The following is a 56032-nucleotide window of genomic DNA, read 5'->3' on the forward strand; positions in this document are numbered from 1 at the left end:
TGAGTTGGAAGCCAACATGGCGGTCTATCGCGAGAACCGTCGCCTGATGATCGAAGGTCTGCCTAAGGCAGGGTTTGCCCGGATCGCGCCGCCGGACGGGGCGTTCTATGTCTATGCCGATATTTCGCATCTGACCGATGACAGCCGCGCATTTGCCCGCGCCATTCTTGACGAGGCAGGTGTTGCCGTCACGCCGGGGCTTGATTTCGATCCGGTTCGGGGGGGCGGAACGCTGCGCTTTTCCTATGCGCGAGCGACTGCGGATATCCTTGAAGGCCTGGATCGGCTTGAACGGTTCATGCGCGCGCAGGGTTATATCACCTGACCGTATCCACACTGTCCTCGACGCGGCGAATCCGGTACGATTGCTGCAAGAGCCCGGTCAGAGGCCAAGGTGAGTAAATGAGCGGTGTTTTGAGACGGATCTTGGCGTTTGTGCTGTTTGGCGTGCTGGCGGGGCCCGCTCTGTCGCAAGAGCTTGGCGCAATGGCGCGGTTCGAAGCAGGAAATGTACAGGATCGGTGGGGCGGATCGGAGTTGCGGCTTGAGATCAGCCAAGGCGTTCCGTGGCGGATCTTTACGTTGACGAACCCGAACCGTCTTGTGATGGATTTCCGTGAGGTCCAGTGGGGAGATGCCGACCCGTCTGCGCTGGACAAGTCTGACAGGATCGCTGGCATCCGTATGGGCGGGTATCGCCCAGGCTGGTCGCGTCTTGTGGCTGATCTGGCAGAGCCGCTGATCGTTGAAAGCGCCGAACTTGTGACGGATGTATCGGATGGCGGTGCCACGATCACCATACGGCTTGAGCAAACGGATCAAGCAAGTTTTGACCTGACGGCGGGCGCACCCCGCGATCCGCGCTGGGATTTGCCTGCACCCGCAGTGGTCGATGCCGTGCCGCCGCGCGATCCGGACCGGGTCAGCATTGTGCTTGATCCAGGCCATGGAGGCATTGATCCGGGGGCCGAACGCGATGGCATCACCGAAGCTGATCTGATGCTGACCTTCGGGCGTGAATTGCAGGATGTTTTGCGGCGCGCCGGTGGGTTCGATGTGATGCTGACCCGTGATGGCGATTATTTCGTGTCACTTGAAGCACGCGTGGCGGCTGCGCGCGATGCCGGAGCTGACGTATTCATCTCTTTGCACGCCGATGCCCTTGCCGAGGGAGAGGCGCGGGGTGCTGCGGTATATGTGCTATCCGATGAGGCGTCCGATGCCGCCTCTGCCGCTTTGGCGGAACGTCACAACCGGGACGATTTATTGGCTGGCATCGACCTCAGCCAATCCGATGACCGGGTTGCCAATGTGCTAATGAGCCTTGCCAGACTGGACAATGCGCCCCGAAGTGAGGCGTTGGCCAAACATATGCTGGACGGAATCCGCAACGCGGTGGGCCGAGTGCACAAGCGGCCTTTGCGCAGCGCCGGTTTCTCGGTGCTCAAGGCTGCCGATATTCCCTCGGTCCTGTTGGAAGTGGGGTTTCTGTCGACCGAGGAAGACCTGAAGAATCTGAGCGATCCGATTTGGCGTCAGGGCATGGCGGCAGGCATTCGGGATGGCATCATCGCGTGGCGAGATGAAGATCGGGCGCTCGCGCCGCTTAGACGGAACTGACCATCGCCCCGTGACCCTGCGTCATAGGCAACCGACTGCCGGTTCGAACGGCAATGTGTTTTGACCAAGCGCCCCTGATTTTGTAGGGGTAAAGAACTGAAATAGGGGCACGCCGTGACCAGATTAATCCTGTCGTTCTTCGGAGCCATCTTCACCCTTGTCACCATGGGGATGATGATGGTGGCGCTTGGCGTGGGCGGCGTGTTCTGGATGTATGGCCGCGACCTGCCCAGCCACGAAAGCCTTGCGCAATATACGCCGCCGACGATCAGTCGCATCTATTCACGCGAAGGCCGTATCATCGACGAATTCGCGCAGGAACGCCGCCTGTTCACACCGGCGAACGAAATACCCGATCTGGTCAAGCAGGCGTTCATTTCGGCGGAAGACAAGAATTTTTACACCCACCAAGGCTATGACCTGCGCGGTATCGCGGCGGCTGCGGTGGATGCCGTTGCGTCGGGTGGTCGTGACGTGCGCGGTGCATCGACCATCACCCAGCAGGTGATGAAGAACTTTCTGCTCTCCGGCGACCGCCGTGTCGAGCGCAAGATCAAGGAAATCATCCTTGCCTCGCGCATCGAGGAGACGTTGAGCAAGGACAAAATCCTCGAACTTTACATGAACGAGATTTTCCTCGGGCAAAACTCTTATGGCGTGACCGCTGCCGCGCAGACCTACTTCAACAAATCTCTGGTCGATCTCGCCCCGCACGAGGCCGCAACGCTTGCGTCGATGCCCAAGGCACCCTCCGAATTCCACCCTGTGCGCCGCAAGGACCGCCTGTTGGCGCGGCGGGATTTCGTGCTGAAAGAGATGTACGAGAACGGGTATATCGACAAACCGACCTATGAGGCCGAGGTCGCGATGCCCCTGCGCTCGGTCCAGAACGGAGACTATGTGCCGTTCCGCGATGCTCTGCCGCCGCGCAACTACTTCACCGATGAAATCCGCCGCCAGCTCAGCGAGGATTTCGGCGAGGGTGAATTTTTCTCGGGCGGGTTCAGTGTGCGGGCCACGCTTGACCCCGAACTGCAGGTCGAGGCGGAAGACGCGCTACAACGTGCGCTTGAAAGCTATGACCGCTCCCAAGGTGTTTGGCGAGGCACTGGCCTGACCATCCCGGCGGAACAACTGACCAGCACCGACGCATGGCGCGAAGCATTGTCGGCCGTGACGATTGCCCGCGATATCCAGCTTGAGAACCCTTGGTATCCGGCGGTTGTGCTTGAGCTTGGCACAAACGATGCGCGGATCGGCATCGAAGGTGTGCCCGATGATGAGGACGGTCATTGGATTCCAGCCAACGACGTTCAATGGGCACGCAAGCGCAATGATGACGGGTCGCTTGGCCGCAAGGGACAGGCGGCCGGAGATCTGCTTGAGGTGGGGGATGTGGTGCATGTCCGCCGCATGACTTCGGACAGCGATGGCAGTTTCATCCGCTGGACATTGCGTCAGGTCCCGGAAGTGCAGGGCGCGTTCATGGCGATGGACGTGAACACAGGCCGTGTGATCTCGATGCAGGGCGGGTTTAGCTATCAGCATTCTGTGTTCAACCGGGCCACGCAAGCACAGCGTCAGCCGGGGTCGAGCTTTAAACCCTTCGTCTTCGCCGCAGCGCTGGACAGTGGCTATTCGCCCGCAACCATCGTTGTCGACGCCCCGATCGAGATCAACACGCCGCAAGGTATTTGGCGCCCGCAGAACGCCTCCAACCGGTTCTATGGCCCGACGCCACTTCGCACCGGTATCGAGCAGTCCCGCAACCTGATGACCATCCGTCTGGCCCAAGAGGTCGGCATGGATGTGGTCGCGAGCTATGCCGAGAAGTTCGGGGTCTATGACAATATGGGCCGTGTGCTTGCCAACTCTCTTGGAGCGGACGAGACCACGCTCTACAAGATGGTGGCCGCTTACGCGATGTTCGCCAATGGGGGTGAGCGGGTGGAGCCGACATTGGTTGACCGCGTGCAGGACCGCTATGGCAACACGGTGTATCGTCACGACCAGCGAGTCTGCGAAGACTGCACGCTGGCAAGCTTGCAACCGGGTCGCGGCCCCACAGTGACCAGTGATCGCGAGCGTGTAATGAACGCCGTGACGGCCTATCAGCTTACATCCATGATGGAAGGTGTGGTCGAACGGGGCACCGCGCGCAGCACTGTGAACCTGCCTGTACCGACTGCGGGCAAGACCGGCACAACCAACGACGCCAAAGATGTGTGGTTCGTCGGCTTTACGTCGAACATCGTGGCGGGCTGCTATATCGGTTACGACCAGCCGCGCAGCCTTGGACGCGGTGCGTCTGGCGGTGGGATGTGTGGACCGGTTTTCAACGCCTTTATGCAAAAGGCCGTGGCCAAATACGGTGGCAGCGCCTTCCGTCCACCAGAAAGCTGTGAGTTCATAAAGATCGACCGCAACACTGGTGCCCGTCTGTCGGATGGCGCAAGCGGAGATAACGTGGTGGCCGAGTGTTTCCGCGAAGGCGAACAGCCGATCTTTGGCATCCAATTCGATGGTGGCTTTGCCATGGGATCGAATTTCGAATTGTACAACTCGAGCGGTCAACCGTCCAAACAGGTCACCACATCCAGCGGTGGCACGGCGATCGTTGGTCCGAAAGCCTCGTTCGGCACTCTCAGCTCTGGTGGTCTGTACTGATCCATCCGGGACGACCGCGCCGGTCGCGCTGCCTTGAAGGGGCGGCGTGGCTGGTCTATCACCAAGTTTGACCAAGGCCCGAGCATACAGGATCGCCAATGCGCGCTGAAATCCAAAACACCGTTGAACAGATTGAAAAATCCCTGAAATTGCTGGCGCAGCGATTGAATTGGGAAACCGCCCAGCACCGGCTGGAGGAGTTCAACGCCCGTGTCGAGGACCCAAACCTTTGGGACAATCCCGAAGCCGCGCAGAAACTGATGCGCGAACGTCAAATGCTGGTCGACGCCATCGAGACGTATACCTCGATTAAACAAGACCTCAGCGACAACGTCGAAATGATCGAACTGGGCGAGATGGAGGATGACAAGGAAGTCATCGCAGATGCCGAGACCGCGCTGAAATCGCTTGCGGACAAGGCTTCCAAGAAAGAGCTTGAAGCGTTGCTTGATGGCGAGGCGGATGGCAATGACACGTTCTTGGAAATCAACTCGGGCGCGGGCGGCACCGAAAGCTGCGACTGGGCCAATATGCTGGCGCGGATGTATGTTCGCTGGGCGGAACAACATGGCTACGAAGTTGAACTGCAGTCCGAAACTCCGGGCGAAGAGGCGGGCATCAAATCCGCCGCGTACAAGATCTCCGGTCCCAATGCTTATGGTTGGCTCAAGTCGGAATCCGGCGTCCACCGTCTGGTGCGGATTTCGCCCTTCGACAGCGCTGCCAAGCGCCACACCTCATTCTCTTCGGTCTGGGTCTACCCGGTGGTCGACGACAATATCGAGATTGAAGTGAATCCATCCGACATTCGCATCGACACCTACCGCTCATCCGGAGCAGGTGGTCAGCACGTGAACACCACGGACTCGGCTGTACGGATCACCCACATGCCGACGGGAATCGTTGTTACCAGTTCCGAAAAGTCACAGCACCAGAACCGCGATATCGCCATGAAAGCGCTAAAATCGCGGCTCTACCAGATGGAGCTGGACCGCCGGAACGAAGCGATCAACGCCGCACACGAAGCGAAGGGTGATGCAGGCTGGGGCAACCAGATCCGATCCTACGTTCTGCAACCCTACCAGATGGTCAAAGACCTGCGCACCGGGCATGAAACATCCGACACCAAGGGTGTTCTTGATGGTGATCTTGACCCTTTCATGGCGGCAACCCTTGCTATGAACGTGTCGGGCAAGTCCCGCGCCGACGCGCGCGCCGACTGATCTCGCCTTTTCACACCCGGTGGACGATGTTCCGGTGAAGGAAAATCGGCGATGCGGCCACGCATCGCTGCATGTGGCTCCGTCAGGAACGTGTTGCCAAACCTGTGTTGTGTCGATTTCATGCAGAGGCGCGAACGTCATGCTTGGGAGGATGGCATGAGGGAGACCCCAAAACTTGGTGTGCCGACACTGGAACCTGTGTCGGTCGATATGTTGCGAACGGCGTTGCGGCGCGGTTGGAAAGACCTGACTCGCGCGCCAAGCTATGCGCTGGTCTTTGCCGGGTTCTATGTTCTGGCTGGGTGGACGATTTTGTGGATCACAGTCTGGACCGGCACGACCTACTGGCTTGTTCTGGCGGCAATCGGGTTTCCCCTGATCGGGCCCTTTGCGGCGGTCGGGTTCTACGAGGTCAGCCGCAGGCTCGAACGCGGGGATCCTTTGGTCGCGTCCGAGATATTCGGCGTCGTCCTGCAACAGTCACGCCGGCAATTGCCATCCATCTGCGCGATCATCATCATGGTCTTCCTGTTCTGGTTCTTCCTTGCGCACATGATTTTCGCGTTGTTTTTGGGCCTCAGCACAATGACCAATGTCTCGACATCCCTTGATGTGTATCTTTCACCGAACGGGCTGATGATGCTTGCTGTCGGCACCTTTGTCGGTGCTCTATTCGCGATATTGCTGTTCAATATCACGGTGATCGCGCTGCCGTTGCTTTTGGACCGGGAGGTCGACTTTGTGACCGCGATGATCACCTCTTTCCAATTTGTGATGGCACAGCCCGTGCTCATGCTGGGCTGGGGCGCGTTTATCGCAATCGTGACCTTCGTCGCCCTGCTGCCGGGATTTCTTGGGTTGTTGGTGGCTCTGCCGCTTTTGGGCCATGCCACCTGGCATCTTTATGATCAGGTGCGCATTCCGTCGATTCAGGCAGAGCAGGGGAATGCGCAGACAGTTTGAGGATGGTTTGGGGCAGGGATGTCACGACCAAGCGCGACCAGCGCCTCTTTCAGACGAGCCGCGCGGGCATCGCCTGTATCCAACGCGAACACATAGGCTTGGGTCAGGAAGAACCCGCGGGCGGGCTCGTGTGATGTGGCCTCGGCGGCGTGTTCATAGAGCGCGATCAAAGCGAGGTGATCATTTTGCGCATGCGCTGCCAACAGCGCCTGATCCAACGCTTCTGTCACGCTTGGCTTTGGTGGCGTGTGATGCGGCCTGCCGCCCACTTGTGAAAGCAATGCGTCGGGCCGTCCATCGCCGGTGAGAACCGTCCGCCATCGAATCCCGGAGCACGACGACCGCGCTGCATGCCTTCGACCACGAAGATGTCCTCTTCAAAAACGACTTTCCATTGCTCGGCGTTTTTCTGTCTCAGTGAAATGTCGGTATCCGGGGTGGCATAGTAAATGTGGATGAATTCTTCGGTCTGGTTCGGGCCGTTCGGGCGCAGGATAATTGCAAATGCATGATCGCGATGCACGCCCAGCAGGACATTTGGATAAATCGAAAGGTATTCCGCACCAGCGTCCCATTTCGGGTCCAAATCAGCGTAATCGGGAAAAACTGCGCCTGTGTCGCTTTGCAATTGGCGATAAACCAATGTGCCTTGTCCTGACGTTACTCCTTCGATTTCGATATTATAGTGATCCTCGAGCCGCGAGTAACTGTTCAGCCCCGGATGGACCCATGGCAGATGATAGCTTTCGCAATAGTTTTCGACGGCCAGTTTCCAATTGCTATCAACCGTCAGAGTGAATCGGCTGTCATCGCCCCCATGAAACAGCGGTTTTTCAAAATCCGCCCAGCGAGCAATCACATCGCGCATCGCGTCTTCGAACGCCGGTGCGTCGCTCGAAAGATTGATCCAGACGACATCCCGCCAGACATGGCTGCGCACTTCGATCAGCCCTAGCGTGGCGCGGTCCATGTCCTTATGGGAATTGAAGCCCGGCCCGCCGACATGGGGCGTGGCAACCAATTGGCCCTGCGTGCTGTAGCACCACGAGTGATAGGGGCAGCGGATGGCCCCTTCGATCCTGCGGGGTTCTGACACAAGGATCATGCCGCGATGACGGCAGATGTTCTGAAACACCCGCACGGCATCGTCACGTCCCCGGATCAGCAGCAGCGGAATGTCGAGAAAGTTGATTGGAACCGCGTCGCCGATCTCGGGCACGTCGGACGCCACGGCCAGCCCGGCCCATCCTGCACCAAAAAGCGCGTCCCGTTCCTCGATGAACTTGTCGGGATCGGTGTAGTGCGCATTGGGAAGCCCTCGTGCTTCGGCTGTTGGTTTGTTGACATCCGCCAACCGGGGATCAAGCACAGTCATCGCCACCTCCACAATCTGGTTGGACAACATCCTGTGGCGCAAAAGACGCTCGGTCGCGTCAAAAGACGACAGAATCTGCCGCCCACCGACCATGGCCCGACCTAGAAGAAGGGCTCTCCGATGCGCAATTGCGCCTGCTCATAGGCAACGAGGTCAGACGCAGTGCAGAACCCTGAGTTGCGCGCGGCGTGGCGTACCTTTGTCCCGTCGCGACCGAGAAATTCATAAACCAGTCGCGCAGCGCGCGCGCCTGTGCTGCTTTCCCGTACCGTCCGGACAGTGTATCCGACCCAGTAGTTGTTCTGAAACGACGGTACCTGAGCCAGAAAGTTGAAAGAGGTCGTCAGTGCATTCCGTCGGCTGACCAATCCCGCGACCCCGCCTTCCTGCGCCATCAGAAGTCCGCGAAACTCCCGGTTTTTGGGATATGCGGGCAATCCTTGCTGGGCCATGGCCTCTTTGGCCTCAAAGCCGCGAAGAAAGGTTGCTCCGTCCTTTCGATAGACATACACAAGACCCTGAATAAATTTGACCTCGTCCAGAAAACTTCGACGCACAAATCGGTAAAATCCTGCAGGAAAAATGGTTTCCTGTAATTGTGTGACGCCACGGGATAAGAAACCGTCGATTTCAGGGTGGTTCAACAAGGATTTTGTGCCCAAACCAATATTGGAAAGAGGTTCGAGAATGATCCGCGCATCGACATCAAAGTATTGGCAGATACGAAACAAAACATCTGGTCTTGGAAAACTTTCCCCAGAGAGATATCTGTTGAATTGGGTTCGGTTTATTCCAAGTTCCCGGCAAAGTGCTGAGATTGATTCTGTTGATTTGGCGAGTTCGCGCAGGTTTGCCCCCAGAGTGTTGCGCAATTCAGAAGGGCTTGGGCGTGTCACTTTGATAAGCTCTCGTCGTGAAAATCAGGATCGAAAGGCCATTACTGTTGCTCGTAGATACTCGTCAAAAACCTTGGGTGGCGCTGCCTGATTATGGCCCCGTGCAGGGATGTACTGGCGGAAGTGATGCTAACCAGATACAATGTTGATGCGAGTTCGCGTCAGGGTCAATCACCAATGACACAAATTTTTTACCGCAGACGCACAGTTCGGGATGTCCTGACGCCTGAAAAATTAACACATTAGGCTTCTAAGATGGGGAACCTAACTATGAAACCGCAGAATATGTTCGGTGTTGTGCTGTGGTCAGACACAGCCGCACAAAAAGCTGTGATCTGGTGCGAAGACCAAGGCGAACTTGCTTTTTACACACCGGCAGAGGGGAGCGTTCATGACGCGCCGGTGCTTGATGCAGGTGATCTCATCAGATTTGACATGATCGTGCAGCAGAATGTCAGACAGGCCCGCAATCCGCAGGTGCTGATGGCATCGCATTCGCCCGATCTGCCAAAGACATTGCGCGATGGCACGCCAGCCAGCGCGAATGATGCGCGGCCGCTCAAGGCGCAAAGCACTGATAAAGTCGTTTCACTGTCGCAGTATTTCGGAGTCACAGCGCCCGCCAAGGTGGCCTGTTCCGGATAAAGCCGGGGATGATCAAGTCGGGGGGTATCTCTCCCGACTTGATCTTGATCGTTTCAGACGCCGCGCGACAATGCTGCGACACCCGTTCGTGCAACTTCGACCAGCCCAAGCGGGCGCATAAGGTCCACAAACGCATCGACTTTTTCAGGCGTGCCGGTGATCTGGAACACAAAGCTTTCCAGCGTGCTGTCAACAACCTGTGCGCGGAAGATGTCGGCAAGGCGCAACGCCTCGACCCGTTTTTCGCCCGACCCTTCGACCTTGATCAGCGCCAATTCGCGCTCGACCGATCCGCCTTCGACGGTCAGGTCGTGCACTTCGTGTACGGGCACGATCCGCCCCAACTGTGCCTTGATCTGTTCAATCACCTGCGGTGTGCCGGTGGTGACGATGGTGATCCGGCTCGTGTGCCCGGCGTGATCCACTTCGGCGACAGTCAGGCTGTCGATATTGTAGCCACGACCGGAAAACAGTCCGATCACCCGGGCCAACACGCCGGGTTCGTTTGCAACGAGCACGGCCAGAGTGTGGGTTTCCTGGACGTCGGAAAAGGTCGAACGCAGGTTATAGGCGGAATGTTTGGTCGAACCTTTTTTGATATTCAGCGGAGACATGATCTTCTTCTTTTTCCAAATATGCCGGGGGTGTGGGGGCTGGCCCCCACAAAAAGGGCGATGTGGGGGGCGGTCCCCCCACGGATCAGACCGGCGCGCGCCGGTCTGAAAGCCTAGACCATCACTGCGCCCTTGGTGCCGATGGCGTCCTTGGTATTGGCTTCACCCAACAGCATCTTGTTGTGAGGCTCACCCGACGGGATCATCGGGAAGCAGTTTTCGTGCTTCTCGACAAGGCAGTCAAAGATCACCGGACCGTCATAGTCCAGCATCTCCATGATCGCATCATCAAGGTCGGCCGGATCTTTACACAGGATACCTTTGCACCCGAACGCTTCGGCGAGCTTCACAAAGTCGGGCAGGGCCTCTGACCAGGAATGCGAATAGCGCTCGCCATGCAGAAGTTCCTGCCATTGACGCACCATGCCAAGCCGTTCGTTGTTCATGATGAACTGTTTGACGGGCAGGCGGTACTGTACCGCAGTGCTCATCTCTTGCATGTTCATCAGCCAAGACGCCTCACCCGCCACGTTGATCACCAGCGCATCGGGGTGTGCGACTTGAACACCGATCGACGCGGGGGTGCCGTAGCCCATGGTGCCCAGACCGCCCGAGGTCATCCAGCGATTTGGGTCTTCAAACCCAAGATACTGCGCGGCCCACATCTGGTGCTGCCCCACTTCGGTTGTGATGTAGCGGTCACGGCCCTTGGTCAGTTGCTCAAGCCGATCCAGCGCATATTGGGGACGGATCGCCTTTTCCGATGGCTTGTACTTGAGGCAGTCCACGGCGCGCCATTGTTCGATCTGGTGCCACCACTCTTGCAGGCCTTCTTTGTTGACCTTGCGTCCGCGGGCCTTCCAAACCTTGAGGATATCCTCAAGAACATGGCCTACATCGCCGATGATCGGCATGTCGACGCGGATCACCTTGTTGATCGAGCTGGGATCGATGTCGATATGTGCCTTGCGCGATTTCGGGCTGAACGCATCCAACCGTCCGGTGATCCGGTCGTCAAAGCGCGCGCCCACGTTGATCATCAGGTCGCAGCCATGCATCGCAAGGTTGGCTTCGTAAAGACCGTGCATGCCCAGCATACCCAGCCAATTCTTGCCCGACGCCGGATAGCACCCCAGACCCATCAGAGTCGACGTGATCGGAAAGCCGGTCGCTTCGACCAATTCGCGCAGGAGCTGGCTTGCGCCCGGACCCGAGTTGATCACGCCGCCGCCAGTGTAGAACACCGGACGTTCGGCGACCTCGAGGGCTTCCACCAACTGTGTGATGGTCTCCATGTCGCCCTTGAGTTGCGGCTGATAGTGGCTGACCTTCGCTTTCGCCTTTTCGGTATAAGTACCGGTGGCGAACTGAACGTCCTTCGGGATGTCCACAAGAACCGGACCGGGTCGACCGGTTGTCGCCACATGGAACGCCTCGTGCAGAACGCCGGACAGGGCGTCCGTGTCTTTGACCAGCCAGTTGTGCTTGGTGCAGGGGCGGGTGATGCCAACGGTGTCGGCTTCCTGAAACGCGTCCGAGCCGATCATGAAGGTTGGGACCTGACCAGTGAGTACGACAATCGGGATGCTGTCCATCAGCGCGTCAGTGAGGCCTGTCACGGCATTTGTCGCGCCCGGGCCAGAGGTCACAAGCACCACACCGGGCTTGCCGGTGGCGCGTGCATAGCCTTCGGCAGCATGGACCGCGCCCTGTTCGTGACGAACAAGGTAGTGGCGAATGCCGTTCTGCTGAAAAATCTCGTCGTAAATCGGTAGCACGGCGCCACCGGGATACCCGAATACTGTGTCCACACCCTGATCCTTCAGGGCTTGAACCACCATTTTCGCTCCGGTCATTTGACGTGTCATCGCTTTGCTCCGTTTACAGACACTTCTGTTCGTTACGCGAAAAAAAACCCCCGATGTTTAGTCGGGGGCGCATGGGGACGTGGTCTGGTTCCGTCACCGGCCCATGCGCTCTTTCTCTACTACAATGACTAGCACTCGTGCCATGTCGGCTCCTTCTCGCGTGGGCGGACATTATGTTGAGCCTCCCAGAGGGTCAACATCGAAAACGACGAAAAAAGTACCCGAAGCCAAGAAAATTTTGCCGTTTATTGCTGGACTGACCCGTGTTCTTGAAATTTTCCGAAAAACACCTGCGTGGCGCTGCGCTTTTCTGCTGAGTCGCTGACGGAAGTGCGCAAGTGTTGTGCAAAAACGCGCGGAGATGTGAATTGCAGGTGATCGGTAAGATACAATAAGCTGAACTGGTCGGTTCACTTTTGTCACAGCCGGAGGCGGACATGCTTGGAAAACGCAATTTTCGCGCAGGGGACTTTTCCACCTGCCATGCAACAGTCCTTGTGGGCTTCATCGTTCTTGCGCATGTGTTGGGCCTAGGGGCGGTGGGGCACAAGATGCAGTTGTCCGAAACCGAAAGCGTGAAGCCTTCTGTTCCTTCACATATCTGCCTGCTGCAAGGGGACGGGTCGGCCTTGATGCGGTCTTGTGCAGTACTGATGAACGTGACCCACAAGGGCCCCACGCCCTCGGGTATCGTTGTCTGGGGGCAGGGAACACGCCTTTAACGCTGGGCGTTGCAGGTCTCTTGTGCGCTTTAAGTGTGGCGTACGTTTTGCAAAACCACCTTCAAGTAAGCCGTCCCTCCCCGGCTTCAAGGCTTGGTAGCGCTATCAAGAACTCTGGAAAAAAATCGAGGGATTTCCGCAATTTCTGCCTAAAATTTAAACAAGTGTAAGCACTCTTAATTATTTGCATTCAGTTTTTTTTCTGATTACCGTCCGACCCACTAAATGATCCGCGCAAACAGCGGACTGGCTGTTTTTGTGCATCCAAAACTCAGGGGAGGAAATACATGGATCGTCGTTCATTCTTGCGGACGTCTACTGTAGGGGCAGGCGCTGCTGCTGCCACAACACTTGCGGCACCGGCATACGCGCAGGGCAATCGCACACTGACTATGGTCACATCGGTTCCGGACGGCTTTGCCGTGTTCGACGATGCGGCTCAGCTTGCTATCGACTACATCACTGCCATGACCGATGGCCAGATTTCGTTCAACAAGATGCCTGCCGGCTCGCTTGTTGGCGCGTTCGAAGTGTTCGACGCCGTGTCCTCCGGTCAGGCCGACGTGTATCACTCGGCGGAATACTACTTCCTCAACCAGCATCCGGCATTTGCCTTCTTCACCGCTGTGCCCTTCGGCATGACGGCGCAGGAAATGGCGAACTGGTACTACCGTCGCGGCGGTCAGGAACTGCACGACAACCTGTCGAGCCTGTTCAACCTCAAGCCTCTGATGTGCGGCCAGACTGCAATGCAGCCGGGCGGTTGGTTCAACAAGGAAATCAACTCGGCAGACGACCTTCAGGGTCTTCGCTTCCGTATGCCGGGCCAGGGTGGTCAGGTGCTGGGTCGCCTCGGCGCCTCCGTTCAGAACATTCCCGGCGGTGAAATCTACCAGGCGCTTGCGTCCGGTCAGATCGACGGCGCGGAATGGATTGGGCCGTATGCGGACGAACGCATGGGCTTCCAGGAAGTCACCAAGACCTACTATGCAGCTGGCTTCCACGAGCCGGGTTCGACCCTGTCGATGGTGTTCAACCTGGAGATCTGGGAATCCCTGACACCTCAGCAGCAGACAATCTGTAAGGTCGCTTGTGAAGCGTCGCACGCGCAGAACACCGCGCTGTCGCTGGCCGAGAACGGCGCGGCTCTGGCCCGTCTGCAGGCTGGTGGCGTTCAGGTGCGTCAGTTCCCGAACGACGTTTGGGATGCGTTTGGCCGCGCCGCCAAGGAAGTTCGCGAAGAGAACATGGGCGACCCAATCTATGCCGAGATCGCCAACAGCGTGTTTGACTCGATCAAAGAATCCTCCGGCTGGTATGAGATCGCTGATGGTGAATTCATGCGTCAGCGTAACCGTGTGAACGCAGGCTAATCGACGCCGCGTTTCAGCCCCGCCCGGACAACCTGTCTGGGCGGGGCTTTTCGGCGCTTTATAGACACGCATGATGCCTCGCGACCGGGGCAACAGAGGGGCAGGTTATGGTCGATTTCATCCTTTGGGTGCTACAGAATATAGTAATGGCCCCGTATAATCTGGTCATGGCGGTTTTTAATGCCGGGTCGTGGCTGAACTGGTCTGATCCCGCATCGGTCATGCGCTTCATCTACTACGGCGCGTCCGTCGAATTCTTCTTTGTGGTCTTCACCACCTTCCTGATCCTCACCGTGCTCGGCCTTGCCTGGAAGCGCAGCATCCTTTGGGGATGTGTTCGAGGGCTTGAAGGCATGGCGAACGGGATCGGTCGTTTTGCGGCATGGGCCGGTCTGCTGATGGTCATTCAGCAGGTCATGATCGTGTTCCTGCAGCGTATCTTCCGGGTTGCCTCGATTGAACTGGGACCGTTCGGAACGGCCTTCGCAAAAGACCTCAGCTGGTGGGCCGAGGAGCTCAAGTTTTACAACGCAATGGTTGTGGCATTGTGCGTGACCTATACCTTTGTGCAAGGCGGCCACGTCCGTGTTGACCTGTTTTACTCCAAGGTGAAATACGGCACCAAACGGCTGATCGACATGTTTGGATGCATGTTCTTCATGCTGCCGGCGATCACCATCACTTACCTCTATGCGTGGTTCTTCATGTGGCGCCACCTGATGACGCCTGCGGTGACCGCGACAAGCGATCTGGACCGCATGATCATGCAGTCGCGCATTTTCCGCTGGAACGTGGAAACCATCGGCTTCAGCCCAAATGGCTTTGATGCCTATTTCCTTTTCAAGATCCTGATCGTTGCATTCTGCGTGCTGACCTTCGTCCATGCGATGGCGTTCTTCTGGCGCTCGCTTTTGGAATACATCGAAGGCGAAGAAAGCGACGGCAAGTATCTCGACCGGGACGGCTTTTCCAGCGAAGCAGAAGAAATCGAGCACGCGATCCATTCCGGATCGACCTGAACACATGAACAATACACAAAATACGATGCCTCAAACGGCACATAGCGGGGGGGCCGCATAACATGCTTTTCGGAATGGACGGGGTAGAGGTCGGGATCCTCATCGTTTTCCTGACGCTCTTTGCCGGGATCATGACAGGCTTTCCGGTGGCGTTCGCCATCGCGGGCGCAGGTGTCATTTCCTTTGCCATCATCGCCGCGCTGGACTCAGCCGGGTTGCTGATCCACCAGGCGATCGACAAAGGCTCAGCTGAATTTGCGGCGTTGGTTGCCGAGGGTGTCGCCCGAGACGCGATCTCTGTATTCCGATACCCGGACTTACCGCGCATCGAAGAGCCGGTGTTCCCAGGTGGTTGGGAACAGGCGATGGAGCGCAATATCTCCTTCATCGTGAACCGGATAAACGAACGTGTGATCGCAGGCCAGTCCATTGAAACGCTGCTTGCGGTTCTGATGTTCGTGATGATGGGCATCACGCTGGAACGCTCGCGTATTGCCGAAGACCTGCTGACCTCGATGGCGCGGGTGTTTGGCCCGCTTCCGGGCGGTCTGGCCGTGTCCATCGTCATCGTGGGTGCGTTCCTTGCCGCCTCGACAGGCATCGTGGGCGCCACAGTTGTGACCATGGGCTTGCTGGCCTTGCCCACGATGCTGCGCAACAACTACTCGCCAGAACTGGCGACAGGGGTTATCGCGGCCTCGGGTACGTTGGGACAGATTATCCCGCCGTCCATCGTCATCGTTCTTCTGGGAACCCTTGTGGGGGACCTCTATGCAACGGGACAGGAAACCCGCGCCGTTGTGGCAGGGTGTACCGACGCGTTGACCTTTCTTGGCGAACCTGCCGTTCTGTCGGTGGGCACGCTCTTCCAGGCGGCCCTGTTGCCGGGTCTGTTCCTTGCGTTTCTCTACGGTCTTTACGCATTTGGCTTTGCGCTCCTGCGCCCGGCCAGTGCTCCGCCCGTGCAGTTGGCAGGCGAAAGCGGCGAGGTCGTAACCCGCAATGAAGCGCTGACTTGGTACTTGGCGGCACCGGTTGGCCTGATCCTCGCGATCTCCATCGGCTTTGGCGCGGGGCTGATCGGCAACCAGACCATCGCGGTCTCTGACTACGCCGAACGCGCTGACGGACCAAGCCTGCGAACCAACGTATCCGAGCAGTGTCAGGCCTCCATGATCGAGCTTCATGGCCAAGAGGCGTGGGACGCATCGGTTGCGCAACGCGCAGCTATGACCGCAGCCGGTGATACTGGCGAGGTCGTGGAACTGACCGAAGAAGAGCGTGCGGCGGCGTTGATTGAAGCGCGTGATAACATCTCCCCCATCGGGTCAGGTGTTGCTACGGTCTTCACACTGCTGGCGCTTGTGCTCATTCTGGCGCGCGGCGTGTCGCCGTCCTCGGAAACGCTGCCGTTGATAGTCGGGGGCTTGGGGATTGTCCTTGCGTTCCTTTGCGACGTGATCTTCATCTCACCGCTCAGCGGCGCCGGGGCGACCTTCATGATCCTCGCGATCCCGATGCTCATGACGATGTATGGCGTCTGGATCGCGATGGGACGATTGTCGCAGAACGAACTTTTGCGCGTCGTCTTCCCGCCGTTGATCCTGATTGTCGCGGTGCTTGGTTCGATCCTTGGCGGGATCACCAACCCGACGCCCGCGGCGGCTTTGGGTGCAGCTGGTGCGATCATGCTTGCGGCCTATCGGAAGCTCAAGGAAGAGCAGGGCGCAGCCAAGATCATCATCTGGGCGTCCTTGGCCTTGATCATCATGATCCTGCTCGGTGTGAACTTCGATCTGCGCATCACGCGCGAGAGCATCCCGCTCGAGGATTGGGTGGCATATGTTCTGGCACAGATCGCGTATCACTTCGCGTTCTTCGGTCTGCTGTATAGCTGCTGGGTTCTGTTCCGGACCAACATCCTTGGGCCCGTGGTGCGGGAAACTGCGAAAGTGACGTCGATGGTGTTCACCATCCTCATCGGTTCGCAGCTTCTCAACCTCGTGCTGATCTCGTTTGGTGGTGAACACTACATCCAGCAATTCCTGCGGTCCTTCGACAATGAAACCATCGTGTTCCTTGTCGTGATGTTGATCCTCTTCGTGCTGGGCTTCGTGTTGGACTTCCTCGAGATCATCTACATCGTGGTGCCCATCGTTGGACCCGTGATCTATGGTGGGACGCTTGATCCGGCATGGGTGACGATCATGATCGCGATCAACCTGCAAACATCGTTCCTCACGCCACCCTTTGGTTTTGCGCTGTTCTACCTGCGCGGTGTGGCGCCGAAAGAGGTGACGACCGGACATATCTATCGTGGCGTGATGCCCTTTGTGGGCATCCAGGTGCTGGGCCTTGCGTTGCTCTGGCTATTCCCCGGGATTGTCACGATCCTACCGGACCTGATCCAGAACTGATCCAGTCACCAAAAACACAAAAAGGCCGCTCGTCAGAGCGGCCTTTTCTGTTCGCGCACAAGCTCAATCTTCGTTTGGATCAGCTTCCGCATCTGCTTTGGTGTCATGTTCGGTGCCGGGCTCGTGTTCGGGTGGCGAATAGGTTGTGTAAAGACGCATCATCCCGGTTCCGGTGTTCTTGAAATTGTGGAACTTGCCCGAGGGAACGATCGCCACGTCACCGGCAGAGATCTCCATCTCGTCATCGCCGATCTTCGCCTTGCCCATGCCGTCGATGAAATACAGCAACTGGTCATGACCTGTGTGGGTCTCCCCACCAATCTCGCCGCCTTCTGGAATGGCCATCAGCACAAGCTGCGTCTTGTCGCCTGTCCAAACCACCTCGCGGAACTTGTCGTTGCTCCGGGCCATCTTGGCGATTGGCATTACCAATGTATCGTGTTCAGACATCTCGGTCGCTCCTTTGTCTTTGCGAGAAAGGAACGCATGAGGCTTCGAACTGTTCCGAACGAAGAGCCTTGACAGGCGGTAGGGATCAGCTGCGCAAATCGGGAAGCGAGATATTCGCGACCTGTTCGGCAATCGGATCCGTCGACATAGGATGGATGTCCGCCGAATAACTGTCGGGCTTGCGGAACGGTTCCCATCCTCCGTGGCGGTACAGTTCAAGCCCCGAAAAGGCCGACTTATACCCCATTTTGGTGCTGCCCGGCACCCAATAGCCCAGATAGACATAGGGCAGCCCAGCCTCGCGCGCGATCTCGACATGGTCGAGGATCATGTAGGTGCCAAGGCTCTGCGCTGGCACGTTGGGCGAATAGAACGAATAGACCATGCTCAACCCATCATCGAGCACGTCGGTCAGGCACACCGCCTGCAACTTGCGACGTTCAGGGTCGGAATATTCGATCACCCTCGATCGGATGGGCGTTTCCTCGACCATCGCGGCAAAGTCGAACACGTCCATATCCGCCATGCCACCATCGGCGTGCCGCGCATCCAGATAGCTGCGAAACAGATCATACTGATCCTCGGTGGCCCAAGCGCTGCTGGCATGCCGCCGCAAATGCGCATTGCGCTTGATCGTCCGTTTCTGGCTGCGTGACGGGCGAAACGCGTCAACCGAGATCCGCGCCGACAGGCAGGCCGAGCAATCGGAACAAGACGGTCGATACAGCACATTCTGCGAACGACGGAATCCCTGCTTGGACAAGCTGTTATTCAGCTTGTCCGCGGCCTCGCCCTGCAGGGCAGTGAACAGCTTGCGCTCCATCCGACCGGGAAGGTACGGACAGGGCTGGGGCGCAGTAACATAAAACTGCGGCGCAAGTGGCAGCGAGTGACGCATCGTAGACTCTTACTTCGGTATGAATGGACCGTAGCCGAAGGTTTCTTTTCAGCCAACCCCCCAGAAACGGGGAATCACCGTTCCAGTATCAGCCGACCATTGTTGATCTCAAGACGGGCAAACCGATTGAGATACTCCATGCCCAATAGGGACTTGCTCATTTCGCCCTCGTTCACGAAGGCCCGCACATCCCGGTCGTGAAATGGCCCAAGTGCGACATCGGCCAGCCTGACTGGTGCAGTGCGTACAGGGCCGTTTGCGGTCATGGCTTCAGTATAGAAGATCACATCTTCTTCCTTCAATCCGACCCGTGCCGCGTCTTTCTGTGTCAGCACCATACTGGTTGCACCGGTGTCGACCACAAAGCGCACCGGCGCGTCATTGATCTCGAGCGTCAGGTAGTAATGTCCATCGGGTCCGCGCGGCACTTCGATCCGCCCAGTCTCTGACATGACAAGTTGCTGTGGCTGCACGGTCTGTCGGATGTCGCCCCAAAGACCAACAGCGGCGATCACACCAAGAAAGATCAGCCCCCACACCGCGCCTTGTTGCAAGGTCTTGTTCAGGCCTTGCCGGTTTTGAACAAAAAACCAGAACACGATCACAGCGCCCAACAGCACCAGATAGGCCAGATTGCCGTACTCCATCGCTGACATTGTCGATCCTTACTCCGTGATACTGAACATGTAGGTCGGCGCGGCACGCTTGTGTAGGGTCTGGGCCTAGCTGCCAAGCGCCAGCCCGAATCCCCGGATGCCGTCCAGAACGAACTGCACGGAAAGTGCCGCCAGCAACATTCCCAAAAGCCGCGTCACCACGACAATCCCGGTCTTGCCCAAGGCGCGTTCAATAATCGGTGCGCTAAGGAATAGCAGGAAAACGATCATCAGCACCCCCACCATGACCCCAAGTACCGATGCCATGCCCACAGCGCCCTCGGCCTGACCGGCCAGAAGGATGATCGAAGCGATAGCCCCCGGACCGGCAATCAAGGGGATCGCAATGGGAAACACGGACGGATCAGGTGCATCATCCACATCGGCCTGATCCTCGCGCCGTTTGGTCCGCCTCTCGAACAGCATGTCGAGCGCTGTCAGGAATAGAAGAATACCACCTGCGATGCGAAAGGCCGGCATGGAGATGCCGATGAAGCCCAAGACCTGCTCGCCCAGGAAGGCGAACAGGAACAACAGGCCAGCGGCAATCACGGTGGCGCGAATGGCAATGGCCCGACGCTGCTGCGCCGTCATGCCGGGCGTCAGGGCAATGAAAACCGGTGTCAGGCCAATCGGGTCAATGACCACAAATAGCGTGACGAAAGCGGAAATAAGAAAAGCGGTGTCCATGCCGGACCGCTACAGCGCGCACCTTGCGGTGACAACCCGTTTGACGATTAAAAGCTCAGGCGTTTTCGGCTGCGTCCAGTTTCTCGGCCGCGGTTTCCCAAAGCGCCTCGGCGCGCCGCAAGCCATCCATGACCTCGGCGTATTTCTTATTCCAGGTCTCAAGCTCACCTTTTCGGCCCGGCTCGTAAAGCGCGGGGTCCGCCAGTTTCTTGGCCAACGTCTCGCGCATCTGTTCGATCTTCTCGACCCGCGCTTCGCATTTGCGCACCTCTGCCCGCAACGCCAGCATCGTGTCGCGGTCGGGCCGGGCAGGGCGCGCAGGTTTCGGCTTTTCCGCCTTCAAAGGCTTGTCCGAAGCCAGCAGCATAGCGCGGTAATCGTCCAGATCGTCCTCGTAGGGCGTGACATTGCCGTCTTTGACCAGCCAGAGCCGATCCGCCACCATCGACAAAAGGTGCATGTCGTGGCTGACAAGGATCACCGCGCCGGAATAGGCGGTCAGCGCCTCGACCAGCGCCTCGCGGCTTTCGATATCAAGGTGGTTGGTCGGCTCGTCGAGGATCAGCAGATGTGGCGCATCCAGCGTGGCCAAGAGCAGCGACAGACGCGCTTTTTGTCCACCTGACAGCTTGCCCACCACGGTGTCCGCTTGCGCCGCCATCAGGCCAAAACCCGCCAACCGTGCCCTGTGTCGTGTCGGCATCTCATTGGGCCGCACGCGCCGCAGGTGATCAAGCGGCGTTTCGTCCACGTGCAACTCGTCCACCTGGTGCTGTGCAAAGAACCCGATGCGCAGTTTGGACGACCGCGTGATGCGCCCGGCCATAAGTGGCAGGCGGTCCGACAGCAATTTGGCCAGAGTCGACTTGCCCTGACCATTCTTGCCCAACAGCGCGATCCGGTCGTCCTGATCAATGCGCAGGTCCAGCTTTCGCAAGACTTCGGTCTCGCCATATCCGGTCACACCGTTTTCGACCCGGATGATCGGCGGCGACAGCTCGTCGGGCTGCGGAAAGCTGAAGACCCGCTTGGCGATTTCCTCGGGCGCACTGACCATGTCCATCCGCTCGATCATCTTGAGCCGCGACTGCGCCTGCTTGGCCTTGCTGGCCTTAGCGCGAAAGCGGTCGACAAAGGATTGCAGATGGGCCACGCGTGCCTGCTGCTTCTTGGCCACCGCAGCTGCTTGCGCCCGTCGTTCTGCGCGCTGCCGCGCAAACTGGTCATAGGGACCTTGGTAAAAGCTCAGTTGCCGCTCTTCGAGATGCAGAATCGCGCCAACGGCCCGGTTCAAAAGACCCCGGTCGTGGCTGATCACGATCACCGTGTAAGGATATTTCGCCAGATAGCTTTCCAGCCACAGCGCCCCTTCCAGGTCAAGATAGTTGGTTGGTTCATCCAGCAGCAGCAAGTCGGGCTGTGCAAACAGCACCCCCGCCAAAGCCACGCGCATCCGCCAACCACCCGAGAAAGCAGAACAGGGCATGCGCTGTTCATCATCGTCGAACCCAAGGCCCTTGAGAATTGCAGCCGCCCGTGCCTCCGCCGACCACGCGTCAATATCGGCAAGCCGCGTCTGCACCTCGGCAATACGCGCACCATCAGTGGCAGTCTCGGCCTCTGCCATCAGCGCGGCACGCTCGGTATCGGCGGCCAGCACCGTGTCGATCAGCGACACCGACGACCCTGGCACCTCCTGGCTCACCCCGCCGACACGGGCACCGCGCGGCACTGAAATCGCACCGCCCTCCAGCGCCAATTCGCCCCGGATCAACCGGAACAGCGTGGTCTTGCCGGCACCATTTGGCCCGACAAGGCCAACCTTGTGCCCATCGGGAATAACGGCGCTGGCCCCTTCGAACAAAGGCCTGCCGTCAACTGCATAGGTGATATCTTCGATCTTCAACATGGCACGCCCATAGCAACGCCCGGCAAGACAAACCAGCACCCTTCGCTTCTTTGGGCGAAAAATACCTCGGGGGTTCGGGGGCAGAGCCCCCGTAAGCCCCGTCAGGGGCTTTCCAACGCCAAACCCCCATGCTAACGGGCGCTTCAAAGATAATCCCAAACCACGGAGCGACCACAATGGCCCTCGAACGCACCTTCTCGATCATCAAACCCGACGCAACCCGCCGCAACCTGACTGGCAAGATCAACGCCAAGTTCGAAGAAGCAGGCCTGCGCATCGTTGCGCAAAAGCGCATTCACCTGTCCAAAGCGCAGGCAGGCAAGTTCTACGCCGTGCATGCCGAACGCCCGTTCTATGACGAACTGTGCGAATTCATGGCGTCCGAGCCGGTCGTTGTGCAGGTTCTCGAAGGTGAAAACGCCATCGCGAAAAACCGCGAAGTCATGGGCGCCACCAACCCGGCCGATGCTGCCCCCGGCACCATCCGTGCAGAATTTGCCGAATCCGTCGGTGAAAACTCGGTTCACGGCTCCGACGCACCGGAAACCGCAGCAGAAGAAATCGCATTCTTCTTCTCGGGTCTCGAACTGGTTGGCTAAGCCAACCGTCACAGACGCACGACATGTAGGCCGGGCATCAGCCCGGCTTATTTTTTGGGGACAACCCCGATCTGATCCAGAAACTGCTCGATGCCCGGTGGCATCCCATCAGTGCTGCCTGCCACCTCTGCCTTGATCGCATCGAACCGCACCCTCAGGGCTTTCTTCTCGTCGCCCTTGCAATCGTTCCAAGGCCGCCCCTGAAGCCCCATCACCAGCACGTAATAGCCGATGAAATGGGGCCGCATGCCCGACAAAAGCAAACGCCGATAGGCCTCGTCCGCGCCCATATCACGCAGTGCTTCAGCTGATGTGATACCCGCCTTGGCACAGGCGGCATCCATCGCAGGCCCCAGATTGCGGATCGACGAGACCGGCTCGGACATCATCTGGCCTTGGCGAGTGCTGACGCGAAATCGCACAGAGTGCGCAGCGCTGCTTCGAACCGGCTGTCCTCCTGCGTCATCGCCACCCGAACATGTCCGGCGGCAGATCGACCGAAACTCTCTCCTGGCATGACGGCGATCTGATGCGCATCAAGCAACGCAAAGGCGAACTCTTCACCATTCATGCCGGTCGCGCGCACATCCAGCATCACGTACATCGCGCCTTGCGCGGGAATCATCCGCAAAACGGTCTGTGATGACAGAATCCGCTCGACGATAGCCCGTCTTCGGCGGAACGGTTCGGCAACTTGCGCTTCCAGCGACACGCCGGTCCGCAAGCCGAACAGCGCCGCGTCCTGAATGTAGCCGGGCACGCCATAGGTCGTGTTGGTCGCCAGATCGATCAGACAGGTGATCGCGTCTTCCGGCCCGACGATCCAGCCGATGCGGCTGCCGGTCATGGCGTGGCTCTTCGACATGGAGCCGATCACCAGCGTGCGCTCGGCCATGCCGGGCAGGGCGCGGGGGCTCAGATGTGCACCGTCCCAGACCTGCGTATCATAGACCTCGTCCGAGATCAGCCACATGTCCCGTTTGGTCACCACCTCGGCAATGCCTTCCAGCGTGTCGCGCGGATAGACCGCCCCGGTCGGGTTGTTCGGCGTGTTGATCAGCAGCGAAACTGCCCCTTCGCTTGCTGCCTCAAGCACATCGCGCTGCGGAAGGAACCCTTGCGAGGACCGCGTCGGCACGGTCCGTGGCACCGCTCCGACCGAGCGCAGCACGCCGGGATAGGTCGCGTAGTAGGGATCGACAAACAGCGCCACATCGCCCGGCATGCAGACTGCCATATGCGCCGCGAAAAGCCCGGCCTGTCCCCCGGGTGTGATCAGAACGTTTTCGCGTCGGGTCCGTACGCCGGACTGCGTTTGAATGCGTGCAGCAACTTCATCTCGTAACGCACTGATTCCCGGAACAATTGCGTATCCCGTATGTCCGCCCGCTGCGCTCTCGTACATGGCCTTCAGAATCGATGGATCGGTGCGGACGTCGTGCTCTCCAATGGTCAGCTCGGTCACCGGAACCCCATCGGCGATCATGGCGCGGGCACGGTAGAACACGTCCCAGCCGTCTGATCCGTCGCCATTCAGGGTGGTGATACGGTGTGACAAGGCTGGCATGGTGGTCTCCGACTGATGCTCCCCAACTCCTGCCAGAGCCTAAGGCCCAAAGTCCAGATCGAAGCGCCAACATCCTTCGAAGGATGTTGGCCACGCGGTTTGAAAATCGCGTCACAAAGCCGTTTCGAAACGGCTTCCCCGCAAATCCCTTGACCGGACAGCCCGGACGGGTCTAACTGCGCCCCAATGACCAATATCGCAACTCTCATTTGCTGCATTATCCGCTAATCCATCTGGCGGGCCGGTCTTCTATTCCCATATCGAAGTGAAGTTGCTACTCCCGCCGCGAACCCGGCCCGCGAGGAGCATCCATGACCATTTGGCTGACCAACACCGCCACCCGCAAGAAAGAGGAATTCACCCCTCTCGATCCGCAAAACGTGCGGATGTATGTCTGCGGGCCAACAGTCTATGACCGCGCCCATCTGGGCAACGGGCGGCCGGTGATCGTGTTCGACGTGCTCTACCGTCTGTTGCGCCACACCTATGGCGCGGATCACGTGACCTATGTGCGCAACTTCACCGATGTGGATGACCGGATCAACGAGACGGCGCAAAAGCGCCGTGAGGCCGGGGCCAATGGAACGCTCGAAGAGCTGATCCGCGAACGCTCGGACGAGACGATCAGTTGGTATCACGCCGACATGGATGCGCTTGGCGCATTGCGCCCAAATCATGAGCCCCGCGCGACCCAATATATCGACCAGATGATCGCGTTTATCGAAGATCTGATAGCGAAGGGGCACGCCTATGCCGCCGAAGGTCATGCGCTTTTCGCGGTGGATAGCTGGCCCGAAGGCTATGGCAAACTGTCGGGCCGTTCCGTCGATGACATGATTGCTGGAGCGCGGGTTGAAGTGGCCCCCTACAAGCGCAACCCGATGGATTTCGTGCTCTGGAAACCGTCGACTGATGATCTGCCCGGCTGGGACAGCCCATGGGGCCGGGGCCGCCCCGGCTGGCACATCGAATGCTCGGCCATGGCGCAGGAGTTGTTGGGCGATACGTTCGACATCCACGGCGGCGGCAACGACCTGATGTTCCCGCACCACGAGAACGAGATCGCGCAGAGCAAATGCGCAGGCCATGGCTTCGCGCGCTACTGGCTGCACAACGAGATGCTGCAGGTCGAGGGCAAGAAGATGTCCAAGTCTCTGGGCAATTTCTTCACCGTGCGGGATTTGCTGGATCAGGGCGTGCCCGGCGAGGTGATCCGGTTCGTGTTCCTGTCGACGCATTACCGCAAGCCGATGGATTGGACGGAGAAGAAGCGCGAAGAAGCCGAGGCGACGTTGCGCAAGTGGCGGGCTATCACGAATTCAGCGGAGCCGGGCGGCCATATCTACAATTCTGTAAAAGAGTTGATATCGGATGATCTGAACACCGCTGGTGCATTGAACGAACTTCGTCATGCAGGAAAAGAAATTCTTTCAAGGCAGTCGAACGAAGTAACGCAAAGCGAGATAAACAATTTCGCAGCTTCCGCACGTTTTCTCGGTCTTTTGGAAGATAGTGCGAATATGGGCGCGTGGGTTTTCGATGGAGTTGTCGAAGAATTGGCTGCCAAGTCCCTCTTGGAAGCATTTGCCAGCCGGTTGGAAGAACTGCGCGAAACCGCGATGCAAACCAAGGACTTCTCCGCTGTCGATGCGATGAAAACCGCGCTGACCGCGGCCGGTGTCGAAGTGCGCATGTCCAAGGCTGGTGTCGAATTGGTCCCGGGAACGGGTTTCGACGCGGCAAAGCTGGAGCGCTTGTAATGGCGCTCCGCTCGAACCACTGCGCCCGGCGGCACGCCGGGCCGCGCCCGACCCTCCCCCCGGGAGGGCGCATTGACTATCCGTGCGCTCCAAACCAACGGCATGCGTGTGACGCTGCCTCGCACCGCTCGAACGACAGATGCGCCCACCCAGGGTCGGGCGCGTCCCTAACTGCGGGAAAGACCCCATGACCAAAACCCGCCTGACCCTCTACGACACGACCCTCCGCGACGGGCAACAGACGCAAGGTGTGCAGTTCTCAACTCCCGAGAAACACCGCATTGTCGAGGCGTTGGATGCGCTTGGCATCGACTATATCGAAGGTGGGTGGCCGGGGGCGAACCCGACGGACAGCGCTTTCTTCGAAGAGGTCGGCCACACCAAAGCCACCGTCACCGCCTTTGGAATGACCAAACGCGCGGGCCGCTCGGCCGAGAATGACGACGTTCTGGCAGCGGTCATGAACGCGGGCACGAAGTCGGTCTGCCTTGTCGGCAAAACCCACGATTTCCACGTCACCGCAGCCCTTGGCATTGCGCTAGAGGAAAACGTCGAAAACATCCGCGCCTCCGTCGCGCATATCGTGTCCCAGAAACGCGAGGCGCTGTTCGACGCGGAACATTTCTTCGACGGCTACAAGGCCAATCCCGATTATGCTCTGACCTGCCTGCACGCCGCATTTGACGCAGGCGCGCGCTGGATCGTGCTCTGTGACACCAATGGCGGTGCGCTGCCCAGCGAAGTGGGGCGCATCACAGAAGCCGTCATCGCCAGCGGCATCCCCGGCACTCATGTGGGCATCCACACCCACAACGACACAGAAATGGCCGTGGCCACAACGCTTGCCGCTGTCGACGCAGGCGCGCGGCAGATTCAGGGCACGCTGAACGGCCTCGGCGAACGCTGCGGCAATGCGAACCTCACATCGCTAATCCCGACGCTGCTGCTCAAGGAACCTTACGCCAGCACGTACGAGACCGGCGTGACACTGGAAGCGCTGGAAGGCATGACGCAGATCAGCCGGATGCTGGACGAAATCCTCAACCGCGTGCCGCTCAAACAATCCGCCTATGTCGGATCGTCCGCTTTTGCCCACAAGGCCGGGCTGCACGCCAGTGCGATCCTGAAGGATCCAACGACTTACGAGCATATCGACCCCGCACAGGTGGGCAACCGCCGGGTGATCCCGATGTCAAACCAGGCGGGACAGTCGAACCTGCGCCGCCGACTGGCGGAAGCGGGAATCGAGGTGCCGGACAAGGACCCGGCCATGGCCCGCATCCTCGACCGCATCAAGGCGCGCGAATCCGAAGGCTATTCCTATGACACCGCGCAGGCGAGTTTCGAGCTTTTGGCGCGGGACGAACTGGGCATGTTGCCCGAGTTCTTCGAGGTCAAACGCTACCGCGTGACGGTGGAACGGCGGAAGAACAAGTACAACAAGATGATCTCGCATTCCGAAGCTGTTGTTGTGGTCAAGGTGGGCGATGAGAAGAAGCTGTCTGTCAGTGAGTCGATGGACGAATTGGGCAATGACCGTGGTCCCGTGAACGCGCTGTCCAAGGCGCTGGCCAAAGACCTTGGCCCGTATCAGGCGATGATCGACGACATGCGGCTCGTGGACTTCAAAGTGCGCATCACCCAGGGCGGAACCGAGGCCGTGACCCGCGTCATCATCGACAGTGAAGACGGGCAGGGACGGCGCTGGTCCACTGTTGGCGTCAGTGCAAACATCATCGACGCGTCGTTCGAGGCATTGCTCGATGCGGTGCGTTGGAAGTTGGTGCGGGACGCCGCCCCGGCATGAGCTTTGACGCCGATCTGATCGCTTGTGCGAAACTGGTCGAGAAAGGTGATCCGGATCGGTTCGCCGCGACGATGGCTGCACCAGTTGCGATCCGTAAGGTGTTGTTTCCGATATATGCTTTCAATGTCGAGGTGTCCCGCGCCCCTTGGGTGACGAAAGAGGCGATCATCGCCGAGATGCGTCTGCAATGGTGGACCGACGCGCTGGAAGAAATTGCCAGCGGTGGTCTGGTGCGGCGGCACGAGGTGGTGACGTCCTTGGCGCATGTGCTGGACGCGACCGCCGCGCACGAACTGCAGAAGGCGGTTCAGGCGCGGCTTTGGGACGTTTATCGCGATCCGTTTGAAGATCAGGCGGCATTTTCAAAATATATCGAAGACACAGCAGCGTCCCTCTTGCGCGCGGCATCGCAAAGTCTGAGTGGCACCATGCCACAAGCACTGACCGATCTGGGGTATGCCAGCGGCCTCGCGCAATTCCTGCGCGCGGTGCCAGAGCTGGAAAGGCAGGGGCGCAGGCCACTGGTGGATGGACGGCCTGAGGCGGTGCGCGACCTTGCCGAACAAGGATTTGACCGTTTGGTAAAATCCCGGCAAGCGCGGTCAACGATCCTGGCAGAGGCGCGTCCCGTTACCCTTGCTGCGTGGCAAGCAGAGCCGATCCTTAGACAGGCCAAATCCGACCCGCGCCTTGTGGCGGACGGTACGCTTGGCATGTCTGAAGCGTACAAGAAGCTGCGCCTGATGTGGTACGCGGCAACCGGACGCTGGTAAGTCAAAACGCCAGCGCCAGGCTGCATCCCAACCCCGTCGCCACGATATCCGCCGGGTCGGCCTTGTCATCTATCAGTTCCTTGAGCACCCCGACACCAATGGCCGCCAGACAGCCCGCTGTCGCGTTGCCGGTTTCCTGCGTCACGATATGCGACACCGCCGCACCGGCGGCGAAATGCGCGGCTTTGTCATAGTGCTGGCAGGCGGCGAGCAGGGGCAGGGCGAGGATCAAACATCGAGGCATGGCAGACACCGTTCTGGTGGAAACTGCCAGTCAATCTGAGCCTAAACTCTGAAGAAGGTCTTAAGCCCGACCGGACCCTTAAACCGTGCGCTCTTTCGACTGGAACATCAGCCAGATCAACGATCCACCCGCCAGCATCAGGAACGGTGCCATGGCCATGTTCACCGCACTCCAGCCTTCGACCGGAGTGCCGCCCGAGCAGTTCAGCAATCCGCCCGAGGCCAGTGAGGCCATTGTCACACCGCCGAAGACCAGCACGTCATTCATGCCCTGCACACGGCCCCGCTCGTGCGGTTCATGTGCGGCGGTCAGCATGGCGGTGGCTCCGATGAAGCCGAAGTTCCAGCCAAAGCCCAGCAGGATCAGAGCGATGTAGAAGTTCTCAATGGCGACGCCATGCAGCGCAACCGCTCCCGCAGCAGCAAGGATTACCAAGCCTGTTGCGACGATCTTTTCCACGCCGAAGCGCACGATCAGATGCCCGGTAAAGAACGACGGAATGAACATCGCCAATACGTGTGCCGACACGATATCGGCGGCGTTGTTGGCAGTGTAGCCACATCCCACCACGGCCAAGGGCGTCGACGTCATCACGAGGTTCATCAGCGCGTACGTGACCATCGCGCAGATGATGGCGACGGCGATGCGGGGTGTCTTGAGTAGCTCCATCCGGGTGCGGCCCTTGGGATCGTCGGCTTGAGGCGCTTTGGGCTTGGGAATGTCGAGGAACAGAAACAGCGTTGATCCGATCACGTTCAGCACGATCACCGCAAAGTAAGTGCCTAGGAACGGTACGACATACCAATCGGCGGTGGCTTTCACCAATTGCGGGCCTAGGATGGCGGCGGCCAATCCGCCTGCCATAACATAGGAAATCGCTTTGGGGCGGTATTCATCTGTGGCGGTGTCGGCGGCGGCAAAGCGGTAAAACCCCTGCGCCGACATGTAGATACCTGTCAGGAAACTGCCCAAGAGAAAGACCGGGAAGGATGCGATGTAAAGCCCGTATGCCCCGATGGCCCCGCCCAAAGCACCGCCTAACGCCCCCACAGCGAACCCGGCGCGGCGGCCGTATTTCTGCATGAAGGCCGAGATCGGCGTCGCGGTTGTCATTGACCCCAGAACGATCAGCGAAATCGGCAGAGTCGCAAAGCAGATGTTCGACGCCAGCGATTGCCCCGCCAAACCACCCACCGTGAAAAGCATCGGCATCTGTGCGCCCAAGATGGCTTGGGCCAAGACCAGAACAAACACGTTGCGCTTGGCGCGGCGGTTTTCTGTGGCGTCGTCGGGGGTGGCGTGGTCAACTGTGCTCATGACAGCAGCCGTAGGTCCAAATTCAATTTCCTGCAAGTGTGCGCAACGCTCCGTGGCGCTTTGTCCCGTGGTTTTGTAAGCGATTGCCGATGAGGGATTTTGACGGCTCCAATTCCGCCCGGCATGGGCAGGTGGTGATCCTTGGCGGATCAGCCGAAGCGCGTGATCTGGCGATGCGGCTGGGCGGCAGATCACGGCTGTGGTTGCCTGCCCGCGATCGGGTGACCGGGCAGGGCGCATCGGATCATGCGACACTGTCAGAGCTTGCCCAGACAGCGGATGCGCTTGTTCTGGCACCACATCCCTGTGATGCCGCGTCTTTGCAGTTGGGCGCGCGCGTTGCGGCGCAGGCCGGTGTGTACAGCCTGACCGTCGCGCGCCCGACATGGCGTCGGACATCCCGCGACAAGTGGATTCCGCTGCGATCCGCACGAGAGGCAGCGACCCGCATTCCTTCTGGTTCGCGGGTTCTTGTGACCCTTGGCCGACAGGCGTTGCCTGACTTGCGTGCTTTGCGTCATGTGTATCTTTTCGTGCGGCAATTGACCGACCACCGCGATGCGTTTCCCTTGCTCAATGGCCGTTACCTGCACGGAACCGCCCCTTTTTCCGTGGCGCAGGAAATCGCGCTTATGCGCAGGTTTCGGATCGACGCCGTGCTGACCCGCAATGCAGGAGGGCCGGGCGGTTGGCCCAAGATCGCGGCGGCGCGGGCGCTGGGGCTGCCGGTCTACATGGTGGCGCGACCGCGTAGCATAGCGGGGCCGGTGGTGCCGTCGGTCGATGACGCTTTGAACTGGTTGGAGACACGGCTTTGGTTGGACGCCTGATCGAAACAGAGGCCTGTGTGGCCGAAGGTGCGGACTGGCTTGCCAAGACCGAGCCGCGCTTTGCCCATGCGTTGGAGCAGACCGGAGAACTGCCCCTACGCCGCAGGCCTGACGGGTTCGCGCAACTGCTTAGTGCGATTGTCAGCCAGCAGGTCAGCGTCGCATCGGCGCGCGCGATTTGGGCCAAGCTGGAAGATGCAGGTGCTGTGACACCAGACGCTGTGCTGCGCTTTGATCAGGATGGGTTGCGCGATCTGGGCCTTAGCCGTCAGAAGGCGCGCTATGCTTGTGCCTTGGCCGAGGCGGGGATCGACTATGATGCGCTGCGCCATGCCTCGAATGACGAGGTCATAAAGACACTGACAGCGGTTACCGGCATCGGCATCTGGACGGCCGAGATCTACGCGATGTTTTCGCTGGGACGTGCCGATGTGTTCGCACCCGGTGATCTGGCCTTGCAGGAAAGTGCCCGGGTTTTGTTCGATCTGCCCGAACGGCCCAAGGAAAAACCGCTGCGCCAGATGGCCGAGGCGTGGAGCCCGTGGAGATCGGTTGCGGCGCGTGCGCTCTGGGCCTACTACCATGTGGCAAAAGACCGAGAGGGGATCGCATGACACGGGTGTTGAACGCAGAGCGCAAAGACGCGGTATCCGGGGAAACCCGTTCGGCAGTGGTGTTCCTGCACGGCTACGGGGCCAACGGGGCCGACCTTTTGGGACTGGCCGATCCTTTGGGCGAACACCTGCCGGACACGATGTTCGTGGCCCCCGATGCGCCCGAAGCCTGTGCTGGTGCGCCGTTCGGATTTCAGTGGTTCCCGATCCCGTGGATTGATGGCTCCTCTGAGGAAGAATCGATGGCGGGCATGGCGCGCGCGGTGGATGATCTGAACGCGTTTCTCGATGCGCTGATGGTGGATGAGGACCTGTTGCCGGAACAGGTGGTTTTGTTCGGCTTCAGCCAAGGCACCATGATGGGGTTGCACGTGGCGCCTCGTCGTGAAGACCCGATTGCGGGAATGGTGGCGTTTTCGGGCCGTCTGCTGGCGCCCGAGTTGTTGGCCGACGAGGTCGAAAGCCGGTTCCCGATCCTGCTGGTGCATGGCGATCAGGACGATGTCGTGCCGCCGCAATCGCTGCCCGAGGCCGCTGATGCGCTTCAAAAGGCCGGCTGGGAAGACGTCTATGCCCATATCATGAAGGGCACCGCGCATGGTATCGCGCCCGACGGCCTTTCGGTGGCTCTGGCCTTTATGCGGGACAAGTGCAACCTCTGACCGGGTTTACGCCAGACCTTCCACAGCATCCGCCAATTCAATGAAGTCGGGATAGCGCGCGACGAAATCCGCGTGTTGATCCGGAAACCGTTGCGCAAACAGGTCCAGATGTGCGCGGCATTCGGCATCGCGCCCCAACCGACGGCTAAGCCAGATGCAGCGCACGATGGGACGCTGGTCTTTCGGGCGCAGCGCGATCTTTTGCCGGAACCCGTCATACATGCCGCCCAGATCGCGGCTTAGATGGCATTGGTGAATATAGAGATCCAGCAACCGATCCCTGTGTTGCGCCGGAGCCTTATCCAGCGCGCGCAGCGTCTCCCCTTTGAGATCGCGCGCGGATAAATCGAAATAGAACCGGTTTGCCACCAGATCGTCGATCAGTTGATGATAGCGGTCCCGGTATCTGTCGAAAGAGTAGTACTCCACTGACGCGGCACAGCCTGACGCATATCGGTCGCGGTCGGCATGGACCTTAAGGATGGCCGCTGCGATTGCATCGATATCTCCGGGTTGCACCAATTCGCCATTCTCGCCGGATCGGATCAACTCGCGCGGGCCGTAATCCACATCATAGCTGATGACTGGGCAGTCGCAGGTCAGCGCTTCGAGTAGGGCCAAGCCGAAGCCTTCCGTCATTGTCGGTGCAAGGGAAAACAGGCTTTGGCTGAACACCTCGGGTGCGTTTGCCGTATGCCCCATCAATCGCACCCGGTTTCCGCAATCATGGTGGTCAATCAACTGTTGCAACCGGGCCTCGCCCAAACCTGCACCATAGATCAGGTAATTGGTGTCGGGGATCAGATGCATGATCCGGACAAAGGCCTCGATACATTGGTGGATCGGTTTTCCCGTTAACTCCAACCGGGACACAGTGCAGATGTCCTTGCGGGGCGCGCCGGGTGTTGCCGCCGCATCGGTATAATGCGGGATCACCCGCACCGGTGTCGTGTGCGCCAGTTCGGTATCCAATCGCTGCTTGTGGACATGGGTCGCCGTGATGATCGCGTCACCGTCGAATGCTTCGATCAAGCCACGTGACCGGGGCACGATCTTGCCCGTTGGGTTGCGGTGATCGGCGTGCAGGAACAACACCTTTCGCGCGGGGATCGGGTGGGAAAGATGAGACGACGTGATACCGTCGATGAACACGATCGCATCTTCCGGAAAGTACCGGTGCACCAAAACACGGTGGTGGATGATCTCGTCGGAATAGGTTTGGCCCAAGCCGAAATACTCGACCTCGATCAACCGGCCGTGTTCGCGCCGCGTGCGGCAAGCGGGGTGCCCCCCGACAAAGGCCACCTTGTCGACGAACCCATCGCCAAAGGCTTCGCGGCTTTCGACCAGCGCGTCGTCAAGGTATTTCAACCGGATGTCACGTTCGGGAGCGGTCAGCAGGTGCCGGGTGGTCAGCACACCGGCAATAGTGTGTTCTTTGCTGTCCCGCATCACTGGAACGCCATTTCGTAGATAGATAACGCGTTCTTTGCTGCCGCGTTGAGACCGGGTGTCGTCCCAATCAGGCAGGGATGGCCCGTCCCGCAGTGTCGTCTGGGGCGAGACGCACAGTTCGTAGATCGACTGATGTGCAATCCTTGAGTCCAGCAATCCGGACGCGACGAGCTCTGCAAAGGCGATCTTCTGATTGCAGCCGTGTTGCAGATTAAGAAGCGTGACCTTGGTGTCGGCTTTGTTTGCCAGAAGGTTCATCCGCGTGAAAACCGCGTTGATCTTGCCACCGCCCACGCTCGCGCCCAGCTTGGGCACGATGCAGATGACATGGGCGCTGACAGGCTCGGACATCGGGGGCGGGTCTTTTTTCTGCTCTTTCATAGGGTGGAAGAAGCGCGGCCCGGACGCAATGGTTTTCGGTCAGCCGCGCCAGATCCAGCCACCGCCAAGGATGCGACTGCCTTCGGTTTGATAGAACACGCAGGCCTGCCCCGGGGATACGCCTTCTTCCGGGGTGAGGAGTTCGACCTCTGCGGTGGTGTCTGAAAGCGGGCGGATGATCGCTTCGCGCGGTGGGCGTGTGGACCGCACTTTCACGGACACATGCCACTCGGTCTGGCTGGTGAGGGGCGCATCGCCCAGCCAGTTGATTTCACGCACGGGGATGGTGCGGGTGGACAGCAGGTCTTTCGGGCCAACGATCACCTGCTTGGCGTCCACGTCGAGCTTGACCACATATAGCGGCTCTTCCAAGCCGCCGATGCCAAGGCCGCGGCGCTGTCCGATGGTGTAATGAATGACCCCGTTATGGGTACCCAGCACGCGGCCATCGGCATGCACGATCTCGCCCGGTTCCGCCGCACCGGGGCGTAGCTTTTCGATCACCTGCGCGTAATTGCCGTTCGGCACAAAACAGATGTCCTGACTGTCGGGCTTGTCCGCCACCTGCAAGCCATAGCGTGCCGCCAGTTCACGGGTCGCGTCCTTGGATGGAAGATGGCCCAGCGGAAAGCGCAGGTAATCCAGCTGTTCGGGTGTGGTCGAGAACAGGAAATAGCTTTGGTCGCGGTTGGCGTCTTCGGCGCTGTGCAGTTCGGGGCCGTGTTCGCCCATCTTGCGTTGGATGTAATGGCCGGTCGCCATGCAATCGGCCTCCAGATCCTTGGCGGTTTCCAGCAGGTCCTTGAACTTCACCCGTTCGTTGCAGCGAATGCACGGCACCGGGGTCGCGCCTGCCAGATAGCTGTCGGCGAATTCGTCGATCACGGCATCCTTGAAGATGTTTTCGTAATCCAGAACATAATGCGGAAAGCCCATATCCTCGGCCACGCGGCGCGCATCGTGAATGTCGAGCCCGGCGCAGCATGCGCCTTTCTTGGCCAGTGCCGCCCCGTGATCATAAAGCTGAAGCGTCACCCCAACGACATCATAGCCTTCCTCGGCCAGTTGCGCCGCGACAACCGAACTGTCCACGCCGCCCGACATCGCCACAACGACGCGGGTCTCCGATGGGGGCTTGGCGAATCCAAGCGAGTTTAGGGTCGGCGCATCGAGTGCCATTGGGGTGTCTCCGGGCAGGTCGGGGTGATCGGGCGAAATATAGGTAAATCCAAGATACTCTCAACCCTTGGCTTCACGTCACATTAAGTCTGTTAGCGCGAAGGTGGCCCCAAGCAGGAATACTGGGCTTGGAAAGGGCCGGAACATGTATCTTAAAAAAGCGAATGGCCCGCGGACTGTGACGCTCGCCGATGGCACTATCCTGTCACAGGCCGATCTGCCACCGCCCAATACCTATCGCTGGGTGGCATCGCGCAAGGCTGTCGTGGTGGACGCCGTGGTGCATCACTTGATCTCTCGAAATGAAGCGCTCACGCGTTATGACCTCAGCGAAGAGGAGCTGGACGCCTGGATTGCGGCGTCAATGCTGCACGGTCGGGATGCGCTGAAGGCGACCGCAGTACAACGATTTAGATGAGAACGGTATCTTAATACACTCTTAAGTTGTTTTTGATCAAGTTTCGATGCTAACTTAAGGTTAACTATTTGCGGTCAGACTGATCCATGCCGGACGCTGACATTGCGGAGAAACTGGATGCGCGTACTCTTGGTCGAAGATGACCCGACGACGTCGAAAAGCATCGAATTGATGTTGGGCAATGCCAATCTGAACGTCTATTCCACCGATTTGGGGGAAGAAGGCATCGATCTGGCCAAGCTTTATGACTACGATTTGATCCTTCTCGATCTGAACCTGCCCGACATGAATGGCTTTGATGTTTTGCGGCAATTGCGCCTTGCGCGGATCGAAACGCCGATTCTGATCCTGTCCGGCAACGACGCCAGCGAGGACAAGATCAAGGGGTTTGGTTTTGGGGCCGATGATTACCTGACCAAACCATTTCATCGCGAAGAACTGATCGCGCGCATCCATGCGATTATTCGCAGGTCCAAGGGGCATTCCCAGTCGATCATCCGCACCGGCAAGGTCGAGGTCAATCTGGATGCCAAGACGGTGCAGGTCGATGGCAGCGCTGTCCATCTGACAGGCAAGGAATACCAGATGCTTGAACTGCTCAGCCTGCGCAAGGGAACGACACTCACGAAAGAGATGTTCCTGAACCACCTTTACGGTGGAATGGATGAACCTGAACTCAAGATCATCGACGTGTTCATCTGTAAACTTCGAAAGAAACTGTCCGAAGCAACGGGCGATGGCAGTCACATCGAAACCGTCTGGGGCAGGGGCTATGTCCTCCGCGATCCCGAGGTCGAGGAACCCGGTCGTCTGGCCATCGGCGCATAGACTGCCCCACAGGCCATGATCGGCTGGTTTGGTGCCGCCTGATCACCGCTGCGCCCGTCCTGAACGACGGGAAGTCGCATCAATCGTCGTTTCAAATCTGGACGCTGTGCACCCCCGGGCCTATCACTCTGTCCAAGTTCAGGGCCAAGGGGGGCACATGGCAGAGCAGAACATCGCGGTCAAAGACCTGACAGAGTTGGACGCGAAAGCCGAGCTGGAACGTCTGGCCACCCTTCTGGGCGAGGCGAACACTGCCTACCATACCGAGGACGCGCCCGAAATGTCGGACGCGGATTATGATGGGCTGAAGCGTCGTAATGCCGAGATCGAGGCGCGGTTCCCCGCCCTGAAACGAGCCGACAGCCCCAGCGATCTGGTGGGCGCCCCCGTGGCTGATGGTTTTGCCAAGGTGAGCCATGAAGTGCGGATGATGTCGCTGTCCAATGCGTTCGAAGATGCGGATATCACCGGCTTTGACCAAAGCATCCGGCGCTATCTGGGTCTGTCTGACACCGACTTGCTGGCCTACACGGCAGAGCCCAAGATTGATGGGCTATCGCTTTCCCTGCGTTACGAAGAAGGCAAGCTGATCCAAGCCGCCACCCGTGGCGATGGCGCGACGGGCGAAAACGTGACCGCCAATGCGCGCACCATCGACGACATCCCCACAACGCTCAAAGACGCGCCAGCGGTTCTAGAAGTCCGCGGCGAGGTTTATATGAGCCACGCCGATTTCGCCGACCTCAACGCACGGCAGAGCGCCAAAGGCGCCAAGACATTTGCCAACCCGCGCAACGCGGCCGCCGGATCTTTGCGACAATTGGATGCCAATATCACCAAGGATCGCCCGCTGCGGTTCTTTGCCTATTCCTGGGGCGCGCTCAGCGCACCTCTGTCCGACACGCAGGCGGGTGCAATCGAACGTCTGAAAGAACTCGGGTTTCAGACCAACCCGCTCACCCAGCGCTGCAACGGCCCCGACGACATGATCGCGCATTACAAAGCCATCGAGGCACAACGCGCGACACTTGGCTATGACATTGACGGCGTGGTCTACAAGGTGGATGACCTCGGCTATCAGTCCCGTCTCGGTTTCCGCTCCACCACGCCCCGCTGGGCGATTGCGCATAAATTTCCAGCCGAACTGGCGTGGACCCGGCTCGAGGCGATCGACATTCAGGTCGGCCGCACGGGCGCGCTTAGCCCGGTGGCGCGGCTCACGCCTGTCACGGTCGGCGGTGTCGTGGTGTCGAACGCCACATTGCACAACGAAGATTACATCGCCGGTCGCGACGCCAATGGCGCGCCGATCCGCGGCGGCAAGGACATTCGCGTGGGCGATTGGGTACAGGTCTACCGTGCAGGTGACGTGATCCCGAAAGTGGCGGATGTGGATCTCGACCAACGTCCTGACACCGCGCAACCTTATGAATTTCCGAAACTTTGCCCCGAGTGTGGCTCTGAGGCGATCCGCGAAGAAGGCGATGCCGTACGACGCTGCTCTGGAGGCCTGATCTGCCCCGCACAAGCCGTTGAAAAGCTCAAACACTTCGTCTCGCGCGCTGCGTTCGACATCGAAGGTCTGGGCGCAAAGCAGGTCGAACAGTTCTACACCGATGGCTGGATCAAGGAACCCGCAGACATCTTCGCCCTCCGCCACCGCTATGGCAGCGGGATGCAGCAGCTCAAGAACCGCGAGGGCTGGGGCGAAAAATCCGCGCAGAACCTCTTTGATGCCATTGACGAGAAACGCAGCATCCCGTTGGGACGCCTGATTTTTTCCCTTGGTATCCGCCATGTGGGCGAGGTGGTCGCGAACCTTCTTGCACGGTCCTATGGCACATGGGACGCGTTCCAAACCGCCATCGACGCCGCGCACGATCCAGAAGGCGAGGCTTGGGCGGGCCTGATCGGCATCGACGGCATCGGAACGGTCGTCGCCAACTCATTGGTCAACAGCTTTGCGCAAGAGGCCGAACGCGCCTCGATTAACCGTTTGGTTGCGCATTTGACCGTGCAAGAGGCCGAACGCCCCCGCACCGAGGGCAGCCCTGTCGCGGGCAAAACGGTTGTCTTCACAGGCACTCTGGAACGCATGACGCGGGCAGAGGCCAAGGCCCGGGCGGAATCGCTGGGGGCCAAGGTGTCGGGCTCGGTCTCCGCGAAAACCGATCTTCTGGTCGCCGGGCCGGGGGCCGGATCCAAGGAAACCAAGGCGCGTGATCTCGGGGTGCAGATCATCGATGAAGACGGCTGGTTTGACCTGATCGAGGGCGCATGAGCGGTAGGCCGGAAATCCTGTTTCCGCTTTTTGGCGCGCTGAGCGGACTTAAGGGTGTCGGCCCGAAAACTGCTGAAACCTTGGGCCATATGGGCATCGAGGTGCCCCGCGACCTGCTGTATACGCTGCCGCATTCGGTGGTCGACAGGCGGCTTTGCGACACGGTGCAGGGGGCGGATTTGCCTGCGACCCTGACTGTCGAAGTGCAAATCGGCGCACACCGCCCGCCGCGAAACAAGGGTGGCGCCTATCGCGTTCAGGTCGAGGATGCGCAAATCGACTTTCAGATCGTGTTTTTCCATGCGCGCGGCGATTACGTGGCGAAAATCCTGCCTTTCGGAGCCCGGCGGATCGTGTCAGGCAAGGTCGAATTCTTCGACGGGATGGCACAGATGGTGCATCCTGACCATGTGTTGATGCCCGATGAGGCCGACAGTCTTTTGCCGTTCGAGCCGGTCTATCCGCTGACTGCCGGGGTCACGCAAAAGACGATGGTCAAGGCCGCGACCGATGCGCTGTCTCGTGCACCGGACCTTGCCGAATGGATCGACCCACGTTTGATGGAGCGGGAAGACTGGCCAGGCTGGAACGCTGCGATGGAAATGGCGCACGCGCCGCAGGGCATGGGCGCATTGTCACTGGACAGCCCGGCGCGGCGGCGTTTGGCCTATGACGAGCTGATGGCGCATCAGTTGACGTTGGCTTTGGCCCGTGCGCAGCGGCGTGCGAAACCGGGGGTCGAGACCTCTGGCAATGGCAAACTGCGGCACAAGGTGATGACCGCGCTGCCCTACAGGCCGACCGGTGCCCAGATGCGCGCGATCGACGAGATCACCGACGACATGGCCAGCCCGCATCGGATGAACCGGTTGCTACAGGGCGATGTCGGGTCTGGCAAAACGCTGGTTGCCTTCATGGCGCTGCTCACAGTGGTCGAAGCGGGCGGGCAGGGCGTGATGATGGCGCCCACGGAAATCCTCGCGCGTCAACACCTTGAGGGATTGCAGCCTTTGGCCGAGGACGCGGGTGTTGTCCTCGAACTGCTGACCGGGCGTGACAAGGGAAGCGAACGCAAGGCCAAGCTGGCGGCGCTGGCGCGGGGCGATATCCAGATTCTCGTGGGCACTCATGCGGTATTCCAGAAGGATGTGACGTTTTCCGATCTGCGCTTGGCCATCATCGACGAACAGCACCGCTTTGGTGTGCGGCAACGGCTTGAGCTGGGGCGCAAAGGCATGGCGGTGGACGTGTTGGTGATGACGGCAACGCCGATCCCTCGGTCCCTTGCGCTATCGCAGTACGGCGACATGGACGTGTCGATTCTTGACGAAAAGCCACCGGGACGAACGCCCGTGAAAACCGCACTGTTGTCCAACGAACAGATGGACGGCGTGGTCGAACGGTTGCGCCAGGCTGTGGCCGAAGGGCGACAGGCGTACTGGGTCTGCCCCTTGGTGGAAGAAAGCGAAGTGTCCGATCTCATGGCCGCCGAAGCGCGGTTCAAACGGTTGCGGGCGGCTTTGGGCGAAGGGGTGGTTGGGCTTGTGCACGGCCAAATGCCGCCGGCCGAGAAAGACGCGGCGATGGCGCGTTTCGTGTCGGGGCAGACGGGTGTGCTGGTGGCGACCACGGTGATCGAAGTTGGTGTAAACGTGCCCAACGCGTCGATCATGGTGATCGAACGGGCTGAGACATTCGGTCTGGCGCAGTTGCATCAGCTGCGCGGACGCGTGGGCCGTGGGGCTGCGGCCTCGACCTGCCTGTTGCTTTACCAGCCGCCGCTATCCGAGACCGGGCTCAAACGGTTGACGACCCTGCGGGAAACCGAAGATGGGTTTCGCATTTCCGAGGTCGATCTTGAGATGCGCGGTGCGGGCGATGTTCTGGGCACCGCGCAGTCGGGATTGCCGCGGTTTCAGATCGCCGATCTTGAGCGACAGGCCAGTTTGATGGCTATGGCGCAGGATGATGCGCGAAAGCTTTTGCTGGATGATCCGGCGCTTACATCGGATCGGGGCAAGGCCGCGCGGGCGCTGTTGTACCTGATGAAACAGGATCAGGCGATTCAGCTGATTTCGGTGGGTTAACCAATTTTGTTCTCAAATGTTCTCATTAAGTTCTTTACATCGGGTAAAGGATATGAGAACAAAGAGGCAACAAGGAGGACTTAACCATGATGCACCGGATCAAAACCTCGCTTCACGCCGTAAAGGCCCAGACCAATGCGCCGCTTGTTCAGGATGCGCTTGGGGCCATGTCTTTGGTGGTGATGTTGGTTGCGGCGCTGCATCTGCCGGTTCTTGTCTGACCTGTTATCTTTTTCTGCCTGCGTGTTTTGCCTGATTGCTCATCCGCATCCTGTCCCAACTGATGCACCTGTCCCAGTAGGCTGCCTGCCTTCAGAGCATTGATGGCCCCCAACGAACACGTCACTTTACCGCCGCCTTCTTTCGAAGTGCGGCGGTTTTTTTATTGGGTGATAAAATTTTGGAAATCAGGCGCTTTGGGTTTCTGCAAGCTGTGTCACTGCATCGGCGGCAGCCTCAAGCGTCAGTAGGATCGAGGCATGGCGGTTCTTGAACGCCACCGCCGGTCGCAACACCTCAAGCCCGTCAAAAGGGGCAGAGGGTGTGGGGCCGTCTTCCTTGAGCATGACACGCAATTCATCGCGGGCCTTGGTGATCTGATCAGGGGGTGTCCCGACGACCGCGCCGCCCACAACTGACGCCGCTGCTTGACCCAAAGCGCAGGCTTTGACGTCTTGGCCAAACGCGCTGACGGTGCCGTTTTCCAGCGTCAGGTCCACTGTGACGGTCGAACCGCAAAGCGGCGACCGTTTCTTGACCGTCGCACCGGGTGCGTCGAGCCGCGCATGATGCGGGATGTCCGCCGCCAGTTCGAGAATGCGTGCAGAATAAAGTTTGATCAGATCGGTGTCGCCGGACATGGCTTTCCCTTTCGCCGTTCACCCCATAGATAGGGGACCAAACGGCGGATGCAAAAAGGTTTTTCCCAATGAGCTTTGATCCTGCGACTTTGGTCTATAACGACGCGGGCCTGATCCCAGCGATTGCCCAGGATGCGGCAAGCGGCGAGGTTTTGATGATGGCATGGATGAACGCCGAAGCAGTGACCAAAACGCTGGCGACAGGCAGGGTTACTTATTGGTCTCGGTCGCGCAAGGCGTTCTGGGTCAAAGGCGAAAGTTCAGGCCATGTGCAGGAATTGGTGGCGTTCAGGGTCGATTGCGATCGGGACTGTCTGTTGGTGACGGTCAATCAGACCGGACCGGCGTGCCACACCAATCGACGCTCATGCTTTTATACCGAAGTGCAAGATGGCGCAGAAGTGGAGATCATGGCGCCGATGCTGGCGTAGCTTTGGCATATTTAGAAAAAGAAGAAGCAGCAGGGGGCTAGAGCCCAACCATTCGACGAATATCCTGCGGACTGGCGCCCTCGCGGCGATAGAGCGCGATCGCCCGGGCATCGTCGCGCTTGGCAAGGCGTTTTCCGTCTTCGTCGCGGATCAGGCGGTGGTGGAGGTAGATCGGCGTCTCACACCCCAGCAGCGCCTGCAGCAAAACATGAATCGGTGTGGCGGTAGCAAGGTCTTCTCCGCGGATCACATGGGTGATGCACTGGGCCGCATCATCAACCACCACGCTCAGATGGTAGGCGGCGGTTTTCGTGTCGCGGCGGGCCAGAACGACGTCACCGACGCTTTCAATGAAATGCGCACGCGTTAACCTTAATGCGGGATGAATACCGGTTTCGGTGTAAGCTGGAAGGGTGCTGAGTTGATCGAGCGCGCGCGCGATGTTCAAGCGAACCGCGTCGCTGTCTTTGCGGTCTTCCCAGGAGCGATTGCGGCAGGTGCCGGGATAGATCAGCCCGTCTGGACCGTGCATCGGTGCGCCTTCCTGTGGGGCAGACGCAGCGCTGCGGATATCGCTGCGGGTGCAGCAACAGGGATAAAGCAGCCCAAGGTTGCCCAAATGCGTAATGGCGGCGTCATAGGCAGCTGTGTTGTTGGATTGGCGTAGTACGGGCGTTTCCCATGTCAGACCCAGCCATGCCAGATCATCGTAAATCTGTGCTTCAAAAGCGGGGGTACATCGCGCCGTGTCGGTGTCTTCGATCCGAAGCAGAAAACGCCCACTTGCTGCCTGTGCCATGTCGTAGGCCAGCAAGGCGGAATAGGCATGGCCGAGATGAAGCTGGCCTGTTGGGCTTGGGGCGAAGCGTGTTGTGAACACCGCTATTCGGCTGCTTTTGCGGTGTCCTGTGCGGCCAGCCATTCGGACCATGCCGCTTTGGCGCGGTCGGTATAGGCCTTGTAGCGATCCTTGCGACCCCGCCGCCCGCCTTTGAGGCCATCGACCGGACGGAAGAGGCCAAAATTGACGTTCATTGGTTGGAAGGTCTTGGCATCTGCGCCACCCGTGATGTGGTGGATCAGGGCGCCATGGGCGGAGTCCTGTGGAACGGTGGGCAACGCTGCGCCCGTTATTTCGGCCGCGGCCATGCGTCCCGCCAAAAGGCCCATGGCCGAGGATTCGACATACCCTTCGACACCTGTCACCTGGCCTGCGAAACGAATATTCGGTTTGGAGCGCAGGCGCATCTGGTCGTCAAGCAGCGTCGGGCTGTTGAGGAACGTGTTGCGATGGATGCCGCCGAGACGTGCAAAGCTGGCGCTCTCAAGGCCTGGAATCATTTTGAAAACATCGGTTTGCGCGCCATACTTCATCTTTGTTTGGAAGCCGACGATGTTGTAGAGCGTGCCAAGAGCATTGTCGCGGCGCAGTTGGACGACGGCCCATGCTTTCACATCGGGCTGGTGCGGGTTGGTCAGGCCAACTGGCTTCATCGGCCCGTGGCGCAGGGTTTCGCGACCGCGTTCGGCCATCACTTCGATGGGCAGGCAGCCGTCGAAATACCCAGCGGTCTCGCCCTCGTGAAATTCGGTCTTGTCGGCTGCCAGAAGCGCGTCGATGAACGCCTCGTATTGCGCCTTGTCCATCGGGCAGTTGATATAGGCGCGCTGTTCTTCTTCGGTCTCGCCCTTGTCGTAACGCGACTGGAGCCACGCCTTGCTCATGTCGATGCTGTCGAAATACACGATGGGGGCGATCGCGTCGAAAAACGCGAGCCGGTCGGTGCCGGTCTCAGACTGGATCGCCTGACCCAAAGCTGCACTGGTCAGCGGGCCGGTGGCGAAAATCCAGTGACCTTCGCTGGGAAGTTCGGTGATTTCCTCATGGCTTACGCGAATATTTGGATGTGCGTGCAGGCGGCGTGTGATCTCTGCGCTGAAGGCGTCACGGTCCACTGCCAAAGCGCCACCTGCAGGCAGGCGGTGTTGGTGCGCCGTGTCGATGATCAGCCCACCAGCCTCGCGCATTTCCCAATGTAGCAGGCCTACGGCGTTCTGTTCATGGTCGTCCGAGCGGAATGAGTTGGAGCAGACCATCTCGCCCAGATCGCCGGTCTTGTGGGCGAATGTTTCGACCTTGGGGCGCATTTCGTGAATCACGACCTGCACGCCGCGATGTGCGGCTTGCCAGGCTGCTTCGGATCCGGCCATTCCGCCGCCGACGATGTGGAGTTCTTGTGTCATGGGGCGGATGTAATCCGTCGCGGTGGGTTTGTCACGTCACTGATCGGGGGCAATTAGGCCCAAACCGCGAAGGTATACGCCAATGCCAGTTTCCAGCAGCTCTTCGGGTGGAAACGGCGAGGTGGTGCCTGGCGAGTTGCGGGCGAACAGCTCGACCACACCGTGGCTCAGCGCCCAGATATGTGCCGAAAACATAGAGGCGGGTGGGCGTTTTTCCGGTGGAATGTGCTGCGACAGGTCTTCGGCCGCGCGTTCGAGAACGGCCCGGGCGCGGCCAGAGGCTGCGGCAAGATCGGGTGTGCGGTTCACCGAAATGCCACTTTCAAACATAGCAATATAATGGCCGGGGTATTTTCGCGCAAAAGCTAAGTATGCGCGGCCTGTCGCCTCGAACGCGGCCAGTGCTGAGGGTTGGCCGCTGTCATAGGCGTATTGCATCACGTCGGCAAAGATCTCGTAGCCCTGGAGAGCCGCTTCGGCGATCAGGTCTTCGCGGCCTTCGAAATGGCGGTACACGGCAGCGGGTGTGACGCCCGCCTGTTTTGCGGCTTCCGACAGGGTAAAGCCCGTTGGACCTTTTTCGGTGATCAGCTCGAGCGCTGCATCAACAAGGGCCTGCCGCAAATTGCCGTGATGATAGCCGCGTTTAGCCATCCCAGATGTCCGGTCCACCGCAGACTTTCGGGTCCACCTGACCTAGCGCCTTAAGGTCCTTTTGGCTGTAGTCGAGCTGCGTCAGCACGCTGCGGATCGCATTGATCCGGGCGCGGCGTTTGTCGTCTGAGCGCACGATGGTCCAGGGTGCTTGGTCGGAATGGGTCTTGGCAAAGGTTTCCTTGATTGCGTCGCTGTAGGCATCCCATTTCTTGAGGCCTTCAACGTCGATCCAGCTGAGTTTCCATTGCTTGAGCGGATCGCTTTCCCGATCGAGGAAACGCCGCAATTGTTCGCCGCGACCGACATTCAGCCAAATCTTGAAGAGCTTGATGCCATCATCCACCAACATCTTTTCAAAATTAGGGGCTTGGCGGAAGAAATGGATGCGTTGTTCGGGCGTGCAGAAGTCAAAGACATGTTCGACCACGGCGCGGTTGTACCAGCTTCGGTCAAAGAACGTGACGGTGCCCGCGGCAGGAAGATGATCGACGTAGCGTTGGAAATACCACTGCGTCGCTTCGGTTTCCGAGGGCTTTGACAATGCCACAACATGCGCGCCACGTGGATTAAGGTTTTCACGGAAGCGTTTGATTGTCCCGCCTTTTCCGGCAGCATCGCGACCTTCGAAAACGATGGCGATGCGGGTGCCGGAGTCTTTCGCCCAAGCTGTCATCTTGACCAGTTCGATCTGCAACGCAGCAAGGTCCTTTTCGTATGCCTTGCGCGGCATGCGTTCGGAATAGGGGTAATCGGGGTTCAGTATATCGTCCTTGTCCGCGCGTTTGATCGCATTGCGGATGTTGTCTGGCGCGGTGTCGGTGAAGAAGGCGCTGATTGCACCATCAAAGGGAAGGTCCATGCGGGCCCCTTTCTTTCGTCTGCTCTTCTTTGAATATGGGATTTTAATGCGATTAACGCAAACCCGCACGTTGTGCCGCGCGATCAATGGCGGCGATGACATCGGGTTCGGCGGCATGGTGCGGCATGTGGCCGATACCTTCGAGCACGGTCAGGGTCGCGCCTTTGATCTGCTGTGACAGGGGAATCGAATGGATCGACAGGCCGACAGTGGTGTCTGCGTCGCCGTGGACAATCTCGGTTGGCACGGTGATGGTGCCATAGCGGGTGTGAAGGGCTTTGATCTCATTCAGCAAATTCGCGCGCTGCATCGCGTTGGCGCGCATCGTGTCGCGACGCAGAGTCAAGGGCGCGCCGATATATTCCGCATATCCTTCGGGTTCTTTCTGCGGGGCAAAGACGCCTTCGATGGCGCTGTCGACCACGGGGTTGGGCACAAAGGCGGTCAGGGCGGGCACCACAATTGCGCTGCCCAGGTCGCTGGACGTGATCTTGTAGAACAAGCTCAGATCGCTGGTCCACGGGTTGGATGCAGCAGCGAGGAGGATCAGCGCGGACAGGCTGTCCGGGCGCTCCACAGCCCATGCGAGCGCCACGGCGCCACCGTAGCTTTGCCCCAGAACCATTGGATTTTGCAGGCCAAGTTGGTCAGACGCATCCGCCAGCAAGGTCGCCTGTTCAATCAGGGTGGTGCCTTCGGGATTGACGCGTTCAGTATAGCCCAAACCAGGACGGTCAAACGCCGTGACACGGTAACGGTCGGCCAGTTTGTCGACCAGCGAAAAGGTGAAATCGCGCAGGTTGCCGCTGGCCCCGTGGATCAGCACGATATCTGGTCCTGTGCCCTTGGTGACGTAATGTACCTGCGTGCCATTGACGGTCAGGAATTGACCAAGCGGCGGAAACTGCTCTTCCGCCTTGGTTTCGCGGTAGCTGGCTGTACAGGCCGTTGTCAGCACCAAAGCGGCTGCGCATCCAAGCAGCACGCCCATTCCTTTTAACGCCAAACCGACCTCCTACCTGTTGCGCAGATCCGTGCTTGCGGCGCCGATCTGCTCGATGTCGAACGGAGTTGTCAGGTAGATCTCTGACACCCAATTGCCATAGAGAAGATGGGCATGGCTGCGCCAGCGGTTCTGTGGCGGTTTGCTGGGGTCGTTGTCGGGGTAATAATTGGCAGGCACGTTGATCGGTGTGCCATTTTCCACGTCACGGTCGTATTCGTCCTTGAGCGTGTTGCTGTCATACTCGAAGTGGTTGAACACATAAAGCGCTCGGTGCTCCGGGTCTTCGACAAGACAGGGCCCGGTCTCAGAGCTGTCGATCAGGATCGGCAGACCCGCGTCGATGACATCGTCGCGACGGATTTCTGTCCAGCGGCTGACCGGGATCACCATGTCGTCGGAAAATCCACGCAGATAGGGTGACGCCGGGACGAGATTGCGGTGCCGGATACAGCCGAATGCCTTTTGTGGCAGGTCGATCTTGGGCACGCCGTGGAAGTGATTGATCATTGCCATGCCACCCCAGCACACGCCAAAGGTGGAATGCACATTGGTCTGGGTCCAGTTCATGACTTGGGTTAACTCTTCCCAGTAAGTCACTTCCTCAAAGGGTAAATGTTCGATGGGCGCACCGGTGATGATGAGCCCGTCGAACTTTTCGCCGCTGTCTGCTACCTCGGCAAATGGGCGGTAAAAGCTTTCCATATGTTCGGCCGCGGTGTTCTTGGTCTGATGTTCGGACATGCGGATCAGGTTGAATTCGATCTGCAGAGGCGTTGCCCCAATCAGCCGGGCAAACTGGTTTTCCGTCTGGATTTTCTTGGGCATCAGGTTGAGCAGTGCGATCCGCAGTGGGCGGATGTCCTGTTGGCTGGCCAGCTCGTCTGGAATCACCATCACGCCTTCGCGCTTCAGCACGTCATAGGCGGGTAAGTTGTTGGGCAGTTTGATCGGCATGGCTTACGGTCTTTTCTGGTCTAGTGCGCTTGCGATCAACGCATCGAAATTGGCGGGCGAGGCGTCGGCCATCAGATCATGCGCGTCGATCGTGAGACCCCAGCGGTCGGCCATCATCTGGTAGCGCGGTTGCCTGTGTGCAAGGGCCTGCGCATAGGTCCAGCGGATAAAGCTGTCTGGATCAACATCGTTTGGTTCAAGGTTGTTTTCACTCAGATATTGATCCCAAACGCGGGTCAGAAACTCGGGCTGATAGGCCATCGGTTTCGGCGCTTTGTCAAAGCGGCGGATCAATTCCGCAGTATGCGCGGCATCGCCTTTGATCCAGACCAGAAGCGCGTGTTTCGACAGTTCGGCCATGATCGGATCGTTGGGGTCTTCGGGATCGACCCATTCGCAGATCGACCCGCCGGTATCACAAACGAAATGCGGATACCTGTACAGGTCCATGGCGCGGTCGATGAAATAGCCGGTGTCGAGCAGGGCGGCCATTTCTGCGCGGCGGAACTGATCCTGCCGTTTGCGGTACTCGTCGACGGGCATGCCGCCGCGCGACGGATCGCCGGGTTTGCCAAGATAGGCCGACACGGGGGCAAGGTTGTGGAAGCTGATATTCGATCCGATATAGATCGAATCCGACATCAGCAATTCCCGCAGAAACGGCACCTTCATCGCCTCGCGCTTGGCGTTATCGGCGATGTATTCGCCCATATAGCGGGTGCCGATGCGGTAATCGATTGAGTAGTGGAACCAGTCGCCCGTGTCGCGCAACAGGTTGGAAATATGGGTCTTGCCCAAGCCTGACATGGCAAACAGCACGACACGTTTATGCGGCGCGTCATGCCAATCCTGTGCGGAGGAGTAAATCATCTGCGCTGTTCCATGTCCCATAATCCGTCGCTTGGAATTAACGGTGTGACGGGGGAGCGTCAAACGCTTGTGGCTGCGCGCATGATAAACCCCGCCGGACATGGGTCCGACGGGGCTACTCTTTAAGGCGTTACCGTTTAAATCTGGTGCTGCCTTTTAAAAGTCGACGGTCAGCGAGAGACCAACACCCAAAGCAGTGTTGTCTTCGAACTTCACGCCCGACGCATCCTCGGCCTCACCGATCCATGCGTATTCGAGACCACCACGAAGGGTCATGTTGTCCATTTTGTACTGGCCACCGACGCCAAGGCTTACGAAGCCATCGCGCGGGGCAAGTCGGGACACGGTGTCGCCGTTCTGTGCCTCGTAGGAGACCTGAACAAAGCCTGACAGGTCTTCCGAGAAGGCGCGGCCGATGCCGAGCTTCCACGTGGTGCGGTCGTTTTCGAAGCTGGTCACATTACCGCCGGTCACACCTTCGTATTCTGGTGTCCGGACTTCCCACTTCGACCATTCGACCCATTTGACCTGACCAAAGAGCAGGGTTCCTGGTGCGATCCCGGTCTGAAAGTCGAGCGCCACAGCCTGAGGCATGGTCACCTTGGTGTCGCCGCCAGTGGCGTCGATACCGAGGCCGGCAATGGTTTCCGCGGTGCTGAACGTGTGGGTGATTTCACTTTGCCACGACAAAGCGACGCGCAAAGCGATGTCGGGGATCTCGTAAGCCACGCCAAGGATTGCACCCCAGTCACCGACGCGGCTGCCGCTGGCGTTGTACTCCATCGACGTGCCGAAATTCTGTGCGGCGGCACCGAGTGTCTGCGCCTCTACACCCAAAGCCTGTGCCTGAGCCCCCAGCACCTGCGCCTGTGCACCAAGCTCTTGAGCGGTGGCCAGATCACCGGCAGCGCCTGCAGCTTGTGCCTGAGCGCCAAGCGCCTGAGCTTCGGCACCCAAGGCTTGCGCTTGTGCCCCCAGCCCTTGGGCGTTGCGGCCCACCGAGCTGCGCACGAGAAGATCCGGGATCGTGATGTCCGCTTGGCTTTCGACATAGCGCGCACCACCAAAGACCGACACGCGGTCGGAGACGCGGTACTTGCCCACCAGTGCGACCTGGTCGCTGTCCCAATCGGCGGTCAGCCCGGCATAGACACCTTGGGTGTATTCCGCGCCCGCGCCGTAGGGGTTGTTCACGTACATGCCAAAGCTCAACTTCTCGGTGAAGTCGTTTTTATAGGCCAGGCTGTAGTTGCTGTAGTCGGTCAGCATGTTGCCGGTGCTGCTTTCGCCGCCGCCTGCTGCCGTGAGCTCGGGTGTGTATTTGCCCGACAGTTCCGGCATCACATGCGAAAAGCTAAGCTGAAGCTGATCGTTTGTGGTGAACAGAAACCCGTAATCATTGTTTGAGCGTTCAATGCCGCCCGCATGTGCCGCGCCTGTTGCGACGGCAAGCGCCATCGCGCTTGTCATAAGTCTCATCATTTGGACCCTCATCCCTTGAGATTATTGCTGTCTCCTCTGCAAATTTCGTACCCAACTGGCTGACACAGGGTCAATTTTGACCATACGTCAGCGGCGATGTTGTGCCGTAGCGTTACATTCTTGTTACGCGCGGGTCGAAGACCAGATGTTGTAGTAGTTCGCAGCGAAAATCAGGGCAGCGCCGATCAGCACAAACGGGTCCAGAGGTTCTGCATAAAGCAGCACTCCAACGATGGCGATCACCGGCAATCTGGTGAAGTCGATGGGCATCACGATGGTGGCAGGGGCCAGTGACAGCGCTGTGGTGAGGCAGAAATGTGCGACCAATCCGGCGACGGCAATCACGACGACCCAAGGCAGATTGGCGGCGGTCGGCAGGGCGATATCGCCGTCATATCCAGCGAAACCAAGGCCTAAGACGGCTTGCATCACCGTGAGGTAGAACAGAATGCAGGTGATGGATTCGGTCCGGGTCAATTTGCGCGTGAACACCGCTGACCCGGCAAAACCGATGGCAGCCAGTGCGGCAGTGACCAGTCCGAAATGAAACGTGTCCGGGCTGGGGCGTGTGACGATCAGAATACCGATGAACCCGATCACCGCTGCGATGGCTTGCGATTTGGTCAGCCGTTCACCTAGCACGAACGGTGCCATCAGCATGACCCATAGCGGCGAGGTGAATTCCAGCGCAAAGACCTGCGCCAAGGGAATCACGGTGATCGAGTAGAACCACAAGTTTTGTCCGGCGAAGTGACTGACATTGCGAATGAAATGCAGGCCAAGCTTTTGCGCGCGCACCTCGCGAAGGGTGCCTGCGACGCTTGCGATGGTGATCACGATGACCATTCCGATCAGACTTCGGTACATCATGATTTCGAATGTATCGAGATCAAGACTGACAGCCCGGCCAGCGACGGCCATGGAGGTGAACGACACGATGGCACCGATCATCCAAAGGCAGGCGCGGATTGTGGGGGACATGGTCACGTTGGCCGTCCCGTCGCGGTAACTGTCGGGTAGATCATCTAGTCACGCGGCAGCTGACAGCAGCCCGACAAGAACCGACGTTGGCCAGGCGCGATCAACTGCATCGTAATGGCCCAACCGAAAGAGCGGTCGCTCATCCCGTCAAAGCAGGTCGCGCCCGTGATCGTCGCCTCGATCACACGGCTGTCCTCGGTGGCCAGTGTCACAAGCGCCGGGCTGCCCAGACGGCCCTCTGCGGTGATGATGCTGTCAAAGGCGAAATCCGTGTCGCCATCCACCGGGTGCGAATACCGTGCGTCATCGCCATAAAGGCCCAAGGCCCAGAACGGTTCTGTTCCGCCACAGATCAGGCCTTGCGGCACTGTCGTGTTGCCCAGAGTTGGAACCTCGTCGCGCGTGAGGAAACGGGTGGCGACCCAGCCGTCGCGTTCGTTCAGCGCAATGCGTGCCCAGTTGCCTGTTGCGTCGAATTCGAACGCTTCGATCCGCCGCGCGTTATAGGCCAGATCGCCGATATCCGCGCTGCTGCCCGAGGGTTCGGAGCGCACGTTCAGTACATCATCAATCGCAACACCGACGACGCGATGATACGACGGTTCTGCCTGCGCCAGTGTGGGCAGGCCAAGCGCTAATGTGATCAGGCTGGCGCGGATCATTCCCACTCGATCGTTCCCGGGGGCTTTGAGGTGATGTCATAGGTCACGCGGTTGATGCCTTTGACTTCGTTGATGATCCGCGTGGCGGTTTCGCCAAGGAAATCATGCTCGAACGGATAGTAATCCGCTGTCATGCCATCAACCGAGGTCACGGCCCGCAGGGCGCAAGCGTAATCATATGTACGCCCGTCGCCCATCACGCCAACGGTGCGCACCGGCAAGATGGCGACAAAGGCCTGCCAGATCTCGTCATAGAGGCCGTGCTTGCGAATCTGGTCGATATAGACCGCATCGGCCTTGCGCAGAATCTCGAGCTTTTCGCGGGTGATCTCTCCGGGGCAGCGGATGGCAAGGCCGGGGCCGGGGAATGGGTGACGCCCGATAAAGCTGTCGGGCAGGCCCAGTTCACGCCCCAGCGCGCGCACCTCGTCCTTGAACAGTTCGCGCAACGGTTCAACCAGTTTGAGGCCCATCTTTTCCGGTAGACCGCCGACATTGTGGTGACTCTTGATCGTTACCGACGGGCCACCGCTAAAGCTGACCGACTCGATAACATCAGGGTAAAGCGTGCCTTGGGCGAGGAATTCCGCGCCTTCGATCTGGTTCGCGTATTTCTGGAACACGTCAATAAACAGACGGCCAATGATTTTTCTTTTTGTTTCTGGGTCGCTTACGCCGTCAAGTTCACCCAAGAAAAGCTCTTGTTCCTGTGCATGGATGACCCGCAGGTTCATGTGATCGCGGAACATCGCAACCACTTCCTCGGCCTCGTTCATGCGCAGCAAGCCGTGATCGACGAACACGCAGGTCAACTGGTCGCCAATCGCGTCGTGCAGCAACGCCGCCGCGACCGAACTGTCTACGCCGCCGGACAGGGCGCAGATCACAGGTTTGTCGCCGACCTGGTCCTTGATCTTGCGGATCGCTTCTTCGCGGTAGGCTCCCATCGTCCAGTCGCCGGTAAAACCCGCGAGTTGCACGAAATTCTGGTAGAGCGTCTTGCCGTTGGGCGTGTGGTGCACCTCGGGGTGGAACTGCACGGCATAGAACCTGCGGTCGGTGTCAGCGGTGATTGCAAACGGTGCGCCGGGCGAGGTGCCCAGAACGTCAAAACCTGGAGCGATTTCAGACACATGGTCGCCATGGCTCATCCAGACCTGTTCACGGCCAGAGCCGTCCATGAACCAACCTGCCAAAAGGTCGCTGCGGGTTTCAGACGGGGTGACATAGGCGCGGCCGAATTCAGCGGTTGCGTGTTCGCCTGCTTCTACTTTGCCGCCCAGATCCTGCATCATGACCTGCTGGCCATAACAGATGCCAAGAATCGGCACGCCCATCTCGTAGGCCTTTTTCGGCGGGCGCGGGCTGCCTTCGCGCATCACGCTGTCCGGGCCACCGGAAAAGATGATCGCTTTGGGGGCGAATTCGGTCAGGAACGCATCCGTCACCTTCTGGTACGGATGAATTTCGCAATAGACATTCAGCTCGCGCAGGCGACGCGCAATCAGCTGCGTGACCTGACTGCCGAAGTCGATGATAAGAAGACGGTCGTGTTCTGCTGTGTTCATGGCTCCTGATAGGCAGAGCCATGGAAAATGGCAATATTGCCGATGCGCTTCTGTGCGCGTGTCGGATCATCAGGGGGCGTAGATGCGGTGGACGGCATAGGCGCCGACAATCCAGACCAGAAAACACATCACAATCGCAATGCCGAACGGGATGATGACGCCGCTGAACCCCGTAAGGGCCAGCGCCAAACCGGCACATAAAACCAACACCATCGCGGCGGTCTTTTTCGGGGCATAGGTCATTGGGGTCTCCTGTCATGGTTTGACCGGTCAACCCGTATCAAACCGGACAGGTTCCCTTGACGTCGCTGGTTGCCTTGTCAAATGTCGCTTTCGCAACGGACAAGACGTAATCCGTCACTGTCGACCCACTGTCTCATATTATGGAATGTCCACCGGTCGCTGGGCCGGACCCAACAGAATCCGTACGGAGTGGAATCATGGCAGAGGCAGAAACACGCAGACGGTCACGCGGTGGCGGCGGTGCGGCACGGCGGGCAGAGCGCACGGCGGTTTCTGTCGAAACGGCGAAATACATCCAGCGCAACATCCCGAATTTCGAGATCCTGAATGAAGAGGCCATCGAAATCATCGAGACCAACGCGGAAACCGTGCTGGCCGAGATCGGTGTGAACTTTGTGAACAACCCCGCCGCGTTGGATCGTTGGCGCGAAGCCGGGGCCGAGGTCACTGGCGAACGCGTGCGTATCCCACGTGGTTTGGCGCGCAAACTGTGCAGCACGGCCCCGTCGACCTTTACTCAGCACGCCCGCAACCCGGATCGTGCGGTTGAAATCGGCGGACGCAATCTGGTTCTTGCCCCGGTCTATGGCCCTCCGTTTGTGCATGACGCCATGGGCGGTCGCCGCTATGCGACGATGGCCGATTTCGAAAAATTCGTGAAGCTGGGCTACATGTCCAAATGGCTGCATCATTCGGGCGGCACGGTCTGTGAGCCGACAGATATTCCTGTGAACAAGCGCCACCTCGACATGCTGATGGCGCATATGACCCTTTCGGACAAACCCTTCATGGGGTCTGTGACGGAACCCAGCCGGGCACAGGATAGCGTGGACATGTGCGAGATCCTGTTCGGCAAGGATTTTGTGCAGGACAATACGGTGATGACCTCGCTCATCAACATCAACTCGCCCATGACGTTTGACGACGTGATGATGGGCGCTTTGGAAGTCTATGCGCGCAACAATCAGGCCTGCATCGTCAGCCCCTTTATCGTCGGTGGTGCCATGGCGCCGGTGTCGGTGGCCGGAACGCTGACGCAGGTTCTTGCAGAAGTTATGGCGGGTATCGCCTATAGCCAATTGGTGCGCCCCGGCGCCCCAGTGATCTTTGGCGCCTTCGTGACCTCGATCGACATGAACTCGGGCGCGCCGACATTCGGGACACCCGAAGCCAGCCAGATCACCTATGGGGCAGGGCAGTTGGCCCGCCGCATGGGCCTGCCGTTCCGTTCGGCTGGCAGCTTTACCGGATCGAAACTGCCTGACGCGCAGGCGGCATACGAGACGGCCAACAGCCTTAACATGGGTTTGCTGTCGGGTGTGAACTTCATGCTGCATGCCTGTGGGTGGCTCGAAGGTGGTCTGGTCGCTTCGTTCGAAAAATTCGTCATGGACGCCGATCAGCTTGGCGCTTTGCACAAGATGGCGAAGGGCATTTCCTTTGACGAAGACGCGCAGGCGATGGGCGCGATTGCCGAAGTGGGGCCGGGCGGGCACTACCTGGGATGCGCCCACACCCAGGCGCATTTCAAGAGTGCGTTCTGGCGGTCCGATCTGTTCGATTTCAAGCCATACGAGACATGGTCCGAAGAGGGTGCGCGGGACACAATGACGCTTGCCACTGAGCGGGTCCAGCGATTGATCGACACCTATCAACAACCGCCTCTTGATCAGGGCATCCATGAAGCCCTGACCGATTACGTGGCGCGCAAAAAAGCCTCCATGCCCGACGCATTCATGTAGGTGCGGGGGCCTCGGTGATCTGCGTCTGAGTGCGCAGCAACTGATACTCTCCCATGATCGCGGTCAAAAGATCGACATGCGCGGCGATGCTGTACCCAGCATCGCCGTTTTCGCGTTTTTCGTTCATTTCGGCTTCGAGGGTCATCAGACGGATGACCGTGGGCCCAACGCGGAGAGCAACGCCATAGCCCAACAGCCGTGGCAACCGTGCGTCCCGGCGATAGGTTTGCGTGCCGATCCTGGCTGCGCGGATCAAGAGGCGCGGGCGGCGCAAAGTGGCGATTTGGGTCATCAGGTCTTGCATGGTCGGCTCCTTTTAAAGCGTGGCGCAGTGCCAAGAATGACCGAACCGTTGCACAACCTAAAGCAGTGTTGCGTTGCGGGGGTTCTGGCGAACGGTGTGCTTTCCATTTGTTTACTATTTGGAAACAAAAGGTTCAAAACCGCCAAAAGTTAACAAATCAGAAATAAATACACTCATAGGTTGATTGCTGTTTGTGGATAAATCTGTGGATTTCTTCACGTCAGAGTCGAATGGGGGATTTCAATGACTGACCTGCACCACGTCAAAAACCGATCTGGATTAAGCGCGCTTTTTCCTGAAGAAGCGCATCGCTACCTTGCCCATACCGCCGAAGGACGTCCGCTGCGCGAGATCGCGCGCGA

Annotated in this window: 55 protein-coding genes (2 of these 55 cut by a window edge); 25 read left to right on the forward strand and 30 right to left on the reverse strand. The window is 59.1% G+C overall.

The genetic code is table 11. The features are described from left to right. The 5 genes from ACK3EW_RS07955 to ACK3EW_RS07975 all read left to right on the forward strand — a co-directional run. On the forward strand, nucleotides 1-325 hold the 3' portion of the coding sequence (locus ACK3EW_RS07955) for a pyridoxal phosphate-dependent aminotransferase (RefSeq protein ID WP_493809154.1). It extends 830 nt beyond the left edge of the window; 325 of the gene's 1155 nt are visible here — the last part of the coding sequence; its start codon lies beyond the left edge, outside the window; the stop codon is at nucleotides 323-325. A gap of 77 nt (nucleotides 326-402) precedes the next feature. Further along, on the forward strand, nucleotides 403-1620 hold the full coding sequence (locus ACK3EW_RS07960; RefSeq protein WP_493809155.1) for an N-acetylmuramoyl-L-alanine amidase: 1218 nt from the start codon (nucleotides 403-405) through the stop codon (nucleotides 1618-1620). Between the two features lie 114 nt (nucleotides 1621-1734). Continuing rightward, nucleotides 1735-4287, forward strand: a complete 2553-nt coding sequence (locus ACK3EW_RS07965; protein ID WP_493809156.1) for a penicillin-binding protein 1A — start codon at nucleotides 1735-1737, stop codon at nucleotides 4285-4287. 98 nt (nucleotides 4288-4385) lie between these two features. After that, nucleotides 4386-5510 carry a peptide chain release factor 2 gene (prfB, locus tag ACK3EW_RS07970; RefSeq protein WP_085630130.1) on the forward strand — a complete coding sequence of 375 codons (1125 nt, stop codon included), beginning with the start codon at nucleotides 4386-4388 and terminating at the stop codon, nucleotides 5508-5510. A gap of 156 nt (nucleotides 5511-5666) precedes the next feature. After that, entirely contained in the window at nucleotides 5667-6473 is an 807-nt protein-coding gene (locus tag ACK3EW_RS07975; RefSeq protein WP_439120810.1) for a DUF2189 domain-containing protein, read from the forward strand. Here the strand turns inward: ACK3EW_RS07975 and ACK3EW_RS07980 are convergent. The 3 genes from ACK3EW_RS07980 to ACK3EW_RS07990 form a co-directional block, all read right to left on the reverse strand. Continuing rightward, a complete protein-coding gene (locus ACK3EW_RS07980; protein ID WP_493809157.1) occupies nucleotides 6440-6703 on the reverse strand; it encodes a hypothetical protein in 264 nt (87 codons plus the stop codon). The genes ACK3EW_RS07975 and ACK3EW_RS07980 overlap by 34 nt on opposite strands. Continuing rightward, nucleotides 6700-7848: an aromatic ring-hydroxylating oxygenase subunit alpha gene (locus ACK3EW_RS07985; protein ID WP_493809158.1), complete on the reverse strand. Its 1149-nt coding sequence runs from the start codon at nucleotides 7846-7848 to the stop codon at nucleotides 6700-6702. The genes ACK3EW_RS07980 and ACK3EW_RS07985 overlap by 4 nt, the downstream gene beginning before the upstream one ends. 101 nt (nucleotides 7849-7949) lie before the next feature. Then, nucleotides 7950-8744, reverse strand: coding sequence for a helix-turn-helix domain-containing protein (locus ACK3EW_RS07990; protein ID WP_493809159.1), 795 nt, complete (start codon nucleotides 8742-8744; stop codon nucleotides 7950-7952). A gap of 270 nt (nucleotides 8745-9014) precedes the next feature. Between ACK3EW_RS07990 and ACK3EW_RS07995 the strand changes: the two genes are divergently transcribed. Beyond that, nucleotides 9015-9389 (forward strand): hypothetical protein, encoded by a 375-nt coding sequence (locus ACK3EW_RS07995; RefSeq protein WP_493809160.1) that lies wholly within the window; start codon nucleotides 9015-9017, stop codon nucleotides 9387-9389. Between the two features lie 53 nt (nucleotides 9390-9442). On the opposite strand, the gene ilvN is transcribed toward ACK3EW_RS07995, so the two are convergent. Further along, on the reverse strand, nucleotides 9443-10003 hold the full coding sequence (ilvN, locus tag ACK3EW_RS08000) for an acetolactate synthase small subunit (protein ID WP_085630119.1): 561 nt from the start codon (nucleotides 10001-10003) through the stop codon (nucleotides 9443-9445). Nucleotides 10004-10116: 113 nt separating this feature from the next. Continuing rightward, nucleotides 10117-11871: an acetolactate synthase 3 large subunit gene (locus ACK3EW_RS08005; RefSeq protein WP_493809161.1), complete on the reverse strand. Its 1755-nt coding sequence runs from the start codon at nucleotides 11869-11871 to the stop codon at nucleotides 10117-10119. A gap of 437 nt (nucleotides 11872-12308) precedes the next feature. Between ACK3EW_RS08005 and ACK3EW_RS08010 the strand changes: the two genes are divergently transcribed. From ACK3EW_RS08010 to ACK3EW_RS08025, 4 genes are all read left to right on the forward strand, one after another. Continuing rightward, nucleotides 12309-12593, forward strand: a complete 285-nt coding sequence (locus tag ACK3EW_RS08010; RefSeq protein ID WP_493809162.1) for a hypothetical protein — start codon at nucleotides 12309-12311, stop codon at nucleotides 12591-12593. 287 nt (nucleotides 12594-12880) lie between these two features. Beyond that, on the forward strand, nucleotides 12881-13966 hold the full coding sequence (locus tag ACK3EW_RS08015; RefSeq protein ID WP_493809163.1) for a TRAP transporter substrate-binding protein: 1086 nt from the start codon (nucleotides 12881-12883) through the stop codon (nucleotides 13964-13966). A 107-nt stretch (nucleotides 13967-14073) separates the two neighbouring features. Beyond that, a complete protein-coding gene (locus ACK3EW_RS08020; protein ID WP_439120804.1) occupies nucleotides 14074-14985 on the forward strand; it encodes a TRAP transporter small permease subunit in 912 nt (303 codons plus the stop codon). A 62-nt stretch (nucleotides 14986-15047) separates the two neighbouring features. Then, nucleotides 15048-17402 carry a TRAP transporter large permease gene (locus ACK3EW_RS08025; RefSeq protein WP_493809164.1) on the forward strand — a complete coding sequence of 785 codons (2355 nt, stop codon included), beginning with the start codon at nucleotides 15048-15050 and terminating at the stop codon, nucleotides 17400-17402. A 63-nt stretch (nucleotides 17403-17465) separates the two neighbouring features. On the opposite strand, the gene ACK3EW_RS08030 is transcribed toward ACK3EW_RS08025, so the two are convergent. From ACK3EW_RS08030 to ACK3EW_RS08050, 5 genes are all read right to left on the reverse strand, one after another. Further along, nucleotides 17466-17852, reverse strand: a complete 387-nt coding sequence (locus ACK3EW_RS08030; protein WP_439120802.1) for a cupin domain-containing protein — start codon at nucleotides 17850-17852, stop codon at nucleotides 17466-17468. 85 nt (nucleotides 17853-17937) lie between these two features. Continuing rightward, complete coding sequence (locus ACK3EW_RS08035; RefSeq protein ID WP_493809165.1) at nucleotides 17938-18750, reverse strand: arginyltransferase; 813 nt, start codon at nucleotides 18748-18750, stop codon at nucleotides 17938-17940. 74 nt (nucleotides 18751-18824) lie between these two features. Then, the gene (locus ACK3EW_RS08040) at nucleotides 18825-19406 is read right to left on the reverse strand and encodes a retropepsin-like aspartic protease family protein (protein ID WP_439120801.1); all 582 of its coding nucleotides are present in this window, start codon (nucleotides 19404-19406) and stop codon (nucleotides 18825-18827) included. A gap of 66 nt (nucleotides 19407-19472) precedes the next feature. Next, the gene (locus ACK3EW_RS08045; protein WP_493809166.1) at nucleotides 19473-20096 is read right to left on the reverse strand and encodes a MarC family protein; all 624 of its coding nucleotides are present in this window, start codon (nucleotides 20094-20096) and stop codon (nucleotides 19473-19475) included. A gap of 55 nt (nucleotides 20097-20151) precedes the next feature. Further along, complete coding sequence (locus tag ACK3EW_RS08050; protein ID WP_493809167.1) at nucleotides 20152-22005, reverse strand: ABC-F family ATP-binding cassette domain-containing protein; 1854 nt, start codon at nucleotides 22003-22005, stop codon at nucleotides 20152-20154. A gap of 176 nt (nucleotides 22006-22181) precedes the next feature. Here ACK3EW_RS08050 and ndk point away from each other — a divergent pair, with 176 nt between their 5' ends. Then, nucleotides 22182-22604 (forward strand): nucleoside-diphosphate kinase, encoded by a 423-nt coding sequence (gene ndk / locus ACK3EW_RS08055; protein ID WP_085630097.1) that lies wholly within the window; start codon nucleotides 22182-22184, stop codon nucleotides 22602-22604. 47 nt (nucleotides 22605-22651) lie between these two features. On the opposite strand, the gene ACK3EW_RS08060 is transcribed toward ndk, so the two are convergent. Both ACK3EW_RS08060 and ACK3EW_RS08065 read right to left on the reverse strand, forming a co-directional pair. Beyond that, nucleotides 22652-22990 carry a TfoX/Sxy family protein gene (locus ACK3EW_RS08060; protein WP_439120798.1) on the reverse strand — a complete coding sequence of 113 codons (339 nt, stop codon included), beginning with the start codon at nucleotides 22988-22990 and terminating at the stop codon, nucleotides 22652-22654. Beyond that, the gene (locus ACK3EW_RS08065; protein WP_493809168.1) at nucleotides 22990-24171 is read right to left on the reverse strand and encodes a pyridoxal phosphate-dependent aminotransferase; all 1182 of its coding nucleotides are present in this window, start codon (nucleotides 24169-24171) and stop codon (nucleotides 22990-22992) included. The genes ACK3EW_RS08060 and ACK3EW_RS08065 overlap by 1 nt, the downstream gene beginning before the upstream one ends. A gap of 311 nt (nucleotides 24172-24482) precedes the next feature. Between ACK3EW_RS08065 and cysS the strand changes: the two genes are divergently transcribed. From cysS to ACK3EW_RS08080, 3 genes are all read left to right on the forward strand, one after another. Next, nucleotides 24483-25931 (forward strand): cysteine--tRNA ligase, encoded by a 1449-nt coding sequence (gene cysS / locus ACK3EW_RS08070; RefSeq protein ID WP_493809169.1) that lies wholly within the window; start codon nucleotides 24483-24485, stop codon nucleotides 25929-25931. A gap of 187 nt (nucleotides 25932-26118) precedes the next feature. Beyond that, a complete protein-coding gene (gene cimA, locus ACK3EW_RS08075) occupies nucleotides 26119-27738 on the forward strand; it encodes a citramalate synthase (protein WP_493809170.1) in 1620 nt (539 codons plus the stop codon). Continuing rightward, nucleotides 27735-28511 carry a squalene/phytoene synthase family protein gene (locus ACK3EW_RS08080; protein ID WP_493809171.1) on the forward strand — a complete coding sequence of 259 codons (777 nt, stop codon included), beginning with the start codon at nucleotides 27735-27737 and terminating at the stop codon, nucleotides 28509-28511. The genes cimA and ACK3EW_RS08080 overlap by 4 nt, the downstream gene beginning before the upstream one ends. Before the next feature lies 1 nt (nucleotide 28512). Here ACK3EW_RS08080 and ACK3EW_RS08085 read toward each other — a convergent pair whose 3' ends face one another. Next, nucleotides 28513-28755, reverse strand: a complete 243-nt coding sequence (locus tag ACK3EW_RS08085; RefSeq protein WP_493809172.1) for a hypothetical protein — start codon at nucleotides 28753-28755, stop codon at nucleotides 28513-28515. A 78-nt stretch (nucleotides 28756-28833) separates the two neighbouring features. Then, nucleotides 28834-30072 carry an MFS transporter gene (locus ACK3EW_RS08090; RefSeq protein ID WP_493809173.1) on the reverse strand — a complete coding sequence of 413 codons (1239 nt, stop codon included), beginning with the start codon at nucleotides 30070-30072 and terminating at the stop codon, nucleotides 28834-28836. 89 nt (nucleotides 30073-30161) lie between these two features. Between ACK3EW_RS08090 and ACK3EW_RS08095 the strand changes: the two genes are divergently transcribed. The 3 genes from ACK3EW_RS08095 to ACK3EW_RS08105 are packed head-to-tail and all read left to right on the forward strand — an operon-like array spanning nucleotide 30162 to nucleotide 32178. Beyond that, a complete protein-coding gene (locus tag ACK3EW_RS08095) occupies nucleotides 30162-30902 on the forward strand; it encodes a precorrin-6A/cobalt-precorrin-6A reductase (protein WP_493809174.1) in 741 nt (246 codons plus the stop codon). Then, nucleotides 30887-31516: a DNA-3-methyladenine glycosylase family protein gene (locus tag ACK3EW_RS08100; protein ID WP_493809175.1), complete on the forward strand. Its 630-nt coding sequence runs from the start codon at nucleotides 30887-30889 to the stop codon at nucleotides 31514-31516. Before ACK3EW_RS08095 ends, ACK3EW_RS08100 begins: the two co-directional genes overlap by 16 nt. Then, nucleotides 31513-32178, forward strand: coding sequence for an alpha/beta hydrolase (locus ACK3EW_RS08105; protein WP_439120410.1), 666 nt, complete (start codon nucleotides 31513-31515; stop codon nucleotides 32176-32178). The genes ACK3EW_RS08100 and ACK3EW_RS08105 overlap by 4 nt, the downstream gene beginning before the upstream one ends. Before the next feature lie 6 nt (nucleotides 32179-32184). Here the strand turns inward: ACK3EW_RS08105 and ACK3EW_RS08110 are convergent, their stop codons facing one another. Next, nucleotides 32185-33984, reverse strand: a complete 1800-nt coding sequence (locus ACK3EW_RS08110; RefSeq protein WP_493809176.1) for a glycosyltransferase — start codon at nucleotides 33982-33984, stop codon at nucleotides 32185-32187. Nucleotides 33985-34053: 69 nt separating this feature from the next. Continuing rightward, nucleotides 34054-35193, reverse strand: a complete 1140-nt coding sequence (gene mnmA / locus ACK3EW_RS08115; protein ID WP_439120412.1) for a tRNA 2-thiouridine(34) synthase MnmA — start codon at nucleotides 35191-35193, stop codon at nucleotides 34054-34056. A 145-nt stretch (nucleotides 35194-35338) separates the two neighbouring features. Between mnmA and sciP the strand changes: the two genes are divergently transcribed. The 5 genes from sciP (at nucleotide 35339) to ACK3EW_RS08140 (ending at nucleotide 41028) form a co-directional block, all read left to right on the forward strand. Next, a complete protein-coding gene (sciP, locus tag ACK3EW_RS08120; RefSeq protein ID WP_493809177.1) occupies nucleotides 35339-35611 on the forward strand; it encodes a CtrA inhibitor SciP in 273 nt (90 codons plus the stop codon). A gap of 117 nt (nucleotides 35612-35728) precedes the next feature. Then, a complete protein-coding gene (gene ctrA, locus ACK3EW_RS08125; protein WP_085630073.1) occupies nucleotides 35729-36439 on the forward strand; it encodes a response regulator transcription factor CtrA in 711 nt (236 codons plus the stop codon). A gap of 157 nt (nucleotides 36440-36596) precedes the next feature. Next, nucleotides 36597-38720 carry an NAD-dependent DNA ligase LigA gene (gene ligA, locus ACK3EW_RS08130; RefSeq protein WP_493809178.1) on the forward strand — a complete coding sequence of 708 codons (2124 nt, stop codon included), beginning with the start codon at nucleotides 36597-36599 and terminating at the stop codon, nucleotides 38718-38720. Next, nucleotides 38717-40807 carry an ATP-dependent DNA helicase RecG gene (gene recG, locus ACK3EW_RS08135; RefSeq protein ID WP_493809179.1) on the forward strand — a complete coding sequence of 697 codons (2091 nt, stop codon included), beginning with the start codon at nucleotides 38717-38719 and terminating at the stop codon, nucleotides 40805-40807. The genes ligA and recG overlap by 4 nt, the downstream gene beginning before the upstream one ends. A gap of 86 nt (nucleotides 40808-40893) precedes the next feature. Next, nucleotides 40894-41028 (forward strand): hypothetical protein, encoded by a 135-nt coding sequence (locus ACK3EW_RS08140; RefSeq protein ID WP_439120415.1) that lies wholly within the window; start codon nucleotides 40894-40896, stop codon nucleotides 41026-41028. A gap of 186 nt (nucleotides 41029-41214) precedes the next feature. Here ACK3EW_RS08140 and ACK3EW_RS08145 read toward each other — a convergent pair whose 3' ends face one another. Further along, nucleotides 41215-41667, reverse strand: coding sequence for an iron-sulfur cluster assembly scaffold protein (locus ACK3EW_RS08145; RefSeq protein ID WP_493809180.1), 453 nt, complete (start codon nucleotides 41665-41667; stop codon nucleotides 41215-41217). A 68-nt stretch (nucleotides 41668-41735) separates the two neighbouring features. Here ACK3EW_RS08145 and hisI point away from each other — a divergent pair, with 68 nt between their 5' ends. Further along, a complete protein-coding gene (gene hisI / locus ACK3EW_RS08150) occupies nucleotides 41736-42098 on the forward strand; it encodes a phosphoribosyl-AMP cyclohydrolase (RefSeq protein WP_493809181.1) in 363 nt (120 codons plus the stop codon). A 37-nt stretch (nucleotides 42099-42135) separates the two neighbouring features. Here hisI and gluQRS read toward each other — a convergent pair whose 3' ends face one another. The 12 genes from gluQRS to ACK3EW_RS08210 all read right to left on the reverse strand — a co-directional run bounded on the left by gluQRS (nucleotide 42136) and on the right by ACK3EW_RS08210 (nucleotide 53624). Then, nucleotides 42136-43020 carry a tRNA glutamyl-Q(34) synthetase GluQRS gene (gene gluQRS / locus ACK3EW_RS08155; protein WP_493809182.1) on the reverse strand — a complete coding sequence of 295 codons (885 nt, stop codon included), beginning with the start codon at nucleotides 43018-43020 and terminating at the stop codon, nucleotides 42136-42138. Then, complete coding sequence (gene trmFO, locus ACK3EW_RS08160) at nucleotides 42981-44342, reverse strand: methylenetetrahydrofolate--tRNA-(uracil(54)-C(5))-methyltransferase (FADH(2)-oxidizing) TrmFO (RefSeq protein WP_493809183.1); 1362 nt, start codon at nucleotides 44340-44342, stop codon at nucleotides 42981-42983. The genes gluQRS and trmFO overlap by 40 nt, the downstream gene beginning before the upstream one ends. Nucleotides 44343-44378: 36 nt before the next feature. Continuing rightward, a complete protein-coding gene (locus ACK3EW_RS08165; RefSeq protein ID WP_085630059.1) occupies nucleotides 44379-44996 on the reverse strand; it encodes a TetR/AcrR family transcriptional regulator in 618 nt (205 codons plus the stop codon). Next, complete coding sequence (gene ppk2, locus ACK3EW_RS08170; protein ID WP_493809184.1) at nucleotides 44989-45858, reverse strand: polyphosphate kinase 2; 870 nt, start codon at nucleotides 45856-45858, stop codon at nucleotides 44989-44991. Before ppk2 ends, ACK3EW_RS08165 begins: the two co-directional genes overlap by 8 nt. 52 nt (nucleotides 45859-45910) lie before the next feature. Beyond that, nucleotides 45911-46849, reverse strand: coding sequence for an alpha/beta fold hydrolase (locus ACK3EW_RS08175; RefSeq protein WP_493809704.1), 939 nt, complete (start codon nucleotides 46847-46849; stop codon nucleotides 45911-45913). Between the two features lie 24 nt (nucleotides 46850-46873). Then, a complete protein-coding gene (locus tag ACK3EW_RS08180) occupies nucleotides 46874-47818 on the reverse strand; it encodes a homoserine O-succinyltransferase (RefSeq protein WP_493809185.1) in 945 nt (314 codons plus the stop codon). A 3-nt stretch (nucleotides 47819-47821) separates the two neighbouring features. Next, nucleotides 47822-48688 carry an ATPase gene (locus tag ACK3EW_RS08185; RefSeq protein WP_493809705.1) on the reverse strand — a complete coding sequence of 289 codons (867 nt, stop codon included), beginning with the start codon at nucleotides 48686-48688 and terminating at the stop codon, nucleotides 47822-47824. Nucleotides 48689-48844: 156 nt separating this feature from the next. Then, nucleotides 48845-50170, reverse strand: coding sequence for an outer membrane protein transport protein (locus tag ACK3EW_RS08190; RefSeq protein WP_493809186.1), 1326 nt, complete (start codon nucleotides 50168-50170; stop codon nucleotides 48845-48847). A gap of 123 nt (nucleotides 50171-50293) precedes the next feature. Next, a complete protein-coding gene (locus tag ACK3EW_RS08195) occupies nucleotides 50294-51151 on the reverse strand; it encodes a DMT family transporter (RefSeq protein ID WP_493809706.1) in 858 nt (285 codons plus the stop codon). A 44-nt stretch (nucleotides 51152-51195) separates the two neighbouring features. After that, nucleotides 51196-51813: an SH3 domain-containing protein gene (locus tag ACK3EW_RS08200; RefSeq protein ID WP_493809187.1), complete on the reverse strand. Its 618-nt coding sequence runs from the start codon at nucleotides 51811-51813 to the stop codon at nucleotides 51196-51198. After that, complete coding sequence (guaA, locus tag ACK3EW_RS08205; protein WP_439120426.1) at nucleotides 51810-53381, reverse strand: glutamine-hydrolyzing GMP synthase; 1572 nt, start codon at nucleotides 53379-53381, stop codon at nucleotides 51810-51812. The genes ACK3EW_RS08200 and guaA overlap by 4 nt, the downstream gene beginning before the upstream one ends. Nucleotides 53382-53450: 69 nt before the next feature. Next, complete coding sequence (locus tag ACK3EW_RS08210; RefSeq protein ID WP_439120427.1) at nucleotides 53451-53624, reverse strand: hypothetical protein; 174 nt, start codon at nucleotides 53622-53624, stop codon at nucleotides 53451-53453. A gap of 197 nt (nucleotides 53625-53821) precedes the next feature. Here ACK3EW_RS08210 and ACK3EW_RS08215 point away from each other — a divergent pair, with 197 nt between their 5' ends. Further along, entirely contained in the window at nucleotides 53822-55366 is a 1545-nt protein-coding gene (locus ACK3EW_RS08215; protein WP_493809188.1) for a trimethylamine methyltransferase family protein, read from the forward strand. Here ACK3EW_RS08215 and ACK3EW_RS08220 read toward each other — a convergent pair. Then, nucleotides 55359-55670 (reverse strand): DUF6477 family protein, encoded by a 312-nt coding sequence (locus ACK3EW_RS08220; RefSeq protein WP_439120429.1) that lies wholly within the window; start codon nucleotides 55668-55670, stop codon nucleotides 55359-55361. The two genes, ACK3EW_RS08215 and ACK3EW_RS08220, sit on opposite strands and share 8 nt — an antisense overlap. 243 nt (nucleotides 55671-55913) lie before the next feature. Here ACK3EW_RS08220 and ACK3EW_RS08225 point away from each other — a divergent pair, with 243 nt between their 5' ends. Beyond that, nucleotides 55914-56032, forward strand: the 5' portion of a protein-coding gene (locus tag ACK3EW_RS08225; protein ID WP_493809189.1) for a DUF6456 domain-containing protein. It continues 922 nt past the right edge of the window; the window shows 119 of its 1041 coding nt (coding positions 1-119); the start codon lies at nucleotides 55914-55916; the stop codon falls past the right edge of the window.

It is taken from the genome of Marivita sp. NO-S04 (genome assembly GCF_059070475.1).

Excerpts from the sequence above, each read along its gene's own strand:
- ACK3EW_RS08085 (WP_493809172.1), bottom strand. The coding sequence starts at position 28,755 with ATGCCTCGATGTTTGATCCTCGCCCTGCCCCTGCTCGCCGCCTGCCAG.
- ACK3EW_RS08090 (WP_493809173.1), bottom strand. The coding sequence starts at position 30,072 with ATGAGCACAGTTGACCACGCCACCCCCGACGACGCCACAGAAAACCGC.
- ACK3EW_RS08050 (WP_493809167.1), bottom strand. The coding sequence starts at position 22,005 with ATGTTGAAGATCGAAGATATCACCTATGCAGTTGACGGCAGGCCTTTG.
- ACK3EW_RS08045 (WP_493809166.1), bottom strand. The coding sequence starts at position 20,096 with ATGGACACCGCTTTTCTTATTTCCGCTTTCGTCACGCTATTTGTGGTC.
- ACK3EW_RS08185 (WP_493809705.1), bottom strand. The coding sequence starts at position 48,688 with ATGATTTACTCCTCCGCACAGGATTGGCATGACGCGCCGCATAAACGT.
- ACK3EW_RS08110 (WP_493809176.1), bottom strand. The coding sequence starts at position 33,984 with ATGTCCGAGCCTGTCAGCGCCCATGTCATCTGCATCGTGCCCAAGCTG.
- ACK3EW_RS08060 (WP_439120798.1), bottom strand. The coding sequence starts at position 22,990 with ATGTCCGAGCCGGTCTCGTCGATCCGCAATCTGGGGCCTGCGATGGAT.
- ACK3EW_RS08140 (WP_439120415.1), top strand. The coding sequence starts at position 40,894 with ATGATGCACCGGATCAAAACCTCGCTTCACGCCGTAAAGGCCCAGACC.
- ACK3EW_RS08035 (WP_493809165.1), bottom strand. The coding sequence starts at position 18,750 with ATGCGTCACTCGCTGCCACTTGCGCCGCAGTTTTATGTTACTGCGCCC.
- gluQRS (WP_493809182.1), bottom strand. The coding sequence starts at position 43,020 with ATGGCTGGCCGCACAGGACACCGCAAAAGCAGCCGAATAGCGGTGTTC.
- recG (WP_493809179.1), top strand. The coding sequence starts at position 38,717 with ATGAGCGGTAGGCCGGAAATCCTGTTTCCGCTTTTTGGCGCGCTGAGC.
- ctrA (WP_085630073.1), top strand. The coding sequence starts at position 35,729 with ATGCGCGTACTCTTGGTCGAAGATGACCCGACGACGTCGAAAAGCATC.
- ACK3EW_RS08025 (WP_493809164.1), top strand. The coding sequence starts at position 15,048 with ATGCTTTTCGGAATGGACGGGGTAGAGGTCGGGATCCTCATCGTTTTC.
- sciP (WP_493809177.1), top strand. The coding sequence starts at position 35,339 with ATGTATCTTAAAAAAGCGAATGGCCCGCGGACTGTGACGCTCGCCGAT.
- ACK3EW_RS08190 (WP_493809186.1), bottom strand. The coding sequence starts at position 50,170 with ATGATGAGACTTATGACAAGCGCGATGGCGCTTGCCGTCGCAACAGGC.
- ACK3EW_RS08030 (WP_439120802.1), bottom strand. The coding sequence starts at position 17,852 with ATGTCTGAACACGATACATTGGTAATGCCAATCGCCAAGATGGCCCGG.
- ACK3EW_RS08105 (WP_439120410.1), top strand. The coding sequence starts at position 31,513 with ATGACACGGGTGTTGAACGCAGAGCGCAAAGACGCGGTATCCGGGGAA.
- ACK3EW_RS07985 (WP_493809158.1), bottom strand. The coding sequence starts at position 7,848 with ATGACTGTGCTTGATCCCCGGTTGGCGGATGTCAACAAACCAACAGCC.
- ACK3EW_RS08095 (WP_493809174.1), top strand. The coding sequence starts at position 30,162 with ATGAGGGATTTTGACGGCTCCAATTCCGCCCGGCATGGGCAGGTGGTG.
- ligA (WP_493809178.1), top strand. The coding sequence starts at position 36,597 with ATGGCAGAGCAGAACATCGCGGTCAAAGACCTGACAGAGTTGGACGCG.
- ACK3EW_RS08040 (WP_439120801.1), bottom strand. The coding sequence starts at position 19,406 with ATGTCAGCGATGGAGTACGGCAATCTGGCCTATCTGGTGCTGTTGGGC.
- ACK3EW_RS08215 (WP_493809188.1), top strand. The coding sequence starts at position 53,822 with ATGGCAGAGGCAGAAACACGCAGACGGTCACGCGGTGGCGGCGGTGCG.
- ACK3EW_RS08145 (WP_493809180.1), bottom strand. The coding sequence starts at position 41,667 with ATGTCCGGCGACACCGATCTGATCAAACTTTATTCTGCACGCATTCTC.
- ndk (WP_085630097.1), top strand. The coding sequence starts at position 22,182 with ATGGCCCTCGAACGCACCTTCTCGATCATCAAACCCGACGCAACCCGC.
- ACK3EW_RS07960 (WP_493809155.1), top strand. The coding sequence starts at position 403 with ATGAGCGGTGTTTTGAGACGGATCTTGGCGTTTGTGCTGTTTGGCGTG.
- cysS (WP_493809169.1), top strand. The coding sequence starts at position 24,483 with ATGACCATTTGGCTGACCAACACCGCCACCCGCAAGAAAGAGGAATTC.
- ACK3EW_RS08200 (WP_493809187.1), bottom strand. The coding sequence starts at position 51,813 with ATGATCCGCGCCAGCCTGATCACATTAGCGCTTGGCCTGCCCACACTG.
- ACK3EW_RS07975 (WP_439120810.1), top strand. The coding sequence starts at position 5,667 with ATGAGGGAGACCCCAAAACTTGGTGTGCCGACACTGGAACCTGTGTCG.
- ACK3EW_RS08015 (WP_493809163.1), top strand. The coding sequence starts at position 12,881 with ATGGATCGTCGTTCATTCTTGCGGACGTCTACTGTAGGGGCAGGCGCT.
- trmFO (WP_493809183.1), bottom strand. The coding sequence starts at position 44,342 with ATGACACAAGAACTCCACATCGTCGGCGGCGGAATGGCCGGATCCGAA.
- ilvN (WP_085630119.1), bottom strand. The coding sequence starts at position 10,003 with ATGTCTCCGCTGAATATCAAAAAAGGTTCGACCAAACATTCCGCCTAT.
- ACK3EW_RS08180 (WP_493809185.1), bottom strand. The coding sequence starts at position 47,818 with ATGCCGATCAAACTGCCCAACAACTTACCCGCCTATGACGTGCTGAAG.
- ACK3EW_RS08010 (WP_493809162.1), top strand. The coding sequence starts at position 12,309 with ATGCTTGGAAAACGCAATTTTCGCGCAGGGGACTTTTCCACCTGCCAT.
- ACK3EW_RS08020 (WP_439120804.1), top strand. The coding sequence starts at position 14,074 with ATGGTCGATTTCATCCTTTGGGTGCTACAGAATATAGTAATGGCCCCG.
- ACK3EW_RS08175 (WP_493809704.1), bottom strand. The coding sequence starts at position 46,849 with ATGGGCGTGCTGCTTGGATGCGCAGCCGCTTTGGTGCTGACAACGGCC.
- ppk2 (WP_493809184.1), bottom strand. The coding sequence starts at position 45,858 with ATGGACCTTCCCTTTGATGGTGCAATCAGCGCCTTCTTCACCGACACC.
- cimA (WP_493809170.1), top strand. The coding sequence starts at position 26,119 with ATGACCAAAACCCGCCTGACCCTCTACGACACGACCCTCCGCGACGGG.
- ACK3EW_RS08195 (WP_493809706.1), bottom strand. The coding sequence starts at position 51,151 with ATGTCCCCCACAATCCGCGCCTGCCTTTGGATGATCGGTGCCATCGTG.
- ACK3EW_RS08065 (WP_493809168.1), bottom strand. The coding sequence starts at position 24,171 with ATGCCAGCCTTGTCACACCGTATCACCACCCTGAATGGCGACGGATCA.
- ACK3EW_RS08005 (WP_493809161.1), bottom strand. The coding sequence starts at position 11,871 with ATGACACGTCAAATGACCGGAGCGAAAATGGTGGTTCAAGCCCTGAAG.
- ACK3EW_RS08210 (WP_439120427.1), bottom strand. The coding sequence starts at position 53,624 with ATGACCTATGCCCCGAAAAAGACCGCCGCGATGGTGTTGGTTTTATGT.
- prfB (WP_085630130.1), top strand. The coding sequence starts at position 4,386 with ATGCGCGCTGAAATCCAAAACACCGTTGAACAGATTGAAAAATCCCTG.
- guaA (WP_439120426.1), bottom strand. The coding sequence starts at position 53,381 with ATGAACACAGCAGAACACGACCGTCTTCTTATCATCGACTTCGGCAGT.
- hisI (WP_493809181.1), top strand. The coding sequence starts at position 41,736 with ATGAGCTTTGATCCTGCGACTTTGGTCTATAACGACGCGGGCCTGATC.
- ACK3EW_RS08220 (WP_439120429.1), bottom strand. The coding sequence starts at position 55,670 with ATGCAAGACCTGATGACCCAAATCGCCACTTTGCGCCGCCCGCGCCTC.
- ACK3EW_RS08080 (WP_493809171.1), top strand. The coding sequence starts at position 27,735 with ATGAGCTTTGACGCCGATCTGATCGCTTGTGCGAAACTGGTCGAGAAA.
- mnmA (WP_439120412.1), bottom strand. The coding sequence starts at position 35,193 with ATGGCACTCGATGCGCCGACCCTAAACTCGCTTGGATTCGCCAAGCCC.
- ACK3EW_RS08165 (WP_085630059.1), bottom strand. The coding sequence starts at position 44,996 with ATGGCTAAACGCGGCTATCATCACGGCAATTTGCGGCAGGCCCTTGTT.
- ACK3EW_RS07995 (WP_493809160.1), top strand. The coding sequence starts at position 9,015 with ATGAAACCGCAGAATATGTTCGGTGTTGTGCTGTGGTCAGACACAGCC.